The sequence below is a fragment of the Leclercia sp. Marseille-Q4284 genome, assembly GCF_916618945.1.
In the GTDB taxonomy this organism is placed as follows: Bacteria; Pseudomonadota; Gammaproteobacteria; order Enterobacterales; family Enterobacteriaceae; genus Enterobacter; species Enterobacter tamurae.
This window is the reverse complement of sequence record NZ_CAKAKG010000002.1, coordinates 1-57,671: the sequence shown is the minus strand read 5'-3', so window position 1 is coordinate 57,671 and position 57,671 is coordinate 1. Positions and strand designations below refer to the sequence as shown.

At 56.3% G+C, this 57,671-nt stretch carries 51 protein-coding genes (1 of these 51 running past the window's edge); 35 read left to right on the top strand and 16 right to left on the bottom strand.

All coding sequences use genetic code 11. The features are described from left to right. The 6 genes from hrpB to fhuB all read left to right on the top strand — a co-directional run. Positions 1-776, top strand: the end of a protein-coding gene (gene hrpB / locus LG383_RS15055; RefSeq protein ID WP_225759560.1) for an ATP-dependent helicase HrpB. 1,654 nt of this gene lie to the left of the window's left edge; 776 of the gene's 2,430 nt are visible here — the last part of the coding sequence; its start codon lies off the left edge, out of view; the stop codon is at positions 774-776. 190 nt (positions 777-966) lie between these two features. Beyond that, the gene (gene mrcB / locus LG383_RS15050) at positions 967-3,489 is read left to right on the top strand and encodes a bifunctional glycosyl transferase/transpeptidase (protein ID WP_225759559.1); all 2,523 of its coding nucleotides are present in this window, start codon (positions 967-969) and stop codon (positions 3,487-3,489) included. A 232-nt stretch (positions 3,490-3,721) separates the two neighbouring features. Further along, positions 3,722-5,971 carry a ferrichrome porin FhuA gene (fhuA, locus tag LG383_RS15045; protein ID WP_225759558.1) on the top strand — a complete coding sequence of 750 codons (2,250 nt, stop codon included), beginning with the start codon at positions 3,722-3,724 and terminating at the stop codon, positions 5,969-5,971. A 54-nt stretch (positions 5,972-6,025) separates the two neighbouring features. Beyond that, positions 6,026-6,823, top strand: coding sequence for a Fe3+-hydroxamate ABC transporter ATP-binding protein FhuC (fhuC, locus tag LG383_RS15040; protein ID WP_106994286.1), 798 nt, complete (start codon positions 6,026-6,028; stop codon positions 6,821-6,823). Further along, on the top strand, positions 6,823-7,713 hold the full coding sequence (fhuD, locus tag LG383_RS15035; protein ID WP_166181623.1) for a Fe(3+)-hydroxamate ABC transporter substrate-binding protein FhuD: 891 nt from the start codon (positions 6,823-6,825) through the stop codon (positions 7,711-7,713). Before fhuC ends, fhuD begins: the two co-directional genes overlap by 1 nt. After that, positions 7,710-9,692 (top strand): Fe(3+)-hydroxamate ABC transporter permease FhuB, encoded by a 1,983-nt coding sequence (fhuB, locus tag LG383_RS15030; RefSeq protein ID WP_225759557.1) that lies wholly within the window; start codon positions 7,710-7,712, stop codon positions 9,690-9,692. The genes fhuD and fhuB overlap by 4 nt, the downstream gene beginning before the upstream one ends. Before the next feature lie 143 nt (positions 9,693-9,835). On the opposite strand, the gene hemL is transcribed toward fhuB, so the two are convergent. After that, positions 9,836-11,116 (bottom strand): glutamate-1-semialdehyde 2,1-aminomutase, encoded by a 1,281-nt coding sequence (gene hemL / locus LG383_RS15025; protein WP_106994290.1) that lies wholly within the window; start codon positions 11,114-11,116, stop codon positions 9,836-9,838. A 177-nt stretch (positions 11,117-11,293) separates the two neighbouring features. Here hemL and clcA point away from each other — a divergent pair, with 177 nt between their 5' ends. Continuing rightward, positions 11,294-12,670, top strand: a complete 1,377-nt coding sequence (clcA, locus tag LG383_RS15020; protein WP_225759556.1) for a H(+)/Cl(-) exchange transporter ClcA — start codon at positions 11,294-11,296, stop codon at positions 12,668-12,670. A 79-nt stretch (positions 12,671-12,749) separates the two neighbouring features. Beyond that, positions 12,750-13,094: an iron-sulfur cluster insertion protein ErpA gene (erpA, locus tag LG383_RS15015; RefSeq protein WP_032616597.1), complete on the top strand. Its 345-nt coding sequence runs from the start codon at positions 12,750-12,752 to the stop codon at positions 13,092-13,094. Between the two features lie 97 nt (positions 13,095-13,191). On the opposite strand, the gene LG383_RS15010 is transcribed toward erpA, so the two are convergent. From LG383_RS15010 to mtnN, 3 genes are read right to left on the bottom strand one after another with little or no spacing between them, the layout of a single operon-like run. Further along, positions 13,192-13,815 (bottom strand): TRIC cation channel family protein, encoded by a 624-nt coding sequence (locus LG383_RS15010; RefSeq protein WP_106994292.1) that lies wholly within the window; start codon positions 13,813-13,815, stop codon positions 13,192-13,194. 17 nt (positions 13,816-13,832) lie between these two features. Beyond that, positions 13,833-14,633 (bottom strand): vitamin B12 ABC transporter substrate-binding protein BtuF, encoded by an 801-nt coding sequence (btuF, locus tag LG383_RS15005; protein ID WP_225759555.1) that lies wholly within the window; start codon positions 14,631-14,633, stop codon positions 13,833-13,835. Then, positions 14,626-15,324 carry a 5'-methylthioadenosine/S-adenosylhomocysteine nucleosidase gene (gene mtnN, locus LG383_RS15000; RefSeq protein WP_106994294.1) on the bottom strand — a complete coding sequence of 233 codons (699 nt, stop codon included), beginning with the start codon at positions 15,322-15,324 and terminating at the stop codon, positions 14,626-14,628. Before mtnN ends, btuF begins: the two co-directional genes overlap by 8 nt. Before the next feature lie 82 nt (positions 15,325-15,406). Between mtnN and dgt the strand changes: the two genes are divergently transcribed. From dgt to cdaR, 3 genes are all read left to right on the top strand, one after another. Then, positions 15,407-16,921 (top strand): dGTPase, encoded by a 1,515-nt coding sequence (gene dgt / locus LG383_RS14995; protein ID WP_225759554.1) that lies wholly within the window; start codon positions 15,407-15,409, stop codon positions 16,919-16,921. Between the two features lie 130 nt (positions 16,922-17,051). Then, entirely contained in the window at positions 17,052-18,485 is a 1,434-nt protein-coding gene (degP, locus tag LG383_RS14990) for a serine endoprotease DegP (RefSeq protein WP_106994296.1), read from the top strand. Positions 18,486-18,644: 159 nt separating this feature from the next. After that, on the top strand, positions 18,645-19,802 hold the full coding sequence (cdaR, locus tag LG383_RS14985; RefSeq protein ID WP_039030313.1) for a DNA-binding transcriptional regulator CdaR: 1,158 nt from the start codon (positions 18,645-18,647) through the stop codon (positions 19,800-19,802). 141 nt (positions 19,803-19,943) lie between these two features. Here the strand turns inward: cdaR and LG383_RS14980 are convergent, their stop codons facing one another. The 4 genes from LG383_RS14980 to map all read right to left on the bottom strand — a co-directional run bounded on the left by LG383_RS14980 (position 19,944) and on the right by map (position 24,832). Further along, the gene (locus tag LG383_RS14980; protein ID WP_032616607.1) at positions 19,944-20,333 is read right to left on the bottom strand and encodes a DUF3461 family protein; all 390 of its coding nucleotides are present in this window, start codon (positions 20,331-20,333) and stop codon (positions 19,944-19,946) included. Positions 20,334-20,444: 111 nt separating this feature from the next. Continuing rightward, positions 20,445-21,269 carry a 2,3,4,5-tetrahydropyridine-2,6-dicarboxylate N-succinyltransferase gene (gene dapD / locus LG383_RS14975; protein WP_106994297.1) on the bottom strand — a complete coding sequence of 275 codons (825 nt, stop codon included), beginning with the start codon at positions 21,267-21,269 and terminating at the stop codon, positions 20,445-20,447. 30 nt (positions 21,270-21,299) lie between these two features. Next, on the bottom strand, positions 21,300-23,975 hold the full coding sequence (glnD, locus tag LG383_RS14970; protein ID WP_166181629.1) for a bifunctional uridylyltransferase/uridylyl-removing protein GlnD: 2,676 nt from the start codon (positions 23,973-23,975) through the stop codon (positions 21,300-21,302). 62 nt (positions 23,976-24,037) lie between these two features. Beyond that, the gene (map, locus tag LG383_RS14965) at positions 24,038-24,832 is read right to left on the bottom strand and encodes a type I methionyl aminopeptidase (RefSeq protein WP_106994298.1); all 795 of its coding nucleotides are present in this window, start codon (positions 24,830-24,832) and stop codon (positions 24,038-24,040) included. A gap of 321 nt (positions 24,833-25,153) precedes the next feature. Between map and rpsB the strand changes: the two genes are divergently transcribed. The 20 genes from rpsB (at position 25,154) to tilS (ending at position 48,634) form a co-directional block, all read left to right on the top strand. Then, positions 25,154-25,879: a 30S ribosomal protein S2 gene (gene rpsB / locus LG383_RS14960; protein ID WP_106994299.1), complete on the top strand. Its 726-nt coding sequence runs from the start codon at positions 25,154-25,156 to the stop codon at positions 25,877-25,879. Between the two features lie 117 nt (positions 25,880-25,996). Next, the gene (gene tsf / locus LG383_RS14955) at positions 25,997-26,848 is read left to right on the top strand and encodes a translation elongation factor Ts (RefSeq protein ID WP_039030310.1); all 852 of its coding nucleotides are present in this window, start codon (positions 25,997-25,999) and stop codon (positions 26,846-26,848) included. A gap of 150 nt (positions 26,849-26,998) precedes the next feature. Then, positions 26,999-27,724: a UMP kinase gene (gene pyrH, locus LG383_RS14950; protein ID WP_166181630.1), complete on the top strand. Its 726-nt coding sequence runs from the start codon at positions 26,999-27,001 to the stop codon at positions 27,722-27,724. 167 nt (positions 27,725-27,891) lie between these two features. Then, positions 27,892-28,449, top strand: a complete 558-nt coding sequence (gene frr / locus LG383_RS14945; RefSeq protein WP_106994300.1) for a ribosome recycling factor — start codon at positions 27,892-27,894, stop codon at positions 28,447-28,449. A gap of 95 nt (positions 28,450-28,544) precedes the next feature. Continuing rightward, complete coding sequence (gene ispC, locus LG383_RS14940; protein ID WP_106994301.1) at positions 28,545-29,744, top strand: 1-deoxy-D-xylulose-5-phosphate reductoisomerase; 1,200 nt, start codon at positions 28,545-28,547, stop codon at positions 29,742-29,744. Between the two features lie 185 nt (positions 29,745-29,929). Next, positions 29,930-30,688: a (2E,6E)-farnesyl-diphosphate-specific ditrans,polycis-undecaprenyl-diphosphate synthase gene (ispU, locus tag LG383_RS14935; RefSeq protein ID WP_106994302.1), complete on the top strand. Its 759-nt coding sequence runs from the start codon at positions 29,930-29,932 to the stop codon at positions 30,686-30,688. A 12-nt stretch (positions 30,689-30,700) separates the two neighbouring features. Beyond that, a complete protein-coding gene (cdsA, locus tag LG383_RS14930) occupies positions 30,701-31,558 on the top strand; it encodes a phosphatidate cytidylyltransferase (RefSeq protein ID WP_106994303.1) in 858 nt (285 codons plus the stop codon). Positions 31,559-31,569: 11 nt separating this feature from the next. Then, positions 31,570-32,922, top strand: a complete 1,353-nt coding sequence (gene rseP, locus LG383_RS14925) for a sigma E protease regulator RseP (RefSeq protein WP_166181631.1) — start codon at positions 31,570-31,572, stop codon at positions 32,920-32,922. A 29-nt stretch (positions 32,923-32,951) separates the two neighbouring features. Continuing rightward, positions 32,952-35,369, top strand: coding sequence for an outer membrane protein assembly factor BamA (gene bamA, locus LG383_RS14920; protein ID WP_106994305.1), 2,418 nt, complete (start codon positions 32,952-32,954; stop codon positions 35,367-35,369). Between the two features lie 118 nt (positions 35,370-35,487). Continuing rightward, positions 35,488-35,982: a molecular chaperone Skp gene (skp, locus tag LG383_RS14915; protein ID WP_225759553.1), complete on the top strand. Its 495-nt coding sequence runs from the start codon at positions 35,488-35,490 to the stop codon at positions 35,980-35,982. 3 nt (positions 35,983-35,985) lie between these two features. Continuing rightward, positions 35,986-37,011, top strand: coding sequence for a UDP-3-O-(3-hydroxymyristoyl)glucosamine N-acyltransferase (gene lpxD, locus LG383_RS14910; protein ID WP_106994307.1), 1,026 nt, complete (start codon positions 35,986-35,988; stop codon positions 37,009-37,011). A gap of 102 nt (positions 37,012-37,113) precedes the next feature. After that, the gene (gene fabZ / locus LG383_RS14905; RefSeq protein WP_007373234.1) at positions 37,114-37,569 is read left to right on the top strand and encodes a 3-hydroxyacyl-ACP dehydratase FabZ; all 456 of its coding nucleotides are present in this window, start codon (positions 37,114-37,116) and stop codon (positions 37,567-37,569) included. Positions 37,570-37,572: 3 nt separating this feature from the next. Beyond that, positions 37,573-38,361, top strand: a complete 789-nt coding sequence (gene lpxA, locus LG383_RS14900; protein WP_032616625.1) for an acyl-ACP--UDP-N-acetylglucosamine O-acyltransferase — start codon at positions 37,573-37,575, stop codon at positions 38,359-38,361. Next, positions 38,361-39,509 (top strand): lipid-A-disaccharide synthase, encoded by a 1,149-nt coding sequence (gene lpxB / locus LG383_RS14895; RefSeq protein WP_106994308.1) that lies wholly within the window; start codon positions 38,361-38,363, stop codon positions 39,507-39,509. The genes lpxA and lpxB overlap by 1 nt, the downstream gene beginning before the upstream one ends. Next, on the top strand, positions 39,506-40,102 hold the full coding sequence (rnhB, locus tag LG383_RS14890) for a ribonuclease HII (protein WP_225759552.1): 597 nt from the start codon (positions 39,506-39,508) through the stop codon (positions 40,100-40,102). The genes lpxB and rnhB overlap by 4 nt, the downstream gene beginning before the upstream one ends. 34 nt (positions 40,103-40,136) lie before the next feature. After that, positions 40,137-43,619: a DNA polymerase III subunit alpha gene (gene dnaE, locus LG383_RS14885; protein ID WP_225759551.1), complete on the top strand. Its 3,483-nt coding sequence runs from the start codon at positions 40,137-40,139 to the stop codon at positions 43,617-43,619. 12 nt (positions 43,620-43,631) lie between these two features. Continuing rightward, on the top strand, positions 43,632-44,591 hold the full coding sequence (gene accA / locus LG383_RS14880) for an acetyl-CoA carboxylase carboxyl transferase subunit alpha (protein WP_106994311.1): 960 nt from the start codon (positions 43,632-43,634) through the stop codon (positions 44,589-44,591). 100 nt (positions 44,592-44,691) lie between these two features. Beyond that, on the top strand, positions 44,692-46,830 hold the full coding sequence (locus tag LG383_RS14875) for a lysine decarboxylase LdcC (protein ID WP_225759550.1): 2,139 nt from the start codon (positions 44,692-44,694) through the stop codon (positions 46,828-46,830). 59 nt (positions 46,831-46,889) lie between these two features. After that, a complete protein-coding gene (locus LG383_RS14870; protein ID WP_106994312.1) occupies positions 46,890-47,279 on the top strand; it encodes a VOC family protein in 390 nt (129 codons plus the stop codon). Between the two features lie 62 nt (positions 47,280-47,341). Then, positions 47,342-48,634 (top strand): tRNA lysidine(34) synthetase TilS, encoded by a 1,293-nt coding sequence (gene tilS, locus LG383_RS14865; protein WP_225759549.1) that lies wholly within the window; start codon positions 47,342-47,344, stop codon positions 48,632-48,634. Positions 48,635-48,665: 31 nt separating this feature from the next. Here tilS and rof read toward each other — a convergent pair whose 3' ends face one another. Continuing rightward, positions 48,666-48,926 carry a Rho-binding antiterminator gene (rof, locus tag LG383_RS14860; RefSeq protein WP_225759548.1) on the bottom strand — a complete coding sequence of 87 codons (261 nt, stop codon included), beginning with the start codon at positions 48,924-48,926 and terminating at the stop codon, positions 48,666-48,668. Beyond that, positions 48,913-49,113, bottom strand: a complete 201-nt coding sequence (locus LG383_RS14855; RefSeq protein WP_039030293.1) for a YaeP family protein — start codon at positions 49,111-49,113, stop codon at positions 48,913-48,915. Before LG383_RS14855 ends, rof begins: the two co-directional genes overlap by 14 nt. Before the next feature lie 198 nt (positions 49,114-49,311). Here LG383_RS14855 and LG383_RS14850 point away from each other — a divergent pair, with 198 nt between their 5' ends. Genes LG383_RS14850 through nlpE form a run of 3 tightly spaced genes read left to right on the top strand, consistent with a single transcriptional unit; the run spans position 49,312 to position 51,015 of the window. Continuing rightward, positions 49,312-49,857 carry a YaeQ family protein gene (locus LG383_RS14850; protein ID WP_106994314.1) on the top strand — a complete coding sequence of 182 codons (546 nt, stop codon included), beginning with the start codon at positions 49,312-49,314 and terminating at the stop codon, positions 49,855-49,857. Beyond that, on the top strand, positions 49,854-50,276 hold the full coding sequence (gene arfB / locus LG383_RS14845) for an alternative ribosome rescue aminoacyl-tRNA hydrolase ArfB (RefSeq protein WP_106994315.1): 423 nt from the start codon (positions 49,854-49,856) through the stop codon (positions 50,274-50,276). The genes LG383_RS14850 and arfB overlap by 4 nt, the downstream gene beginning before the upstream one ends. 34 nt (positions 50,277-50,310) lie before the next feature. After that, a complete protein-coding gene (gene nlpE / locus LG383_RS14840) occupies positions 50,311-51,015 on the top strand; it encodes an envelope stress response activation lipoprotein NlpE (RefSeq protein ID WP_225759547.1) in 705 nt (234 codons plus the stop codon). Between the two features lie 40 nt (positions 51,016-51,055). Here the strand turns inward: nlpE and proS are convergent, their stop codons facing one another. The 6 genes from proS to metN all read right to left on the bottom strand — a co-directional run bounded on the left by proS (position 51,056) and on the right by metN (position 56,634). Then, positions 51,056-52,774, bottom strand: coding sequence for a proline--tRNA ligase (gene proS, locus LG383_RS14835; protein WP_166181639.1), 1,719 nt, complete (start codon positions 52,772-52,774; stop codon positions 51,056-51,058). Positions 52,775-52,885: 111 nt separating this feature from the next. Beyond that, positions 52,886-53,593: a tRNA (N6-threonylcarbamoyladenosine(37)-N6)-methyltransferase TrmO gene (gene tsaA, locus LG383_RS14830; RefSeq protein WP_225759546.1), complete on the bottom strand. Its 708-nt coding sequence runs from the start codon at positions 53,591-53,593 to the stop codon at positions 52,886-52,888. Further along, positions 53,590-53,994 carry an Rcs stress response system protein RcsF gene (gene rcsF, locus LG383_RS14825; RefSeq protein WP_106994319.1) on the bottom strand — a complete coding sequence of 135 codons (405 nt, stop codon included), beginning with the start codon at positions 53,992-53,994 and terminating at the stop codon, positions 53,590-53,592. Before rcsF ends, tsaA begins: the two co-directional genes overlap by 4 nt. Positions 53,995-54,101: 107 nt before the next feature. Further along, a complete protein-coding gene (gene metQ / locus LG383_RS14820; protein WP_225759545.1) occupies positions 54,102-54,917 on the bottom strand; it encodes a methionine ABC transporter substrate-binding lipoprotein MetQ in 816 nt (271 codons plus the stop codon). 39 nt (positions 54,918-54,956) lie between these two features. Continuing rightward, complete coding sequence (locus tag LG383_RS14815; RefSeq protein ID WP_106994321.1) at positions 54,957-55,610, bottom strand: methionine ABC transporter permease MetI; 654 nt, start codon at positions 55,608-55,610, stop codon at positions 54,957-54,959. Next, entirely contained in the window at positions 55,603-56,634 is a 1,032-nt protein-coding gene (gene metN / locus LG383_RS14810) for a methionine ABC transporter ATP-binding protein MetN (protein WP_106994322.1), read from the bottom strand. Before metN ends, LG383_RS14815 begins: the two co-directional genes overlap by 8 nt. A gap of 187 nt (positions 56,635-56,821) precedes the next feature. Here metN and gmhB point away from each other — a divergent pair, with 187 nt between their 5' ends. Then, positions 56,822-57,388 (top strand): D-glycero-beta-D-manno-heptose 1,7-bisphosphate 7-phosphatase, encoded by a 567-nt coding sequence (gene gmhB, locus LG383_RS14805; RefSeq protein ID WP_166181641.1) that lies wholly within the window; start codon positions 56,822-56,824, stop codon positions 57,386-57,388. Positions 57,389-57,671 lie beyond the last annotated feature (283 nt).

Below are 57,671 nucleotides of genomic sequence, written 5' to 3'. Positions count from 1 at the left end.
TGGCCGTGGATATCGATGCCCTGATTGCCACCTCGCCGGGGCTGGTGGCGCAGTCTGACACCGTCGAGTGGGATGATACCCAGGGCACGCTGAAGGCCTTTCGCCGTGCGCAGATTGGCCGCCTGACGGTCAACGTCAAACCGCTGGCGAAGCCGTCGGAAGAGGAGCTGCATCAGGCGATGCTTAACGGCATCCGCGATAAAGGGCTCAGCGTCCTGAACTGGACCCCGGAGGCGGAGCAGTACCGGATCCGCCTCCACTGCGCGGCGCAGTGGCTGCCGGAGTTTGCCTGGCCGGCGGTGGATGACGCCTCGCTGCTGGCGTCCCTTGAGACGTGGCTGCTGCCGCAAATGCAGGGCGTACATTCGCTTCGCGCCCTGAAATCACTGGATGTTAAGGCGGCGTTACAGAACTTAACCGACTGGTCGTTACGTCAACGTCTGGATACTGAGCTTCCGGGGCATTACACTGTGCCGACCGGCAGCCGGATAGCCATTCGTTATCATCAAGATAATCCTCCGGCGCTGGCGGTACGGATGCAGGAGATGTTTGGCGAGGCGACCACCCCAGCCATTGCCCAGGGGCGTGTGCCGCTGGTGCTGGAGCTGTTATCCCCGGCTCAGCGCCCGCTGCAGATCACCCGCGATCTGGGTGCTTTCTGGGCCGGAAGCTACCGCGAGGTACAAAAAGAGATGAAAGGACGCTACCCCAAGCACGTCTGGCCGGACGATCCGGCGAATACGGCGCCCACCCGGCGGACTAAAAAGTATTCGTGATGGTCATTGTAGGCCGGGTAAGCGTAGCGCCACCCGGCAATGGGGACCGAGCGGCCTGATGCCCTCACCCCGACCCTCTCCCACGGGGAGAGGGGGAAAACGCGGTTTATTTTGAGAGATTTCTTCTTCCTCCATCAGGGGGAAGAACTGAGAATCGGGCCCTTGCGCCTGATAGTTGCGGAGAGAGAGCATGGCGGGGAATGACCGCGAGCCAATAGGACGTAAAGGAAAGCCTTCACGTCCGGCGAAAGAAAAGGCAGGCCGTCGTCGCCTCAGTGATGAGGAGTATGACGACGTTGATAATGAGTATGAGGATGAAGCGCCCGTGCCACGTAAAGGAAAAGGCAAAAAAGGTAAACCTCGCGGCAAGCGCGGCTGGTTCTGGCTGCTGCTGAAGCTGTTAATTGTTTTCATCGTCCTGCTGGCGATCTACGGCGTCTATCTGGATCAGAAGATCCGCAGCCGTATCGACGGTAAAGTCTGGCAATTGCCAGCGGCGGTGTATGGCCGGATGGTCAACCTCGAGCCGGAGATGACCATCAGCAAGAACGAGATGGTCAAGCTGCTGGAGGCCACCCAGTACCGCCAGGTGACGAAGATGACCCGTCCTGGTGAGTTTACGGTGCAGGCGAAAAGCATCGAGATGATCCGTCGTCCGTTTGATTTCCCGGACAGCAAAGAGGGGCAGGTGCGTGCGCGTCTGACCTTCGACGGCGATCATATCGACACCATCGAGAACATGGAGAACAACCGTCAGTTCGGTTTCTTCCGTCTCGATCCGCGGCTGATCACCATGCTCTCCTCGCCAAACGGCGAGCAGCGTCTGTTTGTCGCACGTAACGGCTTCCCGGATCTGCTGGTGGATACTCTGCTGGCAACCGAAGACCGTCACTTCTATGAGCACGATGGCGTCAGCCTGTACTCCATTGGTCGTGCGGTGCTGGCCAACCTGACCGCCGGACGGACGGTGCAGGGGGCAAGTACCCTGACCCAGCAGTTGGTGAAGAACCTGTTCCTCTCCAGCGAACGTTCCTACTGGCGTAAGGCCAACGAAGCGTACATGGCGGTGCTGATGGACGCCCGCTACAGCAAAGATCGCATCCTTGAGCTGTACATGAACGAGGTCTACCTCGGTCAGAGCGGCGACAATGAAATCCGCGGCTTCCCGCTGGCGAGTCTCTACTACTTTGGCCGTCCGGTGGAAGAGCTGAGCCTCGACCAGCAGGCGCTGCTGGTGGGCATGGTGAAAGGAGCGTCAATCTACAACCCGTGGCGTAACCCGAAGCTGGCGCTGGAACGTCGTAATCTGGTCCTGCGTCTGCTGCAACAGCAGCAGGTGATCGACCAGGAGCTGTACGACATGCTCAGCGCGCGTCCGTTAGGCGTCCAGCCGCGTGGCGGCGTGATCTCCCCGCAGCCTGCCTTTATGCAGATGGTGCGTCAGGAGCTGCAGGCTAAGCTGGGCGACAAAGTGAAAGATCTCTCCGGCGTGAAGATCTTCACCACCTTTGACTCGGTGGCGCAGGATGCCGCAGAGAAAGCGGCGGTGGAAGGCATTCCGGCACTGAAAAAGCAGCGTAAGCTGAGCGATCTGGAGACCGCGATGGTGGTGGTCGATCGGACCACCGGTGAAGTGCGGGCGATGGTCGGCGGGGCAGAGCCGCAGTTTGCGGGCTACAACCGCGCCATGCAGGCACGCCGTTCGATCGGCTCCCTGGCAAAACCGGCGACCTATCTCACCGCCCTGAGCCAGCCGAACCAGTATCGTCTCAATACCTGGATTGCCGATGCCCCGATTGCCCTGCGCCAGCCAAACGGCCAGGTGTGGTCGCCGCAGAACGACGACAAACAGTACAGCGGTCAGGTGATGCTGGTGGACGCCCTGACGCGGTCCATGAACGTGCCAACGGTTAACCTCGGAATGGCACTGGGTCTGCCAGCGGTAACCGATACCTGGCTGAAGCTGGGGGTGCCAAAAGATCAGCTGCATCCGGTTCCGGCCATGCTGTTAGGTGCCCTGAACCTGACGCCAATTGAAGTGGCGCAGGCGTTCCAGACCATCGGCAGCGGCGGTAACCGTGCTCCGCTCTCGGCGTTGCGTTCGGTGATTGCCGAAGATGGCACCCCGCTGTACCAGAGCTTCCCGCAGGCGGAGCGTGCCGTACCGGCGCAGGCCGCCTACATGACTCTGTGGACCATGCAGCAGGTGGTACAGCGCGGGACCGGTCGCCAGCTTGGCGCGAAGTACCCGGGTCTGCATCTGGCGGGTAAAACCGGGACCACCAACAACAACGTCGATACCTGGTTTGCGGGCATCGACGGGCGTGAAGTGGTGATTACCTGGGTCGGACGCGACAACAACCAGCCGACGAAACTGTACGGTGCCAGCGGGGCGATGTCGATTTACCAGCGCTATCTGGCTAACCAGTCGCCGGTGCCGTTAACCCTGACGCCACCGGAAGATATCGTCGATATGGGCGTGGATCAGTCGGGCAACTTCGTGTGTGGTGGCGGGATGCGTAGCGTTCCGGTCTGGACCTCCAACCCGGACTCCCTGTGCCAGGCGCCAACGCCAGAGCCGACGGGCAACCCGTTTGAGCAGTCTTCTCCTCAGCAGCAGCCGCAGCAGCAACAACAGCCGCAGCAGCAGAATGAGAAGAAGGACAGCGACGGCGTCGCGGGCTGGATCAAAGATATGTTCGGCGGTAACTAATCAAAAGTCCCTCTCCTGCGGGAGGGGGACTTTTCACCTCAATTCAACATCCCTCCAACAGTAAAATCCCCGTTTATTAACCCTGCGTTTTCCGTTGTTTATTTCTTATACCCTCATTTCCTGTAGGGCCGCATATCACTTGCTATGCCGTGAATGTTTCGCATAATATGCTGCGGTCATAATAATAATTCTCGTTTACGTTATCATTCACTCTTTCATCAGAGATATACCAATGGCGCATTCAAAAACTGCTCAGCCAATGCAATCTTCGCTGCGTAAAATCGCAGTTGTTGTAGCCACAGCGGTTAGCGGCATGTCTGCTTTTGCCCAGGCTGCTGACACCCCTAAAAAAGAAGAAACCATCACCGTAACCGCAGCGTCAGCTCCACAGGAGAGCGCCTGGGGTCCGGCGGCAACCATTGCCGCACGCCAGTCCGCTACCGGGACCAAGACCGATACCTCCATTGAGAAGGTACCGCAGTCTATCTCCGTAGTGACCGCGGAAGAGATGGCCCTGCACCAGCCACGCTCGGTGAAAGAAGCACTGAGCTATACGCCAGGGGTGGCAGTGGGTACGCGCGGTGCGTCGAACACCTATGACTACCTGATTATTCGTGGTTTTGCTGCCGATGGCCAAAGCCAGAACAACTACCTCGACGGCATGAAGATGCAGGGCAACTTCTATAACGACGCGGTAATTGACCCTTATATGATCGAGCGCGCGGAAGTGATGCGCGGGCCGACCTCTGTTCTGTACGGCAAAAGCAGCCCGGGTGGCTTGCTGAACATGGTCAGCAAACGTCCGCTGACAGAGCCGCTGAAAGAGATCCAGTTCAAGGTCGGAACGGACAGCCTGTTCCAGACCGGGTTTGACTTCAGCGATGCGCTGGATGATGACGGCGTTTACTCCTATCGCCTGACCGGCCTGGCGCGTTCCAACAACGCCCAGCAGGAGCGCGCGGAAGAGCAGCGTTATACCATTGCGCCATCCTTCTCCTGGCGTCCGTCAGATAAAACCAACTTCACTTTCCTCTCCTATTTCCAGAACGAGCCAGAAACCGGTTACTACGGCTGGTTGCCAAAAGAGGGCACGGTTGATCCGCTGCCAAACGGCGATCGTCTGTCGACCGATTTCAACGAAGGGGCGAAAAACAATACCTATTCCCGTAACCAGAAAATGGTCGGGTATAGCTTCGATCACGAGTTTAACGACACCTTCACCGTGCGTCAGAACCTGCGCTTTGCCGAGAACAAAACCTCGCAGAACAGCGTCTATGGCTACGGCGTCTGCTCCGATGCGGCGAACAGTGGCAACGCCCTGTGTAACGCGTTATCCCCTGCGGACAAAGGCCATTACCTGGCGCGTAAGTACGTGGTTGATGATGAGAAGCTGCAAAACTTCACCGTCGATACCCAGCTGCAGAGCAAATTCGCTACCGGCGAAGTTGACCATATCCTGCTGACCGGCGTTGACTTTATGCGCATGCGTAACGACATCAACTCGTGGTTCGGCTATGACGGTTCCGTCCCGCTGCTGGATCTCTACAATCCGGTGTATAGCGATTTCGATTTCGGCTCACAAAACCCGGACAACTCCGGCCCGTATCAGATCCTGAACAAGCAGCAGCAGACCGGTCTCTACGTCCAGGATCAGGCGCAGTGGGATAAAGTGCTGGTTACCCTGGGTGGTCGTTACGACTGGGCCGATCAGGACTCTATCAACCGCGTTGCGGGCACTACCGCGTCACGGGATGACAACCAGTTCACCTGGCGTGGCGGGGTTAACTACCTGTTCGATAACGGCGTTACCCCTTACTTCAGCTACAGCGAATCCTTCGAGCCGTCCTCCCAGTCCGACGCACAAGGCAAGCCGTTTGCGCCGTCGAAAGGCAAGCAGTACGAAGTGGGCGTGAAGTATGTTCCGAGCGATCGTCCGATCGTGCTGACCGGGGCGCTGTATCAGCTGACCAAAACCAACAACCTGATGGCCGATCCTGCGGGCTCGTTCTTCTCGGTTGAAGGCGGCGAGATCCGCGCCCGTGGCGTGGAAATCGAAGCTAAAGCGGCACTGTCTGCCAGCGTTAACGTGGTGGGCTCTTACACCTACACCGACGTGGAGTACACCACCGACACCACTTACAAAGGCAACACCCCGGCGCAGGTGCCGGAGCACATGGCCTCCCTGTGGGGTGACTACACCTTCTATGATGGCGCACTCTCTGGCCTGACGCTGGGTACCGGCGGTCGCTTCTCCAGCTCCAGCTATGGCGATCCGGCGAACTCCTTCAAGGTGGGTAGCTATGCGGTGATGGATGCCCTGGTCCGTTACGATCTGGCGCGTGTTGGCATGGCGGGCTCGAACGTGGCGCTGCACGTGAATAACCTGCTGGATCGTGAATATGTCGCCAGCTGCTTCAACACCTATGGCTGCTTCTGGGGTGCAGAACGCCAGGTTGTTGCGACTGCGACCTTCCGCTTCTAATCGTTAAACTTGGGCACGATTTTCGTGCCCTTTTCTTTACTTAAGTTGGCTAACATGCAGGAAAACAACCCGCAGTCCGATACCACTTTTGCACTCGATGGCATCTCCTTTCGCGTTCCCGGACGCACGCTGCTGCATCCGCTTTCGCTGACCTTTCCCGCAGGCCAGGTGACGGGCCTGATCGGCCATAACGGCTCCGGCAAATCCACCTTACTGAAAATGCTTGGCCGCCATCAGCCGCCTTCCGACGGCGATATTCTGCTCGACGGACAGCCGCTGGAGAGCTGGAACAGCAAGGCCTTTGCCCGCAAGGTGGCCTATCTGCCGCAGCAGCTGCCGCAGGCGGAAGGCATGACCGTCCGTGAGCTGGTGGCGATTGGCCGTTATCCCTGGCATGGTGCCTTGGGTCGCTTCGGTGTGGCCGACCGCGAGAAAGTGGAGGAGGCGATTGCGCTGGTGGGGTTAAAACCGCTGGCCCACCGTCTGGTGGATAGCCTGTCCGGCGGCGAGCGCCAACGGGCGTGGATCGCCATGCTGGTGGCCCAGGACAGCCGGTGTTTACTGCTGGATGAACCCACTTCGGCGCTGGACATTGCCCATCAGGTGGACGTGCTGGCGCTGGTGCATCGCTTAAGCCAGCAGCGCGGGCTGACGGTGATTGCGGTGCTGCACGACATCAATATGGCAGCGCGTTACTGCGACTATCTGGTGGCGCTGCGCGGTGGCGAGATGATCGCCCAGGGCACGCCAGCCGAGCTGATGCGCAGTGAAACGCTGGAAAACATTTACGGAATTCCAATGGGTATTCTGCCGCATCCTGCCGGAGCGGCACCGGTGAGCTTTGTCTATTGATGCCTGAGTTAACACATATTAGCCGTCGTCGACTGTTGACGGCGATGGCCCTCTCGCCGCTGCTGTGGAAAATGGGCACGGCGCATGCCGCGACTGTCGATCCTCATCGCATTGTGGCCCTTGAGTGGCTGCCGGTTGAATTGCTGCTGGCCCTCGGCGTCACGCCCTACGGCGTGGCCGACATTCCCAATTATACCCTGTGGGTGAACGAGCCTCGTCTGCCAGAATCGGTGATCGACATTGGCCTGCGTACCGAGCCCAACCTCGAGCTGCTCACCCAGATGAAACCGTCGTACCTGGTCTGGTCGGCCGGATATGGCCCGTCGGAAGAGAAGCTGGCGCGGATTGCGCCGGGGCGCGGGTTCGCCTTTAGCGACGGTAAAAAGCCGCTGACCAATGCCCGCAAATCCTTAACCGAGATGGCGCAGCTGCTGAACATGGAGGCGGCTGCCCGTTCGCATCTGGATCATTTCGACAGCGTGATCGACAGCTACAAACCGCGTTTTGCCGGCCGGGGCGATCGCCCGCTGCTGATGGTCACCCTGCTTGATGCCCGCCATATGCTGGTGTTTGGCAATAACTGTCTGTTCCAGGAAGTGCTGGATCGCTACGGAATTAAAAACGCCTGGGAAGGGGAGATGACCTTCTGGGGCAGCACCGCCGTCGGCATCGACCGTCTGGCCATGTTCCGCGATGTGGACGTGCTCTGCTTCGATCACGGCAACGAGCGCGAGATGCAGACCTTGATGGCGACGCCGCTGTGGCAGGCAATGCCGTTTGTCCGCCAGCAGCGTGTGAAGCGCGTCCCGGCGGTGTGGTTCTACGGCGCGACCCTGTCGGCCATGCACTTTGCCCGGGTGCTGGATAGCGCGCTGGGAGGTCAGGCATGAGATCGCGGATAGCCTTTTTCCCGGCGCTGTTAATGGCGCTGCTGGTGGTGGTGGCGCTGGGCTTAACCTGGTCGAATCTCAATCTGGCCCTGCCGCGCGCCCAGTGGGGCGCCGCCCTGGTAGCCCCGGATATCGACAATATTCAACAGATGCTGTTCCACTACAGCCTGCTCCCGCGGCTGGCGATCTCGCTGCTGGTGGGGGCCGGGCTTGGGCTGGTGGGCGTGCTGTTCCAGCAGGTACTGCGTAACCCGCTTGCGGAGCCGACCACCCTGGGGGTGGCCACCGGTGCCCAACTGGGGATGACCATCATCACCCTGTGGGCGCTGCCGGGGGCGCTGGCACCGCAGTTTGCCGCGCTGGTGGGGGCTTGCGTCGTCGGGGCGATTGTCTTCGGTGTGGCCTGGGGCAAACGCCTCTCGCCGGTAACGCTGATCCTCGCCGGTCTGGTGGTGAGCCTTTACTGTGGGGCGGTGAACCAGTTGCTGGTGATTTTCCATCACGACCAGCTGCAGAGCATGTTCCTCTGGAGCACCGGGACGCTGACGCAAACCGACTGGAGCATCGTTCAGCGCCTGTGGCCGCAGCTGCTCGGCGGCGTGCTGCTGACCCTGCTGCTGCTGCGTCCCCTGACCCTGATGGGGCTGGATGATGGCGTGGCGCGCAACCTTGGCCTGGCACTGTCGCTGGCCCGTCTGGCGGCGCTGACCCTGGCGATTGTCATCAGCGCCCTGCTGGTGAATGCGGTCGGCATCATCGGGTTTATCGGCCTGTTCGCGCCGCTGCTGGCAAAAATGCTCGGCGCGCGGCGCTTGCTCTCCCGCCTGATCCTTGCCCCGCTGATTGGCGCGCTGATCCTCTGGCTCTCCGATCAGGTGATCCTCTGGCTGACCCGGGTGTGGATGGAAGTCTCCACCGGGTCGGTGACGGCGCTGATTGGCGCGCCGCTGCTGCTGTGGCTGCTGCCGCGTCTGCGCAGCATGAGCGCCCCGGCGATGAACGCCGGCGATAACGTGCAGGCTGAGCGTCACCACGTGCTGTGGTTTGCCCTGGCGGGCGGCGCGGTGCTGATGCTGGCGGTGATTGCGGCGCTGGCGTTTGGCCGGGATGCCGGGGGCTGGCACTGGGCGAGCGGGGCGATGCTCGATGAGCTGCTGCCGTGGCGCGCGCCGCGTATTTTCGCCGCACTGATTGCCGGGGTGATGCTGGCGGTCGCGGGCTGCATTATCCAGCGTCTGACCGGCAACCCGATGGCGAGCCCGGAAGTGCTGGGGATCAGCTCCGGTGCGGCCTTCGGCGTGGTAGTGATGCTCTTCTTTGTGCCGGGTAATGCCTTCGGCTGGCTGATGCCGGCGGGCAGTATCGGTGCGGCGGTGACGCTGCTGATCATCATGATTGCCGCCGGACGGGGCGGCTTCTCGCCCCATCGGATGCTGCTGGCGGGGATGGCCCTGAGCACTGCGTTCACCATGCTGCTGATGATGCTACAGGCCAGCGGCGATCCGCGCATGGCGCAGATCCTGACCTGGATCGCCGGCTCAACCTATAACGCCACTACCGAACAGGTGGTGAGTACCGGTATCGCGATGATCGTGCTGCTGGCGCTGGTGCCGCTGTGCCGTCGCTGGCTGACGGTGCTGCCGCTGGGGGGCGACACGGCCCGGTCAGTGGGGATGGCGCTGAGCGCCTCGCGCATCGGCCTGCTGCTGCTGGCGGCGTCGCTGACGGCCACAGCTACCCTGACCATTGGTCCACTGAGCTTTATCGGGCTGATGGCGCCGCATATCGCGCGAATGATGGGCTTCCGCCGGACGATGCCGCACATTGTGATGTCGGCGTTAACGGGGGGGATCCTGCTGGTGTTCGCCGACTGGTGTGGCCGGATGGTGCTGTTCCCGTATCAGATCCCGGCGGGGCTGCTTTCCACCTTCATCGGTGCGCCGTACTTTATCTATCTTCTGCGGAAACAGAGCCGATAGAAAAGCCGGGTGGCGGCTGCGCCTTACCCGGCCTACGAGGTAAATGCAAAACGGCAACCAACAGTTGCCGTTTTTTATGTGTGCTCCCTCTCCCTGTGGGAGAGGGCCGGGGTGAGGGCATCAGGCCGCACCCCGGCAAATTATCAGAGCTTCGCAAACACCCGACGCGCCGCGTCGATGGTGTTGTTGATATCCTCTTCGCTGTGCGCGACCGACATAAAGCCTGCCTCAAACGCTGACGGTGCCAGATAGACACCTTCCTCCAGCATCAGATGGAAGAAACGCTTGAAGCGCTCAACGTCGCACTTCACCACATCCTGATAGCAGGTCACGGTTTTCGCGTCGGTGAAGAAAAGGCCAAACATGCCGCCAACGTGGTTCACCACCAGCGGGATGCCCGCCTCTTCAGCTGCGTCCAACAGGCCGTTTGCCAGCTGAGTGGTGCGCTCGGTGAGGGTGGCGTGAATGCCCGGCTGCGCCACTTCGTTCAGGCAGGCGAAACCGGCCGCCATGGCAATCGGGTTACCCGAGAGCGTACCCGCCTGATAGACCGGGCCAGTTGGTGCCAGTGCGTCCATTACCTCTCTGCGGCCACCGAAGGCGCCTACCGGCATCCCGCCGCCGATGATTTTGCCCAGGCAGGTCAGGTCCGGCACCACGTCGTAATAGGCCTGCGCACCCGCGAGGGCCACGCGGAAACCGGTCATCACTTCGTCGATAATCAGCAGCGCGCCGAACTCGTCGCACAGCGCACGCAGGCCCTGCAGGAAGCCCGGCTGCGGTGGAATGCAGTTCATGTTGCCCGCTACCGGTTCAACGATAATGCAGGCGATCGCCTGCGGGTTCAGTTCAAACGCCGCGCGCACTGAATCCAGATCGTTATAGGTGCAGGTCAGGGTGTGCTTCGCGAAATCCGCCGGCACGCCCGGGGAGTTCGGCTGGCCGAGGGTCAGCGCGCCGGAACCGGCTTTCACCAGCAGGCAGTCCGCGTGGCCGTGGTAGCAGCCTTCGAACTTGATAATTTTATCGCGGCCGGTAAAACCACGGGCCAGACGGATGGCACTCATGGTCGCTTCGGTACCGGAGTTCACCATGCGCACCATATCCATGGTCGGCACCAGTTCGGTCACCAGCGCCGCCATTTTCACTTCCATCTCGGTCGGCGCACCGAAACTTAATCCGCGCTGCGCCGCTTCGATCACCGCGTTGCGGATCGCCGGGTGGTTATGACCCAGCACCATCGGGCCCCATGAGCCGACATAATCGATATAGGCTTTGCCATCCACATCGTACAGATAGGCGCCATCGGCACGTTCGATAAACAGCGGTGTACCGCCCACGCCGGTAAAGGCACGGACCGGGGAGTTCACACCGCCGGGGATAAGCTCGCGGGCTGCACTGTAGAGGTTTTCAGACTTGCTCATGGCGTCGTTCCTGGCTCGTATAAAATGATTAAGCCCACTATTCTAAGTGATTCGTGGAAGGTTATGAAATCTTTACCCAGGTAATCCATTAACAATTGTTAAGCAATTTTCCGGAGACGGCCGGGCGGTCTCTGGTAAAATCCCTGCGGCTATTTGTATGACGAAAGATAACGGGCAATGAAAGCAGATTCTCCCTCATTTGAAGAACAACAGTTTGCGCGGGCGCGATACCGTATCAGCATCCGGCGGCTGCTCAACCGCGACAAGACACCGCTGGCGATTTTGCTGGGCGCGGCCGTTGTCGGCACGCTGGCCGGGCTGGTAGGCGTCGCGTTCGAAAAGGCCGTCAATGGCGTGCTTAACTGGCGTATTGGCACCGTGGCGGGTTATGCCGATCGTGACGTGCTGGTCTGGATCCTGGCGTTTGGCTTATCTGCCCTGTTCGCGATGGTCGGTTATTTTCTGGTGCGTAAATTCGCGCCGGAAGCGGGCGGCTCGGGGATCCCCGAGATAGAAGGGGCGCTCGAGGAGTTGCGTCCGGTGCGCTGGTGGCGCGTACTGCCCGTTAAGTTTATCGGCGGGATGGGGACGCTTGGCGCAGGGATGGTGCTCGGGCGAGAAGGGCCGACCGTGCAGCTGGGCGGTAACGTTGGCCGTATGGTCAGCGATCTGTTCAGGATGCGCAGCGCGGAAGCACGCCATACGTTGCTGGCCACCGGTGCCGCCGCGGGGCTCTCTGCCGCCTTTAATGCCCCGCTGGCGGGGATCCTGTTTATCATCGAAGAGATGCGCGCTCAGTTTCGCTATAACCTGATCTCGATTAAAGCGGTCTTCACCGGCGTGATTATGTCGAGCATTGTCTTTCGGCTTTTCAATGGTGAAGGGGCGGTGATTGAGGTCGGAAAGTTGACCAACGCGCCGGTCAATACGCTGTGGCTGTATCTGATCCTCGGCATGATTTTTGGCATCGTAGGTCCGCTGTTTAATGCCCTTATTATTCACGCTCAGGATATGTTCCAGCGCATCCACGGCGGCAATACCACCAAATGGGTGCTGGTGGGCGGCCTGCTGGGGGGCGTGTGCGGCGTGCTCGGCTTTATCGAACCTAACGCGGCAGGCGGGGGCTTTGGCCTGATCCCGATTGCGGCGGCGGGTAATTTCAGTATCGGCCTGCTGCTGTTTATGTTTATCTCCCGGGTTATTACCACCGTACTCTGCTTCTCCTCCGGCGCGCCTGGGGGCATTTTTGCCCCGATGCTGGCGTTGGGAACGTTGCTGGGTACGGCTTTTGGCATGGCCGCTGCCGCAGGTTTCCCGGCATATCATCTTGAGCCCGGCACCTTCGCCATTGCCGGAATGGGGGCGCTGCTGGCGGCGTCGTTGCGCGCGCCGCTGACCGGCATCGTGCTGGTGCTGGAGATGACCGACAATTACCAGCTCATTTTGCCAATGATCATTACCTGCCTGGGGGCCACACTATTAGCCCAGTTCCTCGGCGGGCAACCGCTATACTCCACCATTCTTGCCCGTACCCTGGCGAAGCAGAATACTTGAATGAATTACCAGGGTATTAGATAATGACAACAAGAATTGGGTGATTTTTACCCACTAGCAGTATTCATGGGAGCATAAGATGAGTGATGACGTAGCGCTGCCGTTGCAGTTTACCGAAGCAGCAGCCAAAAAAGTAAAAGACCTGATTGCCGATGAAGACAACCCGGAACTGAAATTGCGTGTGTACATTACGGGCGGCGGCTGCAGCGGCTTCCAGTATGGTTTCACCTTTGACGATCAGGTTAACGACGGCGACATGACCATTGAGAAGCAGGGCGTCGCGCTGGTGGTTGACCCGATGAGCCTGCAGTATCTGGTGGGCGGCGCGGTGGACTACACCGAAGGTCTGGAAGGTTCCCGCTTTGTGGTGACCAACCCGAACGCAACCAGCACCTGCGGGTGTGGTTCGTCGTTCAGCATCTAAAGATTGTGCGGCCGGGTGCCCTCACCCCGGCCCTCTCCCACAGGGAGAGGGAGCAAAGACTAAAAACGGTAACCTTAAGGTTACCGTTTTGCTTTTATTACCTTCCATTCTCATCCAGCGCAAAGGTTGGCAGCTTCAGGTGCCAGCGGATTGCCGCCAGTCGGATCCCCAGCGTAACTACCATCCCCAGCATCGCCGCCTGTTCCAGCGGGACGTGAAAGGTGTACCAGGCCGTGGCGTGGACGATCCCACCCAGAATACAGGCCGTGGCGTAGATTTCTGTTCTCAGGATCATCGGCACTTCGCGGGCCAGAATATCGCGGATAATCCCGCCGCCTACGCCGGTGACTACCCCCATACAGATCGCCACCAGCGGGCCGGTGCCAGCCATAAAGGCTTTGTTTACGCCAATGCCAACAAACACCGCGAGGCCCACCGCATCCAGCACCGGCAGCAGCCATTTCGGCAGACGGCGCGGCTGGCGAACCAGAATAATGGTTAACATGCAGGTGACCATGGCCACCACCAGATCGGTGGGATCTTTGACCCAGAATACCGGGCCATGATCGAGCGCCATGTCGCGGATCGTCCCCCCACCTACGGCGGTGACCACGCCTAACACCAGCACGCCAAACGGGTCCATGCGTAATTTACCGGCCAGCAGAACGCCGGAGATCGCAAAAACGGCTGTGCCAAGAATATCCAGCCAATAAACGAGCATCGTGATCCTCGGGAAAATTAGTGGCCCTGCGACAGCGCAGAGCAGAGTTGTTTTGCGGCGAGGATAATACGCGGGCTTGCGCGCTCAAACCAGTCGCTGTTCAGCGCAATCACGGGTATTTTTAGCTGGCTTTGCCAGTACTGTTCTATTTTAGGAATATCGCCCGCAGAACCGGCCACCACAATCGCCTGCGGCTGGCGCGCCAGCACCTGCTCGCGGCTTACCTGGGGCCAGGGAACACGGCTGGCAGCGAAGATATTTTCCCCGCCACACAGCTCAAGCACCTGATGTTGCAGGGAACCCTGGCTGGTGGTGAACAGCGGCTGTTGGCCGAACTGGAGAAATACCCGTTTTTTCGGCAGGGTACCGTAGGTGGTTTTTAAGGCGGCATAATCGGTCAGCATCTGCTGTGCAGCCTGCCGGGCCTTGTCTGGTGTTGGGCTCCAGGGAGCGAGATCGCGCAGGGCCTGGGCGATCTGTTCAATGCTGCTAGCATCGATCCACTGCACTTTTATCCCCAGCGAGGCCAGCTGGTTGACCTGACGTTCTGCGTTGCCACCACGCCAGGCCAGCACCAGATCGGGCTTCAGGGCGACGATACGTTCAACGTTCATGCCTTGCCAGGTGGCGACCTGTTCAATTTTCGCCGCTTCGGGGGGATAGTCAGAAAAACTGCTGACCCCGACGGGGGTGATCCCGGCGGCAAAGGCCAGTTCGGTATTGGCAGGAGAGAGGGTGATAACACGCGGCGCGGCCAGAAGCCACGCCGGTGTCAGCAGAAACAGCGCCAGTAGCGCCCTGAGGAGCGGCTTAGCCACGCGCCAGTTTCTGCACCAGGGTCTCAACCATCAGGCTGGACTGTTTGGCAGCGACCACGAGGAACTCGTCGAAGCTCAGATGAGACTGCTGATCTGCCACGTCAGAGATGGCGCGAACCACCACGAAGGGGACGTTGAAGTTATGGCAGACGTGGGCAACGGCAGTAGCTTCCATCTCAACGGCAATCGCCTGCGGGAAGTTATGGCGGATTTTCGCCAGGTTCACGGAGCCATTGATAAAGGCATCGCCGCTGACAATCAGGCCGCGTACCGCGTTGAGGTTCAGTTCCGCGATGCAGCTTTCTGCGGCGGCAACCAGTTTGTCATCGGCTTTGAAACCGGCCGGGCAGCCCGGGAGCTGGCCATACTCGTAACCGAAGGCGGTCACATCGGCGTCGTGATAGCGCGCTTCGTCAGACACCACGATATCGCCCACTTTCAGAGTTGGCGCCAGGCCGCCCGCAGAGCCGGTGTTGATAATCACGTCTGGCTTGCAGTGTTCCAGCAGCAGGGTTGCGCCCAGCGCGGCGGAAACTTTACCGATACCCGATTTCAGCAGAGCAACTTCTGTCCCGTTCAGCGTGCCGGTGTAAATCTCGCAGCCACCCAGAGAGAGGGTCTGACGGTTCTCAATTTTGTCACGCAGCAGCGTAACTTCTTGTTCCATTGCTCCAATAATACCGATTTTCATAGATTTACTCGCGATGTGCCTTGTTAAGATGCATAGTCTATCATGCGCTTCAGGGGAAACGCATTCTCACGCGGGGGAGCACATGGCACCAATCGATTTTCGTACCAAAATTAACTGGCGTCGCCGGTATCGCTCTCCGCAGGGGAACAAGAGCGAACATGAGATCCTGCGGATCTTCGAAAGCGACCGCGGACGCATCGTTAATTCACCGGCGATCCGCCGCCTGCAGCAGAAAACGCAGGTCTTTCCCCTCGAACGTAACGCCGCCGTCCGTACCCGCCTGACCCACTCGCTGGAGGTGCAGCAGGTGGGCCGCTATATCGCCAAAGAGATCTTAAGCCGCCTCAAGGAGCAGCGCCTGCTTGAGACCTACGGGCTGGATGAACTGACCGGGCCGTTCGAAAGCATCGTCGAGATGGCGTGCCTGATGCACGATATCGGTAATCCCCCCTTCGGTCATTTTGGCGAAGCGGCCATCAATGACTGGTTCCGCCAGCGCCTGTTCCCCTCGGATGCCGCCAGCCAGCCGCTGAGCGACGATCGCTGCGTGGTCCAGGCTCTACGGCTGCGTGAAGGCGAAGAGACGCTGAACGGGCTGCGGCGCAAGGTGCGTCAGGATCTGTGTCATTTTGAGGGCAATGCGCAGGGCATCCGTCTGGTGCACTCCCTGATGCGTATGAACCTCACCTGGGCGCAGGTGGGATGCATACTGAAATATACCCGTCCCGCCTGGTGGCAGGGTGACCCGCCCGCAACGCACAATTATTTAATGAAAAAACCGGGGTACTATTTCTCGGAAGAGGCGTATATCGAGCGGCTCCGTCAGGAACTGTCCCTCACGCCGTATGGCCGTTTTCCATTGACCTGGATTATGGAAGCAGCAGACGATATTTCCTATTGCGTGGCCGATCTGGAAGATGCGGTAGAGAAAAGAATATTCAGCGTCGAGGGGCTTTATCAGCATCTTTATGATGCCTGGGGCAACCACGAGAAAGGGTCTTTATTTTCTCAGGTGGTTGAAAACGCCTGGGAGAAATCACGCTCCAATTCCCTCAGTCGCAGCACTGAAGATCAGTTCTTTATGTATTTACGCGTCAATACATTAAATAAGCTGGTGCCCTACGCGGCTGAGCGTTTTATCGACAATATCGAACAGATTTACAGCGGTGAATTCAACCATGCCCTGCTGGAGGACGACAGCAGCTTTAGCCAACTGCTTGAACTCTATAAAAATGTCGCTATGCGCCATGTGTTCAGCCATCCCGAGGTCGAGCAGCTGGAATTACAGGGCTACCGGGTGATAACCGGCCTGCTGGAAATCTATCGTCCGCTGCTGCAATTATCGGTGGAGGAATTTAGCGAGCTGGCCGAAAAGGAACGCGTTCGCCGTTTACCCATTGAATCCCGGCTTTTTCATAAACTGTCGCCGCGCCATCGGCTGGCGTATGTGGAGTCGGTCAGTAAATTTGATCGGCAGCAGCCAGACTGGCCGGTGCTGGAGTTTTATTATCGCTGCCGCCTGATTCAGGACTATATCAGCGGAATGACAGACTTATATGCCTGGGATGAATACCGTAAGTTGATGGCGGTGGAATAAGGCTGAGTTTTGTAAAGACGGCCAATAAATTTTTACTTTTTCCAGAAACTTAATGCCGGAACTTAGCGCGACGAAACGAATCTGATATACACAGCAATTGTGCGTGACCTGTAAATCGAGATTAAGAAACATGAAAAAAACCACATTAGCAATGAGTGCACTGGCTCTGAGTTTAGGTTTAGCGTTATCCCCTCTGTCTGCCAGCGCAGCAGAGACCGTCTCTTCCGCAGCCACTGCGCAACAGATGCCAAGCCTGGCACCGATGCTGGAAAAAGTGATGCCGTCGGTAGTGAGCATCAATGTCGAAGGCAGCACTACCGTCAACACGCCGCGTATGCCGCGTAACTTCCAGCAGTTCTTTGGTGATAACTCGCCGTTCTGCCAGGAGGGGTCGCCATTCCAGAGCTCACCGTTCTGTCAGGGCGGGGCAGGTGATGGCAGCGGCGGCGGTCAGCAGCAGAAATTTATGGCGCTGGGTTCCGGCGTGATCATTGATGCCGCCAAAGGCTATGTCGTCACCAACAACCACGTGGTGGACAATGCCAGCAGTATCAAGGTCCAGCTGAGCGACGGGCGCAAGCTTGACGCCAAAATGGTCGGGAAAGATCCGCGCTCTGATATCGCCCTGATTCAGATTCAGGATCCTAAAAACCTGACCGCGATTAAGCTGGCCGACTCTGACGCGCTGCGCGTCGGGGATTACACCGTGGCGATCGGTAACCCGTTTGGTCTGGGCGAGACGGTCACCTCCGGTATTGTTTCTGCCCTCGGCCGTAGCGGTCTGAACGCAGAAAACTACGAAAACTTTATCCAGACCGATGCGGCGATTAACCGCGGTAACTCCGGTGGCGCACTGGTCAACCTGAATGGGGAGCTGATCGGGATTAACACCGCGATCCTCGCCCCGGACGGCGGCAATATCGGGATTGGCTTTGCGATCCCAAGCAACATGGTGAAAAACCTGACCGCGCAGATGGTGGAATTTGGCCAGGTGAAACGCGGTGAGCTGGGTATCCTCGGCACCGAGCTGAACTCCGAGCTGGCGAAAGCCATGAAAGTTGACGCCCAGCGCGGCGCCTTTGTCAGCCAGGTGATGCCAAACTCCTCTGCAGCGAAAGCGGGGATCAAGGCCGGTGACGTGATCACCACCCTGAACGGCAAACCGGTAAGCAGCTTCGCGGCACTGCGTGCGGAAGTGGGCTCCATGCCGGTGGGTAGCAAAGTGTCCCTGGGTCTGCTGCGTGAAGGTAAACCGGTAACGGTGACCCTGGAACTGCAGCAGAGCAGCCAGAATCCGGCGGGTGGTGCTACCGCGGTCTTCAGCGGTATCGAAGGCGCGGATATGAGCAATAAAGGCCAGGATAAAGGCGTGTCGGTGGATAACGTCAAAGCCAACAGCCCGGCTGCCCGTATCGGCCTGAAGAAGGGGGATGTGATTATCGGCGCCAACCAGCAGCCGATTAAGAACGTCGAAGAGCTGCGCAAAATTCTCGACAGCAAACCGTCGGTGCTGGCGTTGAATATCCAGCGTGGCGACACCTCTCTCTATCTGCTGATGCAGTAATCTGTTCAGCCCCTGTTTCTGCCTGGAAACAGGGGCTTTTTCATCCCTTTCTGTGAACCCTTCCACAAGTCCATACTTCTCCCCATCAGTTTGTGCATTCGCACAATGCAGGCCTAATTAATCTTCCTTATGCTTGAGCTCTGCTCAGAGGAGGGCGACATGGCTGGCTGGCATCTTGATACCAAAATGGCGCAGGATATCGTGGCGCGAACAATGCGCATCATCGACACCAATATCAACGTGATGGATGCACGTGGCCGAATTATTGGCAGCGGCGATCGTGAGCGTATTGGGGAATTGCACGAAGGTGCGCTGCTGGTGCTCTCTCAGGGGCGCGTGGTGGATATTGATGACGCGGTGGCGCGACATCTGCATGGCGTGCGCCAGGGAATCAACCTGCCGCTGCGTCTGGAGGGCGAGATCGTCGGGGTTATCGGCCTGACCGGTGAGCCGGAATCCTTGCGCAAATATGGCGAGCTGGTCTGTATGACGGCAGAAATGATGCTGGAGCAATCCCGCCTGATGCACCTCCTGGCGCAGGACAGCCGCCTGCGTGAAGAGCTGGTCATGAACCTGATCCAGGCGGAAGAGCATACCCCGGCGTTGACCGAGTGGGCGCAACGTCTGGGCATCGACCTTAACCAGCCCCGCGTGGTGGCGGTGATCGAGGTCGACAGCGGTCAGCTGGGGGTAGACAGCGCGATGGTGGAGTTGCAGCAGCTGCAGAACGCACTGGCAACGCCGGAGCGCAATAACCTGGTAGCAATCGTCTCGCTGACCGAGATGGTGGTACTCAAACCGGCGTTAAACCAGTTTGGTCGCTGGGATGCGGAAGATCATCGGCGACGGGTGGAGCAGCTGATCGCGCGGATGAAAGAGAACGGACAGCTGCGTTTTCGGGTGGCATTAGGTAACTACTTCACCGGCCCGGGCAGCATAGCCCGCTCCTGGCGTACGGCTCGCACCACCATGATGGTCGGCAAGCAGCGTATGCCGGAAAACCGCAGCTATTTTTATCAGGATCTGATGCTGCCGGTGCTGCTCGACAGCCTGCGCGGCGGCTGGCAGGCCAACGAACTGGCCCGCCCGCTGGTACGTCTGAAAGCGATGGATAACAACGGCCTGCTGCGGCGCACGCTGCAGGCGTGGTTCCGTCATAACGTGCAGCCGCTGGCGACCTCAAAGGCGTTGTTTATTCACCGTAATACGCTGGAATACCGCCTGAACCGTATTTCGGAGTTAACGGGGCTGGATCTGGGGAATTTTGACGACCGGCTGTTGTTATATGTGGCGTTGCAACTGGATGAGCAGCGGTGATGTTGTTTGCCGGGTGGCGGCTGCGCCTTATCCGGCCTACGAGGTAAATGCAAAACGGCAACCTTTGGTTGCCGTTTTTAGTGTTTGCACCCTCTCCCGGTGGAAGAGGGCTGGGGTGAGGGCATCAGGCCGCACCGGGCATTACTTGTTACGGGTCAACTTCTCAAGATCCGCTTCGATTTCCGTGATCTTGTGGGCAACAACGCTTTCCAGATGACGCAGGTCATCCAGGATCTTCCGCTTCAGATCCACTTCAGTGCGATCGCGCTGGCAAATCTGATCCAGCTCATCAATCACATAGCGCAGATTTGGGCTGATCTCCTGCACCTCTTTGTAACCCTGACCGATGCCATCGGCAACGACAGTCTTACGCTGACGTGGGTATTTGAACTTCACGCTCTTGGCGAAGAACTCGCCTTTATCCTTGTGGAAATAGATTTTCAGGATATCGTTGTTGGCTTCCTGACGGAGGCTGTAACGGTCAATTTCATCAGGATTAGTAATGCCCAGACTTTTCAGATTATCGTACATAGCGGTACCCTTGATCTCAACATAACCCATGAATAATTCACGAAAAAATCTATTTTCGCCACCCTGAGATATAAAAAAAGCGGGGTTGCCCCCGCTTTTTGTTATACCCGATTAATCGATGGTGCGCAGCAGTTCGTTGATGCCAACTTTGCCGCGAGTTTTCGCATCGACTTTTTTGACGATCACCGCACAGTAGAGGCTATATTTGCCATCTTTTGATGGCAGATTGCCGGAAACCACTACGGAACCCGCCGGAACGCGACCGTAATGCACTTCGCCGGTTTCGCGATCGTAAATACGGGTGCTCTGACCGATGTAAACGCCCATGGAGATTACCGAGCCTTCTTCCACGATCACGCCTTCAACCACTTCGGAGCGTGCGCCGATGAAGCAGTTGTCTTCGATGATGGTGGGGTTCGCCTGCAGCGGCTCCAGAACACCACCGATACCCACGCCGCCGGAGAGGTGAACGTTTTTACCGATCTGCGCGCAGGAACCCACGGTCGCCCAGGTATCCACCATGGTGCCTTCGTCAACGTAAGCGCCGATGTTCACGTAGGATGGCATCAGCACGGTGTTACGGGCGATATACGCACCCTGACGAACGGCCGCCGGTGGTACTACGCGGAAACCTTCTTTCTGGAAACGCGCTTCGTCGTAGTCAGCGAATTTCATTGGGACTTTATCGAAGTAGCGGCTTTCCGCACCGTCGATAACCTGGTTATCGTTAATACGGAAAGAGAGCAGTACCGCTTTCTTCAGCCACTGATGAGTGACCCACTGACCGTCGATCTTTTCGGCTACACGCAGTGCGCCGGAATCAAGCAGAGAAATCACCTGATTGACCGCCTCACGGGTCACGGTATCCACATTTGCCGGAGTAATGTCGGCGCGACGCTCAAAAGCGGACTCAATAACGTTCTGTAACTGCTGCATAGTTCAACTCTTTCCAGGTAAAAAAAAACATCACCCTTTATCGTTTGGATTGAGGGCTGCTGTCAACCGTTGTTGCACTTCCTGTTGCAGGGCATTATTAAGCCCACGACGGTCGGCTGTGGCGATTATAAATAAATCTTCTACTCGCTCGCCAATGGTTGTAATTCTGGCACCGTGCAGCGAAATTCCCAGGTCGGCAAACACCTGTCCGACCCGCGCCAGCAGCCCCGGCTGATCGAGGGCGATCAGCTCGAGGAAGGATTTACGGTCGGTATGGGTCGGCAGGAAATTGACCTCGGTATCGACGGTAAAGTGGCGCAGTTTGGCCGGCTGTCGACGCGGCTGCGGTGGCTGCCAACTGTGCTGGGTGATCGCCTGCTCCAGCCCGTAGCGAATCGGCTCGTGACGATCGGCGGAAAGGGGACTGCCGTCCGGCTCCAGCACAATAAAGGTATCCATCGCCATTCCGTCGCGGGTAGTGAAGATCTGCGCGTCGTGTACGCTGAGGTTACGCCGGTCGAGTTCCGCACAGACCGCGGCGAACAGGTAAGCGCGATCGGGGCTCCAGATGAAGATCTCCGTCCCGCCACGGGTCGCCTGTGGGCTGAGCAGGATCAGGGGTTTGGTCAGATCGTGCTGCAGCAGATGGCGGGCATGCCAGGCCAGCTGGTTCGGGCTGTGACGGACAAAATAATTGGCGCGACAGCGGGCCCAAATCAGATGTAGCGCCTCTTCATTTATATTCTCCATCCGCAACAGCGCCAGGGCCTGCATCTGGTGATGGCGCACGCGCTCGCGCATGTCCGGGGTGCTCTGCATACCACGACGCAGCTGCTTTTCGGTGGCAAAGTAGAGTTCGCGCAACAGGCTCTGCTTCCAGCTGTTCCACAGCGTCTCGTTGGTGGCGCAGATGTCAGCCACCGTCAGGCAGACCAGGAAGCGCAGTCGGTTCTCGGTCTGCACCTCTTCGGCAAACTGTTTGATCACCTCGGGATCCTGAATATCGCGCCGCTGGGCGGTGACCGACATCAGCAGGTGATGGCGAACCAGCCAGGCGACCAGCTGGGTTTCACGCGAGTTGAGCCCGTGCAGCTCGGCAAATTTCAGCACGTCTTCCGCACCCAGGATCGAGTGGTCGCCGCCGCGCCCTTTGGCGATATCGTGGAACAGGGCGGCAATCAGGATCAGCTCCGGATTGGTGAGGCGTGGCCAGAGCTCAACGCAGAGCGGGTGGCGGCTGCGCACCTCCTCATTGGCGAAGCTTTCCAGCTTCAGCATCACGCGGATAGTGTGTTCATCAACGGTATAGGCGTGGAACAGATCAAACTGCATCTGGCCGACGATATGCGACCACTGCGGCATATAGGCCCAGAGCACGCTGTGACGATGCATCGGCAGCAACCCGCGGCTGACCGCGCCGGGATGGCGCAACATGCTAAGGAACAGTGACCGCGCTTCCGGGATGTAGCACAAAGGCTGGGTCAGATGGCGGCGGGCATGGCGCAGGTGGCGTAGGGTGGTGGAGTAGATCCCGGTGATGGTGCTGTTACGCACCATGGCGTAGAACATCCGCAGGATCGCTTCCGGCTTGCGGATAAACAGCGTCTCGTCGCGCAGGTCGATTAAGGTGCCGCGCAGCTGGAATTCATCATCAATCGGGCGCGGTTTTTCATCGGCAGTCAGGGCGAGGATCGCCTCGTCGAACAGCTGCAACAGCATCTGATTCAGTTCACCCACCCGACGGGTGACGCGGAAGAAGTCCTTCATCATCTGCTCGACCGGCTCGTTACCCTCGCCGCTGTAGTGCAGGCGCTGGGCGACGCTCAGCTGGCGGTCAAACAGCAGACGGTTGTCGTAGCGGGTCACTTCGAGATGCAGGGCAAAACGAATGCGCCACAGCAGATGCAGACACTCATTCAGCTCGGTACGTTCGGCTTCGGTGAGAAAGCCAAAGCCGACCATCTCATCCAGCGAGGTGGCGCCAAAATGACGGCGGGCGACCCACTGCAGAGTGTGAATATCGCGCAGGCCACCCGGGCTGCTTTTGATATCCGGCTCCAGGTTATAGCTGGTGCCGTGGTAACGCTGGTGGCGCACCTGCTGCTCATCGACCTTCGCGGCGAAGAACTTCTCCGACGGCCAGAAGCCATCGCTAAAGATGTGCTTTTGCAGCTCAAGGAACAGAGCCACGTCGCCAATCAGCAGGCGTGATTCAATCAGGTTGGTGGCGACGGTGAGATCGGATAACCCCTCCAGGAGACACTCTTCCAGGGTGCGCACGCTGTGGCCGATTTCCAGCTTGACGTCCCACAGCAGGGTTAGCAGCTCGCCGATTTTCTGCGCCTGTTCATCCGGCAGCTTTTTCCGGCTCAGGATCAGCAGGTCGATATCCGAAAGGGGGTGCAGCTCACCCCGACCATAGCCGCCGACGGCGACCAGTGCCACATCGCCCAGCTGACCGAAGCCGTAGTCAATCCACAGGCGCTGCAGGAGCTGATCGATGAACTCCGTGCGCGCTTCAATGAGCGCTTCGGCGGAGATGCCGCTGTCAAAGGTCTCCCCCAGCCAGCGCTGGAAGGTGTCGATATGCGCTTTAATGCCCGCGCAGGTCAGCTCGGCCGTCGGCCAGACGCCGGGGTTGTCCGGCTGGCCAGGCAGGGTGGGGAGGGCCGTATTGGCATACTGTTCGGGTAAAAGGTTACTCATTGCGCGCCACCCATAAGAAAAAACGATAGCCATTAAAAAAGCCGGCATTTGCCGGCTTCTTATCATGCGTCTTGCGAGAGTATCGCCGGGATGGTGTCATCCTTGCGTAACGTCAGAATTTCGCAGCCGTTGTCGGTCACCACAATAGTATGCTCGTACTGGGCAGACAAGCTCCGGTCTTTGGTTTTCACCGTCCAGCCATCTTTCATGGTACGGATGCGGTAGTCGCCAGCGTTGACCATCGGCTCGATGGTGAAGGTCATGCCCGCCTGCAGCACTACGCCACCGTCATCCGCATCATAGTGCAGAACCTGTGGCTCTTCGTGGAACACACGGCCGATACCATGACCGCAGTATTCGCGCACCACGGAGAAACCCTCTGCTTCTACGAATTTCTGGATCGCCGCTCCGAGGGTACGCAGACGAATGCCCGGCTTAACCATCTTCAGGGCCAGGTAGAGGCTCTCCTGGGTCACTTTACACAGACGCTCGCCCAGAATGGTCGGTTTACCAACGATGAACATTTTAGAGGTGTCACCGTGGTATTCATCTTTAATGACGGTCACGTCGATGTTGACGATGTCACCGTCTTTCAGCAGCTTTTCGTCATCCGGGATGCCATGGCAAACCACTTCATTAATAGAGATGCAGACTGATTTCGGGAAGCCGTGGTAGTTAAGGCATGCGGAGATCGCCTGCTGCTCGTTCACGATGTAATCATTACAGATGCGGTCCAGTTCGCCGGTGCTGACGCCCGGTTTGACGAACGGCTCGATCATTTCCAGCACTTCAGCGGCCAGACGACCGGCGACGCGCATCTTTTCAATTTCTTCAGGTGTCTTAATAGAGATAGCCATGTAATCTGTCCATCGGTGTCGATTTTTTCGACAATACTAGTCTAAGTGTTGTCAATGGTATCAGTCTGGCGCACATGCTGCCAAATTGAGATTCCTTCGCCGCACACTCCGCCAACAATTGTTGGTTTCGGGTAGCGTTTTGTGATATAAAGCGCGCCGGACTTCCGATCCATTTCAGATACACAGAATGGACGGAAGCGACAAATCTCACTTTGTGTAACAACACACACGTATCGGCACATATTCCGGGGTGCCCTTTGGGGTCGGTAATATGGGATACGTGGAGGCATAACCCCAACTTTTAAATAGAGGTTTTAAAACATGGCAACTGTTTCCATGCGCGACATGCTCAAGGCTGGTGTTCACTTCGGTCACCAGACCCGTTACTGGAACCCGAAAATGAAGCCTTTCATCTTCGGCGCACGTAACAAAGTTCACATCATCAACCTTGAGAAAACTGTACCAATGTTCAACGACGCCCTGGCTGAGCTGAACAAGATCTCTTCCCGTAAAGGTAAGATTCTGTTCGTTGGTACTAAGCGCGCTGCAAGCGAAGCTGTGAAAGAAGCTGCTAACAGCTGCGACCAGTTCTTCGTGAACCATCGCTGGCTGGGCGGTATGCTGACTAACTGGAAAACCGTTCGTCAGTCTATCAAGCGCCTGAAAGATCTGGAAACCCAGTCTCAGGACGGTACTTTCGAAAAGCTGACCAAAAAAGAAGCGCTGATGCGCACTCGTGAGCTGGACAAGCTGGAAAACAGCCTGGGCGGTATCAAAGATATGGGCGGCCTGCCAGACGCGCTGTTCGTTATCGATGCTGACCACGAGCACATCGCAATCAAAGAAGCTAACAACCTGGGTATCCCAGTATTCGCAATCGTTGATACCAACTCCGATCCGGACGGTGTTGACTTCGTTATCCCGGGTAACGACGATGCAATCCGTGCTGTTAGCCTGTACCTGAGCGCTGTAGCTACTACCGTTCGTGAAGGCCGTTCCCAGGATCTGGCTTCTCAGGCGGAAGAAAGCTTCGTAGAAGCTGAATAATAAGGTTCTACCCCTTATTAGTACCGTGTATGAATAGGGGCCAATTATCGGCCCCTTTTTTCAATTTATACTGTTTGGCTTCTGGCCGGGCAGTTCACATCTCCCGAGGATTTAAGAATGGCTGAAATTACCGCATCCCTGGTAAAAGAGCTGCGTGAACGTACTGGCGCAGGCATGATGGATTGCAAAAAAGCGCTGACCGAAGCGAACGGCGACATCGAGCTGGCAATCGAAAACATGCGTAAATCTGGTGCGATCAAAGCAGCTAAGAAAGCAGGCAACGTTGCTGCTGACGGCGTGATCATCACTAAGATCGACGGCACCTACGGCATCATTCTGGAAGTTAACTGCCAGACTGACTTCGTTGCTAAAGATGGCGGTTTCCAGGCATTTGCTAACAAAGTTCTGGACGCAGCTATTGCTGGCAAAATCACCGACGTTGAAGTTCTGAAAGCACAGTTCGAAGAAGAGCGTGTTGCACTGGTTGCTAAAATCGGTGAGAACATCAACATCCGTCGCGTATCTTCTCTGGAAGGTGACGTTCTGGGTTCATACCAGCACGGCGCACGTATCGGTGTTCTGGTTGCGGCTAAAGGCGCTGACGAAGAGCTGGTTAAACAGCTGGCAATGCACATCGCTGCAAGCAAGCCAGAATTCGTTAAGCCAGAAGACGTGTCTGCTGAAGTTGTTGAGAAAGAGTACCAGGTTCAGCTGGACATCGCCATGCAGTCTGGCAAGCCAAAAGAAATCGCAGAGAAAATGGTTGAAGGCCGCATGAAGAAATTCACCGGCGAAGTTTCTCTGACTGGCCAGCCTTTCGTTATGGATCCAAGCAAAACTGTTGCTCAGCTGCTGAAAGAGCACAACGCTGACGTAACTGGCTTCATCCGCTTCGAAGTGGGCGAAGGCATCGAGAAAGTTGAGACTGACTTCGCAGCAGAAGTTGCTGCAATGTCCAAGCAGTCTTAATCAGCGAAAAGAAGCCGCCTGAGGGCGGCTTCTTTTTGTGTACGTTATGTGTAAATCAGCCAGACGCCTATAGTGTCTGTGTTGAGATGCGATATATCATGTCGCCAGAATTAACCCCATCTTAATCGTTGACAGTCCCAGGAAAGAAATATGGCTACCAATGCAAAACCCGTTTACAAACGCATTCTGCTTAAGCTGAGTGGCGAAGCGCTGCAAGGGTCGGAAGGCTTCGGTATTGACGCAAGCATCCTTGACCGCATGGCGCAGGAAATCAAAGAACTGGTTGAACTGGGCATCCAGGTTGGCGTAGTCATTGGCGGTGGTAACCTTTTCCGTGGCGCGGGTCTGGCAAAAGCAGGCATGAATCGCGTGGTGGGCGACCACATGGGTATGCTGGCAACGGTCATGAATGGCCTGGCTATGCGTGATGCACTGCATCGTGCCTATGTGAATGCACGCCTGATGTCCGCTATTCCGTTGAATGGCGTGTGTGACAACTACAGCTGGGCCGAAGCCATCAGCCTGCTGCGCAACAACCGCGTGGTGATCCTCTCCGCCGGTACGGGTAACCCGTTCTTTACTACCGATTCCGCGGCCTGCCTGCGCGGTATTGAGATCGAAGCCGATGTGGTCCTGAAAGCGACCAAAGTGGATGGCGTGTTTACTGCCGATCCTGCCAAAGATCCTGCCGCCACCATGTACGATCAGCTGTCCTACAGCGAAGTACTGGATAAAGAGCTGAAAGTGATGGATCTTGCCGCCTTCACGCTGGCTCGCGACCACAAACTGCCGATCCGTGTTTTCAACATGAACAAGCCTGGCGCCCTGCGTCGCGTGGTCATGGGTGAAAAAGAAGGCACTTTGATCACGGAATAATTTCCGTAGACGATAAATACAGGTAAGATTCCGCTTTACTTTGTAGTGATATCTTACCTGGACGCGCCTTTGGCGTTGCCATGAATTAAACGCGACTATACTTAGCACACCTGTAGCGTTGTGCTGGTAGATAGTCTGCCTGAGACAAGTTTCCAAGGATTCGTAACGTGATTAACGACATCAGAAAAGATGCTGAAGTACGCATGGACAAATGCGTAGAAGCGTTCAAAACCCAAATCAGCAAAATCCGTACTGGCCGTGCTTCTCCAAGCCTGCTGGATGGCATCATCGTGGAATACTACGGTACGCCAACCCCGCTGCGTCAGCTGGCGCAAGTGACGGTAGAAGATACCCGTACGCTGAAAATCAACGTCTTCGATCGTTCAATGGGTCCGGCCGTTGAGAAAGCCATCATGGCATCCGATCTGGGTCTGAACCCAAGCTCTGCAGGCACGGATATCCGTGTTCCACTGCCAGCGCTGACCGAAGAGCGTCGTAAAGATCTGATCAAAATAGTACGTGGTGAAGCAGAGCAGGGCCGTGTTGCCGTGCGTAACGTTCGCCGTGACGCGAACGATAAAGTGAAAGCGCTGCTGAAAGATAAAGAGATCAGCGAAGATGACGATCGCCGTTCTCAGGACGACGTACAGAAACTGACCGATGCAGCTATCAAGAAACTTGATGCGGCGCTGGCAGAAAAAGAAGCGGAACTGATGCAGTTCTGATTTCTGACATACTCTGATAAAACGCCGTACAGAAGGCCCGTTGGGCTTTGCTGGCGGCGTTTTGCTTTGCTGGTTTCACTACTTCTGGACAATTCATGAAGCAATTAACACTCCTCGGCTCAACCGGATCGATCGGTTGCAGCACGCTCGACGTCGTTCGCCACAATCCTGAACACTACACCGTGACCGCGCTGGTTGCCGGGAAAAACGTTCAGCGCATGGTCGAGCAGTGTCTTGAGTTTGCGCCACGCTATGCGGTTATGGACGACGAGGAGAGTGCTCGCCAGGTAAAAGCGTTGCTGGCCGAAAACGGCAGCCGGACCGAGGTATTAAGCGGTCAACAGGCCGCCTGCGACATGGCAGCCCTCGATGATGTAGACCAGGTGATGGCGGCGATTGTGGGTGCTGCAGGCCTGCTGCCGACGCTGGCGGCGATCGATGCCGGGAAAACGGTGTTACTGGCCAACAAAGAGTCGCTGGTGACCTGCGGACGCCTGTTTATGGAGGCGGTGAAGCAGCGCGGCGCGCGTCTTTTGCCGGTAGATAGCGAACATAACGCTATTTTTCAGAGTTTACCGCAACCGTTTCAGCAAAACCTGGGGTACGCTGATCTGGAGCAGAATGGTGTCTCTTCTATCCTGCTTACCGGGTCTGGTGGCCCGTTCCGCGATACGCCGTTGTCTGACCTGGTCTCAATGACCCCGGATCAGGCCTGTCGTCATCCGAACTGGTCGATGGGACGTAAAATCTCCGTCGATTCTGCCACCATGATGAATAAAGGTCTGGAATACATTGAAGCCCGCTGGTTGTTTAACGCCTCGGCAGCGCAGATGGAAGTGTTGATTCACCCGCAGTCGGTGATCCACTCCATGGTCCGTTACCGGGATGGCAGCGTAATGGCGCAGCTAGGCGAACCTGATATGCGAACGCCTATCGCCCATACGATGGCCTGGCCAAACCGCGTGGTCTCCGGCGTGAAGCCGCTCGACTTCTGCAAATTAAGTGCGCTGACGTTCAGCGCGCCGGATTATCAGCGCTATCCGTGCCTGAAGCTGGCGATGGAGGCCTTCGAGCAGGGGCAAGCGGCAACAACCGCCCTTAATGCGGCGAACGAGATTGCTGTCGCCGCCTTCCTCGAACAGCGGATCCGCTTTACGGATATCGCTGCGCTGAACCTCTCTGTTCTTGAGGCGATGGATTTACGCGAGCCGCAAAGTGTGGATGATGTGCTGACCGTCGATGCGAAAGCCAGGCTCACGGCGCAAAAAGCGGTGACGCACCTCGCAAGCTGGTGATAATCCAGCCGCGTATGGTCATGCTATTTGTTAGCGTTGGGCTTCAGTGATATAGTCTGCGCCACCTGATTACGGGTAGTTGACGTTACGTGGTCAGGTAAGCCGTGGTATGACACGGCTTTTTTACGTAAAGGCTTCAGTATTCCTGAGTACCGTTAAATCCTTTCAGGGACCAAAAACGCGTTATGTTGTCTGCGAATCAACCAATAAGCGAGAACTTGCCAGCACATGGCTGTCGTCATGTAGCAATCATCATGGATGGCAATGGCCGCTGGGCGAAAAGACAAGGGAAGATCCGAGCCTTTGGGCATAAAGCTGGGGCGAAATCTGTTCGCCGCGCCGTTTCTTTTGCCGCCAATAACGGCATTGACGCGTTAACGCTCTATGCTTTCAGCAGTGAAAACTGGAATCGACCTGCGCAGGAAGTTAGCGCGTTGATGGAATTGTTCGTGTGGGCGCTCGACAGCGAAGTAAAAAGCCTGCACCGCCACAACGTTCGCCTGCGTATTATCGGCGATACCAGTCGTTTTAACTCACGTTTGCAGGAACGTATTCGTAAAGCGGAAGCGTTGACCGAACAAAACACCGGCTTAACGCTCAATATCGCGGCGAATTATGGCGGACGTTGGGATATTGTCCAGGGTGTACGGCATTTGGCTGAACAGGTTCAGGAAGGGCTATTACAGCCGGACCAGATTGATGAAGAGGCGCTGAGTCAGCAAATCTGCATGAGTGAACTGACACCCGTGGATTTAGTAATTAGGACAGGGGGAGAACATCGCATCAGTAACTTTTTGCTGTGGCAAATTGCCTACGCCGAACTTTACTTTACAGATGTTCTTTGGCCCGATTTTGATGAACAAGACTTTGAAGGTGCGCTGCATGCCTTTGCCAATCGAGAGCGTCGCTTTGGTGGTACCGAGCCTGGTGGCGACAACGCCTGATGGGGGTAGCTTTTGCTGAAGTATCGCCTGATTTCTGCGTTTGTTTTAATACCTGTTGTCATCGCGGCGCTGTTTTTACTGCCACCGGTGGGCTTCGCTATTGTCACACTGGTCGTATGCATGCTGGCAGCGTGGGAGTGGGGGCAGTTTAGCGGCTTTACCTCGCGTTCTCAGCGGGTATGGCTGGCGGTGCTGTGCGGACTGATACTGGCGCTGATGCTCTTTATGCTGCCAGAGTACCATCACAATATTCATCAGCCGATAATAGCGGGTTCGCTCTGGCTTTCGCTGGGATGGTGGCTGGCAGCGCTGCTGCTGGTGCTCTTCTATCCCGGCTCTGCGTCGCTATGGCGTAATTCGAAACTACTGCGCCTCTGCTTTGGGCTGTTCACCATTGTTCCTTTCTTCTGGGGAATGCTGGCCCTCCGTACCTGGCACTACGACGACAACCCTTACAGTGGGGCATTATGGCTGCTGTATGTCATGATTCTCGTCTGGGGGGCTGACTCTGGCGCCTATATGTTTGGTAAACTGTTTGGCAAACATAAACTGGCACCGAAGGTCTCCCCGGGTAAAACCTGGCAGGGCTTTATCGGCGGTCTGTTTACGGCGGCGATTATCTCCTGGGGTTATGGCGTATGGGCCAACCTTGAGGTGGCACCGGCAACATTATTGGTCTGTTCTATCGTCGCAGCGCTGGCTTCCGTGCTGGGTGATTTGACCGAAAGTATGTTTAAGCGCGAAGCAGGGATCAAAGACAGTGGCAATCTTATTCCAGGGCACGGCGGTATCCTGGATCGTATAGACAGCCTGACGGCAGCGGTACCCGTGTTTGCCTGCCTGTTTTTGCTGGTATTTGGGACGATTTAACGGAAGGTTTTATGCTTAGCATTCTCTGGAATCTGGCGGCGTTCATTGTTGCACTGGGTGTACTTATCACGGTGCATGAATTTGGCCATTTCTGGGTTGCTCGGCGCTGTGGCGTGCGTGTAGAGCGCTTTTCAATTGGCTTTGGGAAAGCGCTCTGGCGTCGTAACGATCGCCACGGCACAGAATTTGTTATTGCCCTTATCCCACTCGGCGGCTACGTCAAAATGCTGGATGAGCGCGTCGAGCCAGTGGCGCCTGAAGTGCGCCACTACGCGTTCAACAACAAAACCGTCGGCCAGCGCGCCGCAATCATTGCTGCCGGTCCGGTGGCAAACTTCATCTTCGCCATCTTTGCTTACTGGCTGGTGTTTATCATCGGTGTCCCTGGCGTTCGTCCGGTTGTTGGTGAAATAACACCCAACTCCATCGCGGCAAGCGCGCAAATTAATCCGGGCATGGAACTTAAAGCGATCGATGGTATCGAAACCCCTGATTGGGATGCCGTGCGGTTACAACTGGTTGCCAAAATTGGTGATGAGCAAACGACCGTTAGCGTGTCGCCTTTCGGTTCCAGTGCGCGTCAGGATAAAATCCTGAATTTACGCACCTGGACCTTTGAGCCAGATAAAGAAGATCCCGTTGCTGCGTTAGGCATCCGCCCACGCAGCGCGCAGATTGAACCGGTGCTCGCTGAAGTCCAGTCTGATTCCGCTGCGCGTAAAGCAGGTTTGCAAGCGGGCGACAGGATCGTTAAAGTCGATGGTCAACCTTTAACGCAATGGATGACCTTTGTTACTCTGGTGCGTGATAATCCAGGTACGCCACTGGCGCTGGAGATAGAAAGGCAGGGGAGTCCGCTCTCTTTAACGCTCATCCCGGATACCAAACCGGGTGGCGGAAAGGCCGAAGGTTTTGCAGGCGTGGTGCCAAAAGTGATTCCGCTGCCTGATGAGTACAAGACAATACGCCAGTATGGGCCGTTCAGCGCCATTCTTGAAGCCACGGATAAAACATGGCAACTGATGAAGCTGACTGTGCAGATGCTGGGGAAACTGATTACCGGTGACGTAAAACTGAACAACCTCAGTGGGCCGATTTCGATCGCTCAGGGGGCTGGGATGTCAGCAGAGTTCGGGGTGATTTACTATCTCATGTTCCTTGCGCTCATTAGCGTGAACCTCGGGATAATAAACCTGTTCCCACTGCCTGTTTTAGACGGGGGTCATCTGCTGTTTTTAGCGATTGAGAAGCTAAAAGGCGGACCGGTATCCGAGCGAGTTCAAGACTTTAGTTATCGCATTGGTTCGATTTTACTGGTGCTGTTAATGGGGCTTGCACTTTTCAATGATTTCTCTCGGTTGTAAGAGAGTGTTAGGAAGAACGCATAATAACGATGGCGATGAAAAAGTTGCTCATAGCGTCGCTGCTGTTTAGCAGCGCGACCGTATACGGTGCTGACGGGTTCGTAGTGAAAGATATTCATTTCGAAGGCCTTCAGCGTGTCGCCGTTGGTGCGGCCCTCCTCAGTATGCCAGTGCGCCCAGGCGACACGGTTAATGATGAAGACATTAGTAATACCATTCGCGCGCTGTTTGCCACTGGCAACTTCGAGGACGTTCGCGTCCTGCGCGATGGTGATACGCTGTTGGTTCAGGTAAAAGAGCGTCCAACGATTGCCAGCATCACTTTCTCCGGCAACAAGTCGGTGAAAGACGACATGCTCAAGCAAAACCTTGAGGCCTCTGGCGTCCGTGTTGGCGAATCTCTGGATCGCACCACCCTGTCTGATATCGAGAAAGGGCTGGAAGATTTCTACTACAGCGTCGGTAAATACAGCGCGAGCGTAAAAGCGGTTGTGACTCCGCTGCCACGTAACCGTGTCGATCTGAAGCTGGTGTTCCAGGAAGGCGTTTCCGCGAAGATCCAGCAGATTAACATCGTCGGTAACCATGCGTTCAGCACCGACGAGCTGATCTCTACCTTCCAGCTGCGTGACGAAGTGCCGTGGTGGAACGTAGTAGGCGACCGTAAATACCAGAAACAGAAACTGGCAGGCGATCTCGAGACCCTGCGCAGCTACTATCTGGATCGCGGCTATGCGCGCTTCAACATCGACTCGACTCAGGTCAGCCTGACGCCAGACAAGAAAGGCATCTACATCACCGTTAACATTACCGAAGGCGATCAGTACAAGCTTTCTGGTGTGGAAGTGAGTGGTAACCTCGCGGGTCACTCTGCCGAGATCGAAAGCCTGACCAAACTGCAGCCGGGTGAACTGTATAGCGGTGCGAAAGTGACCAAAATGGAAGACGGCATTAAAAAGCTGCTCGGCCGTTATGGTTATGCTTACCCACGCGTACAGACTCAGCCTGAAATCAACGATACGGATAAAACCGTTAAGCTCCACGTTAACGTTGATGCGGGTAACCGTTTCTACGTTCGTAAGATCCGCTTTGAAGGTAACGACACCTCCAAAGATTCTGTTCTGCGCCGCGAAATGCGCCAGATGGAAGGCGCGTGGCTGGGCAGCGATCTGGTTGACCAGGGTAAAGAGCGTCTGAACCGTCTGGGTTATTTCGAAACCGTCGATACTGATACGCAGCGCGTACCAGGTAGACCGGACCAGGTAGACGTCGTCTACAAGGTTAAAGAGCGTAATACCGGTAGCTTTAACTTTGGTGTCGGTTACGGTACTGAAAGTGGCGTCAGCTTCCAGGTAGGCGTGCAGCAGGATAACTGGTTAGGTACTGGCTATTCCGTCGGTATCAACGGTACCAAAAACGACTACCAGACCTACTCCGAGCTCTCCGTTACTAACCCTTACTTCACCGTTGATGGTGTGAGTCTGGGCGGTCGTATTTTCTATAACGACTTTAAAGCGGATGATGCGGACCTGTCTTCGTATACCAACAAAAGCTACGGCGTTGATGGTACGCTCGGCTTCCCGATTAACGAATACAACACCCTGCGTGCTGGCTTAGGTTATGTGCATAACGACCTGTCCAACATGCAGCCGCAGGTGGCAATGTGGCGTTATCTGGATTCTATCGGACAGTCTGCCAGCACCTCGAATGATGATAACGGCTTTGCCGCCGATGACTTCACCTTCAACTATGGCTGGACGTACAACCGTCTCGACCGCGGTTTCTTCCCGACCGAAGGTTCGCGCGTCAACCTGAACGGTAAAGTCACGGTTCCGGGCTCAGATAATGAGTTCTATAAAGTCACCCTCGATACCGCGTCCTACTTCCCGATCGACGAAGACCATAAATGGGTGGTTCTGGGTCGTACGCGCTGGGGTTACGGCGATGGTTTAGGTGGCAAAGAACTGCCATTCTACGAGAACTTCTACGCGGGCGGCTCAAGCACCGTGCGTGGCTTCCAGTCCAACAACATTGGTCCGAAAGCAGCATATTACGGTGGCAATGACGAAGATAACTGCGATAAAGCTTCATCGAGCGAAGTGTGTAGCTCTGATGATGCAGTAGGTGGTAACGCCATGGGTGTTGCCAGCCTGGAGTTTATTACGCCTACGCCGTTTATCAGCGATAAGTATGCCAATTCCGTACGTACCTCCTTCTTCCTGGATGCGGGTACCGTATGGGATACTAACTGGGAAAATACCAGTGCGACCCGTGCTGCAGGCATTCCGGACTATAGCGATCCGAGCAATATTCGTATGTCTGCGGGTCTCGCACTACAATGGATGTCACCGCTGGGGCCGTTGGTCTTCTCCTACGCCCAGCCGTTTAAGAAATACGAGGGAGACAAAGCGGAGCAGTTCCAGTTTAACATTGGTAAAACCTGGTAATTGTCCGCCGCAAAGGAATGCGTTGGCAGTGTAGCGCTGACAACTGGCGATCGCAGGATCGCCTTGCCACGCAAAGAACGGTACCTTCGGGTACCAATGGGATGGTAAGGAGTTAATTGTGAAAAAGTGGTTATTAGCTGCAGGTCTCGGTTTAGCGATGGCAACTTCTGCTCAGGCAGCAGACAAAATTGCAATCGTCAATATGGGTAACTTGTTCCAGCAGGTTGCGCAGAAAACAGGTGTTTCTGCCACGCTGGAGAACGAGTTCAAAGGCCGTGCAAGCGAACTGCAAGGTATGGAAAAAGATCTGCAATCCAAAATGCAGCGTCTGCAGCGCGATGGTTCTACCATGAAAGCGAGCGAGCGCAGCAAAGTGGAAAAAGACGTAATGGCTCAGCGTCAGACCTTCTCTCAGAAAGCGCAAGCTTTTGAGCAGGATCGTCAACGTCGTTCTAACGAAGAACGTGGCAAATTGGTTACCCGTATCCAGTCTGCTGTGAAAGCAGTTGCTGCCGATCAGAACATCGATCTGGTTGTTGATGCCAACGCTGTTGCATTCAACAGCAGCGATGTTAAAGACATCACCGCTGATGTCCTGAAACAGGTTAAATAAGTAATGCCTTCAATTCGACTCGCTGATTTAGCTCAGCAGTTGGATGCAGAATTACACGGTGATGGCGATATCGTCATCACCGCTGTTGCGTCCATGCAGTCTGCTAAAGCAGGCACTATCACCTTCATGGTAAGCCCGAAGTACCGTGAACATCTGGCGCTTTGCCAGGCGTCTGCTGTCGTACTGACGCAGGACGATTTGCCGTTTGCCGCAGGTGCTGCGCTGGTAGTGAAGAATCCCTACCTGACATATGCCCGTATGGCACAAATTCTCGATACCACGCCGCAGCCGGCACAGAACATCGCACCCAGTGCGGTGATTGATCCGACGGCGCAGCTGGGTAGCAACGTATCAATTGGTGCCAATGCCGTTATCGAATCAGACGTCGTGCTGGGCGATAATGTGGTGATTGGCGCCGGTTGCTTCGTGGGTAAAAAAACAAAAATTGGTGCAGGCTCTCGTCTGTGGGCCAATGTCTCCGTTTACCATGAAATCGAAATTGGTGAACATTGCCTAATCCAGTCCAGCACCGTTATCGGTTCGGATGGTTTCGGTTATGCCAACGATCGTGGTAACTGGGTGAAGATCCCGCAGCTGGGACGGGTGATCATCGGCGATCGTGTCGAAATCGGCGCATGTACCACCATTGACCGTGGTGCGCTTGATGACACGATTATCGGTAATGGTGTTATCATCGATAACCAGTGCCAGATTGCACATAACGTTGTGATTGGCGACAATACCGCGGTTGCCGGTGGCGTTATTATGGCAGGCAGCCTGAAGATTGGCCGTTACTGTATGATTGGCGGCGCCAGCGTCATTAACGGGCATATGGAAATATGCGACAAAGTCACGGTGACAGGCATGGGCATGGTTATGCGTCCTATCACTGAGCCGGGCGTCTACTCCTCAGGTATACCGCTGCAGCCTAACAAGGCGTGGCGTAAAACTGCTGCCCTGGTAATGAATATTGATGATATGAGCAAGCGCCTCAAGGCCATTGAGCGCAAAATCGATCAACAAGACTAAGCGTTCACCCGTTTAACGCACACTTCCCGGCCTGTCGGCTTTCTTATAAACCGGCAGGCCGTGTTATTATTGCCATTCAGATATTTTGACAGGAAGAGTATTTTGACTACTGACACTCATACTCTGCATATTGAAGAGATTTTAGAACTTCTGCCGCACCGCTACCCGTTTTTGCTGGTAGACCGTGTGCTGGATTTTGAAGAAGGTCGTTTTCTGCGCGCAGTGAAAAATGTTTCTGTAAACGAGCCATTCTTCCAGGGGCATTTCCCTGGGAAGCCTATCTTCCCGGGCGTATTGATCCTGGAAGCGATGGCTCAGGCTACCGGTATTCTGGCGTTTAAAAGCGTTGGTAAACTGGAGCCGGGTGAGCTGTATTACTTCGCAGGTATTGACGAAGCGCGCTTTAAGCGCCCGGTCGTGCCTGGTGATCAGATGATCATGGAAGTGACTTTTGAAAAAACGCGTCGCGGCCTGACTCGCTTTAAAGGCGTAGCTCTGGTTGACGGCAAAGTTGTTTGCGAAGCTACCATGATGTGTGCGCGTAGCCGGGAGGCCTGATACGTGATTGATAAAACCGCCTTTATTCATCCAACCGCCATTGTGGAAGAGGGTGCCGTTATCGGTGCTAACGTTCACATTGGTCCATTTTGTATTGTTGGACCCCATGTTGAAATTGGTGAGGGTACCGTACTGAAATCTCACGTCGTGGTGAATGGTCATACGACCATTGGCCGCGATAACGTGATCTATCAGTTCGCCTCCATCGGTGAAGTTAACCAGGATCTAAAATATGCTGGCGAACCGACCCGTGTGGAAATTGGCGATCGTAACCGCATTCGCGAAAGCGTCACCATTCATCGTGGCACAGTACAGGGTGGTGAATTGACGAAGGTGGGCAGCGATAACCTGTTTATGGTCAACGCGCATATCGCGCATGACTGTACCGTTGGTAACCGCTGTATTCTCGCCAACAACGCAACGCTGGCGGGGCACGTATCAGTTGACGATCATGCCATCATTGGCGGCATGACCGCGGTCCATCAGTTCTGCATCATTGGTGCGCACGTGATGGTTGGCGGCTGCTCCGGCGTGGCGCAGGACGTCCCGCCGTATGTGATTGCGCAGGGCAACCATGCGACGCCGTTTGGCGTCAACATCGAAGGCCTGAAGCGTCGCGGCTTCAGCCGTGAAGCGATTATGGCTATCCGTAACGCCTACAAACAGCTTTACCGTAACGGTAAAACGCTGGAAGAGGCGAAGCCGGAAATCGCTGAACTGGCGAAACAGCATCCTGAGGTGAACGCGTTCGTGGAATTCTTCGCACGCTCAACTCGCGGTCTGATTCGTTAATGGTTGATAGTCGCCCGCTGACGATCGCCCTTGTCGCCGGAGAAACCTCCGGCGATATTCTTGGTGCCGGTCTTATTCGAGCGCTCAAAGCGCGCGTTCCCAACGCGCGCTTTGTCGGCGTTGCTGGTCCATTGATGCAGGCTGAAGGGTGTGAAGCCTGGTACGAGATGGAAGAGCTGGCGGTGATGGGCATCGTCGAGGTGCTGGGGCGTCTGCGCCGTTTGCTGCATATCCGCGCCGATCTGACGCGTCGTTTTACCGAACTACAGCCCGATGTGTTCGTCGGCATTGATGCGCCTGATTTCAACATTACCCTCGAAGGTAATCTGAAAAAGCAGGGGATCAAAACCATTCATTACGTCAGTCCGTCCGTCTGGGCGTGGCGACAGAAACGCGTTTTCAAAATAGGCAGATCGACGAATCTCGTTCTGGCTTTCCTGCCTTTCGAAAAAGCGTTTTACGATAAATTCAACGTGCCGTGCCGCTTTATCGGCCACACCATGGCTGATGCCATGCCGCTGGATCCCGATAAAAATGCGGCTCGAGACGTGCTCGGTATTCCCCATGACGCTCACTGTCTGGCCCTGTTGCCGGGCAGTCGTGGAGCTGAAGTGGAAATGCTCAGCGCAGATTTCCTGAAAACGGCGCAGATCCTGCGTCAGACCTACCCTGATCTCGAAGTGGTCGTGCCGCTGGTGAATGCCAAACGCCGGGAGCAGTTCGAGCGCATTAAGGCGGAGGTCGCCCCGGATCTGCATGTTCATCTATTAGATGGTAAAGGCCGTGAGGCGATGGTCGCCAGCGATGCCGCGCTGCTGGCATCGGGCACCGCCGCGCTGGAGTGCATGCTGGCGAAATGCCCGATGGTGGTAGGCTATCGTATGAAGCCGTTCACCTTCTGGCTGGCGAAACGTCTGGTGAAAACCGATTACGTCTCCCTGCCGAACCTGCTTGCCCGCCGCGAGTTGGTCAAAGAGCTACTGCAGGATGAGTGCCAGCCACAGGCGTTAGCCGCCGCGCTGCTACCGCTGCTGGCCGACGGCAAAACCAGCCATGAAATGCATGACACCTTCCGGGAATTACATCAGCAGATCCGCTGTAATGCCGATGAACAGGCGGCTGACGCGGTGCTGGAGTTAGCACAATGATGGAATTTGTTTACCCTCACACCCATCTGGTGGCGGGTGTGGATGAAGTGGGACGTGGGCCGCTGGTGGGTGCTGTTGTCACTGCCGCGGTGATCCTCGATCCTGCTCGTCCGATTATCGGTCTGAATGACTCAAAGAAATTATCCGAAAAGCGCCGCCTGGCGCTGTACGATGAAATTAAAGAGAAAGCGCTGGCCTGGAGTCTGGGGCGGGCGGAGCCGCATGAGATCGACGAACTGAATATCCTGCATGCCACCATGCTGGCGATGCAGCGCGCGGTGGCCGGGCTGAGCGTGGTGCCTGAGTATGTGCTGATCGACGGAAATCGTTGTCCGGCGCTGCCCATGCCATCCCTGGCGGTCGTCAAAGGCGACAGCCGGGTGGCTGAAATCAGCGCCGCCTCGATCATTGCCAAAGTCTCCCGCGATGCCGAAATGGCTGCGCTGGATCTCACTTTTCCCCAGTATGGCTTTGCTCAGCATAAGGGGTATCCTACCGCTTTCCACCTGGAAAGACTGGCTGAACACGGCGCAACTGAACATCACCGCCGCAGTTTTGGGCCGGTGAAACGCGCACTGGGACTCATGTCCTGAATCAAGACGCCAATAAGTAACGCGGAATCTGAAGATGGCTGAACCACGTTTCGTACACCTGCGGGTGCACAGCGACTATTCCATGATTGATGGGCTGGCGAAGACCGGGCCGCTAGTGAAAAAGGCGGCCGCGCTTGGCATGCCTGCGCTGGCGATCACCGACTTCACCAACCTCTGCGGTCTGGTGAAGTTCTACGGAACGGCGCACGGTGCCGGTTTGAAGCCGGTGATTGGTGCCGATTTTCACGTTCAGAGCGAGCTTCTCGCCGATGAAATGACGCAGATCAGCGTTCTGGCGATGAATAACACCGGTTACCAGAACCTGACGCTGCTGATCTCCCGGGCCTATCAGCGCGGCTACGGCCCGCAGGGGCCGTGGATCGATCGCGCGTGGCTGGCGGAGCTGAACGAGGGATTGCTGCTGATCTCCGGCGGGCGCATGGGCGACGTCGGTCGATGCCTGCTGCGTGGCAATGGTGCGCTGGCTGAGCAGTGCGTCGATTTTTATAAAGAATATTTCCCGGATCGCTTCTATCTGGAGCTGATCCGCACCGGTCGTCCGGATGAAGAGAGCTATCTGCACGCCGCGGTCGCCCTTGCAGAACAGCATGGGCTGCCGGTTGTGGCGTCCAACGATGTGCGCTTTATCAACGCCGACGATTTTGACGCCCATGAAATTCGCGTCGCCATCCACGATGGCTTCACCCTCGACGATCCGAAACGCCCGCGCAACTATTCGCCGCAGCAGTACATGCGCAGCGAAGAGGAGATGTGCGAGCTGTTCTCCGATATCCCGGAAGCGCTGGAAAACAGCGTAGAGATTGCCAAACGCTGCAACGTCACCGTCCGCCTGGGCGAGTATTTCCTGCCGCAGTTCCCGACTGGCGACATGACCACGGAAGATTTTCTGGTCGTGAAATCGAAAGAGGGCCTGGAAGAGCGTCTGGAATTTCTCTTCCCGGACCCGGCCGTGCGTGCCGAAAAGCGCCCGGCCTATGACGAGCGTCTGGATATTGAACTCCAGGTTATCAACCAGATGGGGTTCCCCGGCTACTTCCTGATCGTGATGGAGTTTATCCAGTGGTCGAAGGACAACGGCGTACCGGTAGGGCCGGGCCGTGGTTCGGGTGCCGGATCGCTGGTGGCCTATGCGCTGAAAATTACCGATCTCGATCCGCTGGAGTTTGACCTGCTATTCGAACGCTTCCTTAACCCGGAACGTGTCTCGATGCCCGACTTCGACGTCGACTTCTGCATGGAGAAACGCGACCAGGTTATCGAGCACGTGGCGGACATGTACGGCCGCGATGCGGTATCGCAGATTATTACCTTCGGTACGATGGCGGCAAAAGCGGTTATCCGCGACGTGGGCCGCGTGCTGGGGCATCCGTATGGCTTTGTCGACCGCATCTCGAAGCTGGTGCCGCCCGATCCGGGCATGACCCTGGCGAAAGCTTTTGAAGCTGAACCGCAACTGCCGGAGATCTACGAGGCCGACGAAGAGGTCAGAGCGCTGATCGACATGGCGCGCAAGCTGGAAGGCGTCACCCGTAACGCCGGGAAACACGCCGGTGGGGTGGTTATTGCCCCGACCAAAATTACCGATTTTGCGCCGCTGTACTGCGATGAAACCGGCTCGCACCCGGTCACCCAGTTCGATAAGAACGATGTGGAATACGCCGGACTGGTGAAGTTTGACTTCCTCGGCCTGCGCACGCTCACCATCATCGACTGGGCGCTGAAGATGATCAACCCGCGCCGGGCCAAACAGGGCCTGGAGCCGATTGATATCGCGGCGATCCCGCTGGATGACAAGAAAAGCTTCGACATGCTGCAGCGCTCGGAAACCACCGCGGTGTTCCAGCTTGAATCCCGCGGCATGAAGGATCTGATCAAACGTCTGCAGCCTGACTGCTTCGAAGACATGATCGCTCTGGTCGCATTGTTCCGTCCGGGGCCCCTGCAGTCGGGGATGGTAGATAACTTTATCGACCGTAAGCATGGCCGGGAAGAGATCTCCTACCCGGACGTGCAGTGGCAGCACGAGTGTCTGAAACCGGTTCTGGAACCCACTTACGGCATTATCCTGTATCAGGAACAGGTAATGCAGATTGCCCAGGAGCTCTCCGGCTACACCCTCGGCGGCGCGGACATGCTGCGTCGTGCGATGGGTAAGAAAAAGCCGGAAGAGATGGCCAAGCAGCGCGGCACCTTTGAAGAAGGGGCGAAGAAAAACGGCGTTGATGGCGAACTGGCAATTAAAATCTTCGATCTGGTAGAGAAATTCGCCGGATATGGCTTTAACAAGTCACACTCCGCCGCTTACGCATTAGTCTCGTACCAGACGCTGTGGCTGAAAGCCCACTACCCGGCAGAGTTTATGGCCGCGGTAATGACCGCCGATATGGATAACACCGAGAAAGTGGTTGGCCTGGTGGACGAGTGCTGGCGCATGGGGCTGAAGATCCTGCCGCCGGACATCAACTCCGGTCTGTACCATTTCCACGTCAACGACGACGGGGAGATCGTGTACGGTATCGGCGCCATTAAAGGCGTGGGTGAAGGCCCGATCGAAGCCATCATTGAAGCCCGTAACCAGGGCGGCTACTTCCGCGAGCTGTTTGACCTGTGCGCGCGGACCGATATCAAAAAACTGAACCGTCGGGTGCTGGAAAAGCTGATCATGTCCGGGGCGTTTGACCGTCTGGGACCACATCGCGCCGCGCTGATGAACTCGCTGGCCGACGCGCTGAAGGCCGCCGATCAGCACTCGAAAGCCGAAGCCATTGGTCAGGCGGATATGTTCGGCGTGCTGGCTGAAGAGCCGGAGCAGATCGAACAGTCCTACGCCAGCTGTCAGCCATGGCCGGAACAGACGGTGCTGGACGGCGAGCGTGAAACCCTGGGTCTGTACCTGACCGGGCATCCGATCAACCAGTATCTTAAAGAAATTGAGCGCTATGTCGGAGGCTACCGGCTGAAAGACATGCATCCGACAGAACGTGGTAAGATGACCACGGCTGCGGGGCTCGTCATTGCCGCGAGGGTTATGGTCACCAAGCGCGGCAATCGTATCGGCATCTGTACGCTGGATGACCGTTCCGGGCGGCTGGAGGTGATGTTATTCACTGACGCACTGGATAAATACCAGCAGTTGCTGGAAAAAGACCGCATACTTATCGTCAGCGGACAGGTCAGCTTTGATGACTTCAGCGGGGGGCTTAAAATGACCGCCCGCGAAGTGATGGACATTGACGAAGCCCGGGAAAAATATGCTCGCGGGCTTGCTATCTCGCTGACGGACAGGCAAATTGATGACCAGCTTTTAAACCGACTCCGTCAGTCTCTGGAACCCCACCGCTCGGGGACCATTCCAGTACATCTCTACTATCAGAGGGCGGATGCGCGTGCACGGTTGCGCTTTGGTGCGTCGTGGCGTGTCTCTCCGAGCGATCGTTTACTTAACGATCTGCGTGGCCTCATTGGTTCGGAGCAGGTGGAACTGGAGTTTGACTAATACAGGAATACTATGAGTCTGAATTTCCTTGATTTCGAACAGCCGATTGCAGAGCTGGAAGCGAAAATCGATTCTCTGACCGCCGTTGGCCGTCAGGATGAAAAACTGGATATTAACATCGACGAAGAAGTGCATCGTCTGCGTGAAAAAAGCGTAGAACTGACGCGCAAAATCTTTGCCGATCTCGGCGCATGGCAGGTTGCCCAGATGGCGCGCCATCCACAGCGTCCGTACACCCTGGATTATGTCCGCCTGGCGTTCGATGAATTCGACGAGCTGGCAGGCGATCGCGCTTATGCCGACGATAAAGCTATCGTTGGCGGTATCGCACGCCTCGACGGTCGTCCGGTGATGATTATTGGCCACCAGAAAGGGCGCGAAACCAAAGAAAAAATTCGCCGCAATTTCGGGATGCCAGCGCCAGAGGGTTATCGTAAGGCACTGCGTCTGATGGAGATGGCCGAGCGTTTCAACATGCCGATCATCACCTTCATCGACACCCCGGGTGCATACCCTGGCGTCGGTGCAGAAGAGCGCGGTCAGTCTGAAGCGATTGCCCGCAACCTGCGCGAAATGTCACGCCTGAGCGTGCCGGTCATCTGCACCGTTATCGGTGAAGGTGGTTCCGGTGGTGCGCTGGCGATTGGCGTGGGCGATAAAGTGAATATGCTGCAGTACAGCACCTATTCCGTTATCTCCCCGGAAGGCTGTGCATCCATTTTGTGGAAAAGCGCCGACAAAGCGCCGCTGGCTGCCGAAGCGATGGGCATTATCGCCCCGCGTCTGAAAGAGCTGAAGCTGATCGATACCGTTATCCCGGAACCACTGGGTGGCGCGCACCGTAAGCCGGAAGTGATGGCCGCCTCTCTGAAAGCTCAGCTGCTGGCTGACCTCGCAGACCTCGACGTGCTGAGCAAAGAAGATCTGCTTAACCGTCGTTACCAGCGTCTGATGAGCTACGGTTACGCCTAAGCTACGTCATACTCTGAAAAGCCGCACATCGTTGCGGCTTTTTTTATGCCTGCGGTTTACCTCAACTATGCTTAGTGAATGTTTTTTAAGGAGGTATACCGTGAACATCATTGCCATTATGGGGCCACACGGCGTCTTTTATAAAGACGAACCCATCAAGGAGCTGGAGCAGGCGTTAAGGTCGCGCGGGTTTCAACTTATCTGGCCGCAGAACAGCGCCGATCTACTGAAGTTTATCGAACATAACCCGCGGATTTGCGGCGTCATCTTCGACTGGGACGAATACGACCTCGATCTGTGCAGCGATATCAATCAACTCAATGAATATCTGCCGCTGTACGCCTTTATTAATACCCACTCCACGATGGACGTCAGCGCCCATGATATGCGGATGGCGCTGTGGTTCTTTGAGTATTCGCTGGGGGTGGCAGAGGATATTGCTACCCGCATTCAGCAATATACCGGCGAGTACCTGGATACCATCACCCCGCCGTTTACCCGCGCGCTTTTCACCTATGTGAAAGAGGGGAAGTATACCTTCTGCACCCCGGGGCATATGGCGGGAACGGCGTATCAGAAAAGCCCGGTAGGCTGTCTGTTCTATGACTTCTTTGGCGGGAACACGCTGAAGGCGGATGTATCGATCTCGGTGACGGAGCTGGGATCGCTGCTGGATCATACCGGCCCGCATCTCGAAGCTGAAGAGTACATCGCCCGCACCTTTGGTGCTGAGCAGAGTTATATGGTGACCAACGGCACCTCGACCTCGAACAAGATTGTCGGCATGTACGCCGCACCGGACGGCAGTACGCTACTGATTGACCGCAACTGCCACAAGTCGCTGGCGCATCTGCTGATGATGAGTGACGTAGTGCCGATCTGGCTGTCGCCCACCCGTAATGCGCTGGGCATTCTCGGCGGGATCCCACGCCGGGAGTTTTCCCATGCTGCGATTGAAAACAAAGTGGCTGCCGTGCCAGGGGCAAGCTGGCCGGTTCACGCGGTGATCACCAACTCCACCTATGACGGCCTGCTGTACAACACCAACTGGGTAAAACAGACCCTGGATGTGCCCTCGATCCACTTTGACTCCGCGTGGGTGCCCTACACCAATTTCCACCCGATCTATGCCGGTAAAAGCGGGATGAGCGGCGATCGGGTGCCGGGAAAAGTGTTCTTTGAAACCCAGTCCACGCACAAGATGCTGGCGGCGTTCTCCCAGGCGTCGCTTATTCACATTAAAGGTGAATACGACGAAGATACCTTCAACGAAGCTTTTATGATGCACACCACCACCTCGCCGAGCTATCCGCTGGTGGCCTCGATTGAAACCGCCGCGGCGATGCTGCGCGGGAATCCCGGTAAACGTCTGATCAACCGCTCCGTTGAGCGCGCCCTGCATTTTCGCAAGGAGGTCCAGCGCCTTAAAGATGAAGCCGACGGCTGGTTCTTTGATATCTGGCAGCCGGACGATATCGACGAAGCCGAATGCTGGCCGGTTGCGCCGGGGGAGAGCTGGCACGGCTTTCGCGATGCCGATGCGGATCATATGTTCCTCGATCCGGTCAAAGTCACCATTCTCACGCCGGGCATGGACGAGCAGGGGATCATGGGTGAAGAGGGTATTCCGGCGGCGCTGGTGGCGAAGTTCCTTGATGAGCGCGGCGTAGTGGTCGAAAAGACCGGGCCGTATAACCTGCTGTTTCTGTTCAGTATCGGTATCGACAAAACCCGGGCGATGGGACTGCTGCGCGGGTTGATGGAGTTTAAGCGTGCCTACGATCTGAACCTGCGGGTCAAAAACATGCTGCCGGATCTCTATGCTGAGGATCCTGATTTTTACCGCAACATGCGCATTCAGGATCTGGCTCAGGGGATCCATAAATTGATCCGCCAGCACGATCTGCCGCGGCTGATGCTGCAGGCGTTTGACGTTCTGCCGGAAATGAAGCTCACCCCGCACCATGCCTGGCAGCAGCAGGTGAAAGGGGAGGTAGAAACGGTCGATCTCGAGGATCTGGTCGGACGGATCTCGGCCAACATGATCCTGCCTTATCCGCCTGGTGTACCGCTGTTGATGCCAGGGGAGATGATCACCGAGCAGAGCAGGGCGGTGCTCGATTTCCTGCTTATGCTCTGCTCGATTGGCCGTCACTATCCAGGATTCGAAACCGATATCCACGGTGCCAAACGGGATGAAAACGGCATCTACCGGGTACGGGTCTTAAAAGCGCAGTGACCCCTTGCGCGGCATGGGTGTTCGGATATAACGTTCAGGCACATTAAAAAGGAGAGACTATGCTGGGCTTAAAGCAGGTTCACCATATTGCAATTATTGCCACCGACTACGCCGCGAGTAAGGCGTTTTACTGCGATACGCTGGGATTTACCCTGCAGAGTGAGTTTTACCGCGCAGAGCGCGACTCCTGGAAGGGCGACCTGGCGCTGAACGGCCAGTACGTCATTGAGCTGTTTTCGTTCCCCTTCCCGCCGGCGCGCCCGTCCCGGCCGGAAGCCTGCGGTCTGCGTCACCTCGCCTTTAGCGTGGACGATATCGATCAGGCCGTGCAGCATCTCGACGCCCATGGCGTAAAGTGTGAAGCTATTCGTATCGATCCCTTCACCGGAAAACGCTTTACCTTCTTCAACGATCCGGATGGCCTGCCGCTGGAGCTCTACCAGCAGTAACGCTTGCCTCTCTGGGAATTGCCCGGTAACGTGCCGGGCATCTTCCTGCACAGATGACGACCATGACCACAGCCGATCTTCAGCAAGCCCTTCACCCGTACCGCCGACTGCTGGTGGGATTTAGCGGTGGCCTGGATTCCACGGTTTTGCTGCATCAGTTGATGCACTGGCGTGAACAGGCGCCCGGTCTCGAACTGCGGGCTATCCATGTTCATCACGGTCTGAGCCCGCACGCAGACAGCTGGGTCGCGCATTGCGAACGCCTTTGTCACGAATGGGCTATTCCGCTGATCGTGGCGCGAGTGACGCTGGCGGAAGAGGGGTTGGGGCTGGAAGCGCAGGCGCGTAAGGCGCGTTATGCTGCCTTTCGGGAGACGCTTCTACCCGGTGAAGCGCTGGTCACGGCACAACACCTGGACGATCAATGTGAAACCTTCCTGCTGGCGCTCAAGCGCGGCAGCGGCCCGGCGGGGCTGTCGGCCATGCCCGTGCGGGGGCGTTTTGCTGATACCGAACAGATCCGTCCCCTGCTCGGCGAGACGCGTGAATCCCTCATGCGCTGGGCGCAGAAGCACGGGTTGCGCTGGATAGAGGATGAAAGTAACCAGGACGACAGCTATGACCGCAATTTCCTGCGTCTGCGCGTAGTCCCCCTGCTGGCGCAACGCTGGCCGCATTTTGCCCAGGCCACCTCCCGCAGTGCCACGCTGTGCGCGGAGCAGGAGCAGCTGCTTGATGAGCTGCTGGCAGATGAGCTGTCGGCCCTGGTTTCCGACGACGGGGCGCTGGCTATCGCGCCGCTGGAGGCGATGAGTACGGTGCGTCGGGCGGCGCTGCTGCGAAGATGGCTGGCGGCGCACGGAGCCTTAATGCCGTCCCGCGCCATGCTCACCCGGCTCTGGGACGAAGTGGCGCTGGCCCGGGAGGATGCGACACCGCGGCTGCGTTCCGGCGAGGGAGAGATCAGGCGCTTTAAGGGGCAACTGTGGTGGGTAAAAAGCCACGCCTCGCTGGCCGATCGGATTATCGACTGGCCCTCCTTAGAAAAGCCCCTGCTACTGCCGGAAGGATTGGGCACGCTTCATCTTAGTGCTGGCGGCAATCTTCGTCTGCCCCGGGGCGATGAGCCGGTGACGGTACGCTTCCAGGCCAGCGGAGTGCTGCACATTGTCGGGCGAAACGGTGGACGTAAGATCAAAAAAATCTGGCAGGAGCTTAACGTTGCCCCCTGGCGTCGGGATGCCACTCCGCTGCTGTTTTACGGCGAAACGCTGGTCGCGGCTGTGGGGGTATTTGTAACACTGGAAGGCACGGCGGATACGGAGACGGGCGTACAGCTGGAGTGGAAAGCGTAACGGACAGCGGGCTGCCCGTTACAGCGGATGATCAGGACTCGCTCACCACGACGGTGCCGATTTCGGGATGACTGAAGCTGGCGATTTTATCGAGACGGAGTTCACGCGTTGCGCCGTCATCCTCGACCACCAGGTACTCCACATTTTTACGGGATACCAGATCGTTCGCCTTAGCCTTCAGGACTTCGCCATCTTTTAACGCCAGCGTCAGAACCAGATGATGCTGGCAGGCGAGTTCGAGGTTGTCATAGTCATCGCAATTGATGGGTTGATACGTTTCATTCATTGACATAATCGCTCACCAGTAAATTCGCAGCAGCATATGCTGCTTTTTCTCTGACCGATTCTGAAAGCGTGTCATCCGACGCCATTTCATTCAGAACTTTCAATACACAGCCCAACGCATCAGGGACGTACCCCAGATCGCCGCTGGCAATTTCCGCATACCGTTTGCGAATTAACTCACAATAATTATTCACATCCCCTCCTGCCAGCGCACTGACTTTACTGTGAGATACAATTAAGCCTACGAGCATAAACCCGGTTTAGCAAGGTGACTATACCATACTCATTTAAGCAATATCAGCAGGTTGATGTCGCAGAGATTCGCGAGCCTGTAACAGCCTTTTGGCGGAGATTTCGCTACAATGCGCACCTGATTCGAAAGGAGTTCTCTCATGGCGCTTAAAGCGACAATTTACAAAGCCGCGGTCAATGTGGCGGATTTAGACCGCAATCAGTTTCTGGATGCGACCCTGACGCTGGCGCGTCATCCATCCGAAACGCAGGAGCGCATGATGCTGCGCCTGCTGGCATGGATTAAGTACGCCAACGAGCGGCTGCAGTTTACCCGCGGATTAAGTGCCGAAGACGAGCCGGAAGCCTGGCTGCTCAACGATCATCTGGGCATCGATCTGTGGATCGAACTCGGGCTGCCGGATGAGCGCCGCATTAAGAAAGCCTGCACCCAGTCTGCCGAAGTGGCGCTCTTCACCTATAACAGTCGCGCCGCAGAGATATGGTGGCAGCAGAACAAGAATAAATGCTCACAATTCAATAACCTTTCGGTCTGGTATCTGAATGATGAACAGCTTTCTGCGCTGAGTGCGTTTGCCGGGCGGACCATGATCCTGCAGGCGACGATTCAGGATGGCGCCATCTGGTTATCGGATGCTGAGAATAATCTGGAAATCCATCCTGAAGCCTGGCAGTCCCGCTCATGATTGTTCTGTCCCGAACTGTCACCCTTCCTGATAATGAAGTGGAGATCACCGCGATCCGCGCACAGGGCGCGGGCGGCCAGCATGTGAATAAAACCTCAACGGCCATTCATCTGCGCTTTGACATTCGGGCATCCAGCCTGCCAGAGTACTATAAAGAACGCCTGCTGGCCGCCAGCCATCATCTGATCACCAGCGAAGGGGTGATTATCATCAAGGCCCAGGAGTACCGCAGCCAGGAGATGAACCGGGAGGCGGCGCTGGCCCGGCTGGTGGCGCTGATCCAGGAGTTAACGGTAGTACAAAAAAGCCGTCGGGCCACCCGCCCGACCCGCGCCTCGAAAGAGCGGCGTCTGGCTTCGAAATCACAGAAATCGTCCGTTAAGGCGCTGCGTGGCAAAGTCCGACGCCCGCAGGATTAACGGGCGACAGTCGGAATAGGATAAGGAATAGAGAGTGAAAACAGCGATATTTTCAGTGGTGGCAGTAAGCACGCTGTTCGTTTTGATGGGATGTCATAACCGTGCAGAGATGCAGGTCATGGAGCCGACCCATGCCCAGGCCGAAGCGTTAAAACCGATGCAGCAAAGCTGGCGTGGCGTCTTACCCTGCGCCGATTGCGAAGGTATCGAAACCTCGCTGTTTCTGGAGAAAGATGGTACCTGGGTGATGAACCAGCATTACCAGGGGGCCAAAGCACCTTCCTCGTTTGCCAGCTATGGTACCTGGGCCCGCACCGCCGATAAGCTGGTGTTGACGGATACGACAGGTGAAAAGCGCTATTTCCGCGCCAAAGGCGAAGGGCTGGAGATGCTCGATACGCAGGGCAACCCTATAGCGTCGCAGTTTAACTACACGCTTGCGCCGGTCACCGCCGCGCTGCCGGCGACGCCAATGGCGATGCGCGGCATGTATTTCTATATGGCTGATGCAGCGATCTTCACCGACTGCGCCACCGGCAAAAAGGTGAGCGTGGCGAATAACGCCCAGCTGGAGCGGGATTACGCGGCGGCGCGTGGGAATGATACCAAACCGGTACTGCTGACGGTTGATGGCCACTTTACGCTGGAAGCCAACCCGGACAGTGGGGAGAGGGTGAAAACGCTGGTGTCGGATCGGAACGCCAGGTTTGAAGCGGGTAAGAATTGCGACAGCAAATAGATGAAATAAAAAACCCCGCCGGAGCGGGGTTTTTTGTGGCTTAGCCCTTGATGGCTTTCACCAGGTAATCAAGCACGTCACCGGTTTTGATCATCTGCTTCTCGCCGTTACGACGATATTTATATTCGATTTCGTCGTTGTCGAGGTTGCGATCGCCAATGACCACGGTGTGCGGAATACCGATCAGTTCCATATCGGCAAACATCACGCCCGGGCGCTCTTTACGATCGTCCATCAGCACTTCGATACCCTGCGCACGCAGCTCGCTGTAGAGCTTCTCGGCCAGCTCCTGCACGCGGTAGGACTTGTGCATATTCATCGGCAGGATCGCCACCTGGAACGGCGCAATGTTGTCCGGCCAGACGATACCGCGCTCGTCATGGTTCTGCTCAATCGCCGCAGCCACCACGCGTGTTACCCCGATACCGTAGCAACCCATGGTCAGGATCTGATTACGACCATCTTCGCCCTGCACTGATGCGTTCAGCGCCTGGGAGTACTTGGTGCCCAGCTGGAAGATGTGACCCACTTCGATACCGCGTTTGATCTGCAGCACGCCCTGGCCATCCGGGCTCGGATCGCCTGCGACCACATTACGGATATCGGCCACTTCTGGCATTGCAACATCGCGATCCCAGTTGATGCCGAAGAAGTGCTTACCATCCACGTTAGCGCCGGCAGCGAAATCGCTCATCGCCGCAACGGTACGGTCAATTACCACCGGGATCGGCATATTGACCGGGCCGAGGGAACCAGGACCTGCATTCACCACCGCACGGATTTCCGCTTCGGTCGCGAAGGTCAGCGGGCTGGCAACCTGCGGCAGTTTTTCTGCTTTCACTTCGTTCAGCTCGTGATCGCCACGAACCAGCAGGGCAACCAGCGGATAGCTGCTGCCTTCAACCGCTTTCACCAGCAGGGTTTTCACGGTTTTTTCAACCGGCAGATTGAACTGCTCAACCAGCTCGGCGATGGTTTTGGCATTCGGCGTATCAACCTGGGTCATCGCTTCAGTGGCTGCCGCGCGTGGCGCTGTTGGTGCCAGCGCTTCAGCAAACTCGATGTTCGCCGCGTAATCAGAGGTATCAGAGAAGATCACATCGTCTTCGCCGCTCTGCGCCAGCACCTGGAATTCATGAGATGCGCTACCGCCGATGGAACCGGTATCGGCCTGCACAGCACGGAAATCCAGACCCATACGGGTGAAGATTTTGCTGTACGCGTCGTACATCTTGTCATAGGTCTCTTGCAGAGATTCCTGTGAGGTATGGAAGGAGTACGCATCCTTCATCAGGAACTCGCGGGAGCGCATCACGCCAAAACGAGGACGCACTTCGTCACGGAATTTGGTCTGGATTTGATAGAAGTTCAGCGGCAGCTGCTTGTAAGAGCTCAGCTCATTACGGATCAGGTCGGTGATCACTTCTTCATGCGTCGGACCCAGAACAAACGGACGCTCGCCGCGGTCAACAAAGCGCAGCAGCTCGGGACCGTACTGCTCCCAACGGCCGCTCTCCGCCCACAGGTCAGCGGGCTGAACAACAGGCATGGACACCTCAATGGCACCGGCGTTATCCATCTCTTCACGCACGATGTTCTCGACTTTTCTCAGGACGCGCAGGCCGGTCGGCAACCAGGTATACAACCCGGAGGCCAGCTTACGGATCATCCCGGCGCGCAGCATCAGCTGGTGGCTGATAACTTCGGCGTCGGCAGGTGTCTCCTTCAGTGTGGAGAGCAGGTATTGGCTAGTACGCATGTTGTTACGGTTCCATTTCGACGATTGGAACAGGCTGACCGGCAGCCTGACACAAAAAAAGTGGTTTAGTTTACCAGTGTGGCAATGATGCCAAAAGAGAAGAGAATAAAATTACTGCGGCTCGAGGGCAAACACTTCGAAGCCTGCCGCCGTGACGCGCCAGCGAACATTAAAATCCAGCAGCAGAACGGCGTAGGTTTTCCCGGCCTCTTCTTCTTTGCGATAGGCAGGGCGAGGGTCCTGTGCCAGCACTTCGACGATAAAATCCCGCAGACGAGGGTAGCGTTTTTCAAGCTGGATTAACCGGGGGGCCAGCTCATCGGTAAAGTAGACGGGCATATCTGCCTGCGGTGCCTGCTGGGCATAGCTGGCACGCGCATCCGGTAAGGCTTCGGCAAAGGGCAGGTAGGGTTTGATATCCACCACCGGCGTGCCGTCGACCAGATCCAGACTGCCCAGCTCGAGGATCACCTGATCCTTCTGACAGCGAATGCCTTTCAGCTCAACGAGCGACATGCCGACAGGATTCGGACGGAAGGTCGAGCGCGTGGCAAAGACACCCATCCTGGCGTTACCGCCGAGACGAGGCGGGCGCACGGTCGGTCGCCAGCCGCCTGCCATGGTCTGGTGAAAGATAAACAGTACCCACAGGTGGCTAAAGGCCTCCAGTCCGCGTACGGCATCGGCCTGATTATAAGGCGCGATCAAGTGAAGTTCGCCGCCACCACTTTTTACCAGCCCGGGCTGGCGGGGGACAGCAAACTTCTCTTTATAGGGCGAGCGGATAACGCCTACCTGCTCGAACTGGAATGCACTCATTTTGCCGAGACGTTAAGGGCAGAACCCACGCAAACGGCCTGGCGGTAGCAGCCTGGCGTGCCGCTGGTCACTTCACAGCTGTGCAGCAGAACCGCATTGGCCTTCATTTTCGAGGCATTGACCTGCATGCGTTTACGCGCAGTTGGGATATTCGGAGGAGAGTCCTGATTGCTGGCCTGGCAAGATTCGCCGGAGACTTCACCCAGATCGCGGAACGGTTTACCCACTAAGGCTTCAGCACTGGTATAGATTCTGACCGGAGCAGGGCGGGGCGCTTTTGGCTTTTCAGGCTCCACTTTAGGCGGGGTTGCTGTGCTTTTAACAGGTTCAACAGGAGATCTGCTTAGCATAGAACAGCCGCTCAGCATCAGTGCTAAAAGACAGATCGGTAAAGCACGCATAATATTTCCTCTATGAATAATCAAATCGTCAGATATTGAATCAGTTGCCTGCATAAATGACAAGACGGGCTTTCGCCCGTCATGAATGATATTACACAAAGGTCAGATTACCAGCCTTTAACTGCGCCGCCGTTAAAGACTTTGTTGGCTTCCTGGTAAACTTCGTCAGACTGGTAAGCCTGTACGAATTTCTTCACGTTTTCCGCGTCTTTGTTGTCTTCGCGGGTAACGATCAGGTTAACGTACGGGGACTCTTTATCTTCAACGAAGATGCCGTCTTTGGCTGGGGTCAGGTTGATCTGGCTGGCGTAAGTGGTGTTGATAACCGCCAGGGCGATCTGCGCATCATCCAGAGAGCGTGGCAGCTGTGGAGCTTCCAGCTCAACAATTTTCAGATTTTTTGGGTTTTCAGTCACGTCCAGAGCGGTCGGCAGCAGGCCAACACCGTCTTTCAGTTTAATCAGACCCACTTTCTGCAGCAGCAGCAGAGAACGGCCAAGGTTGGTTGGGTCGTTCGGGACTGCAACCTGAGAACCGTCCTGCAGCTCCTCTAAAGATTTAATTTTCTTGGAGTAGCCCGCGATTGGGTAAACGAAGGTGTGTCCGGCCGCAACCAGCTTATAGCCACGATCTTTGATCTGCTGATCGAGGTACGGTTTGTGCTGGAAGGCGTTAGCATCGATATCGCCTTTGCTCAGCGCTTCGTTCGGCAGAACGTAATCGTTGAAGGTCACCAGCTCAACGTCGAGGCCATACTTCTCTTTCGCCACTTTGGCTGCCGTCTCTGCAACCTGCTGTTCCGCACCGACGATAACGCCCACTTTGATATGGTTTGGATCTTTTTCATCCTGGCCGCAGCCTACCAGTGCCAGAGAGCCGATCAGCGCGCCTACCGCAGCAAAGGTCTTCAATTTAAACGCCATGTTCTTATCCTTAACTCGTCGAGTTTGTATTGTGTAACGTTATTTGTGCGTAACAGCCCGGACGATGCGATCGCCAGAGAGTTGAATGAGATAAACCAGCACAACCAGCAGGACCAGCACGGTATTCATCACGGTAGCATTGTAGCCAATGTAGCCATACTGATAACCGATCTGACCCAGACCGCCTGCACCTACAGCACCGCCCATCGCTGAGTAACCCACCAGAGTAATCAGCGTGATGGTTGCCGCATTGACCAGACCCGGCAGGGCTTCTGGCAGTAAGATTTTGCGAACGATCTGCATCGGCGTTGCACCCATGGCGCGTGACGCTTCAATCAGACCCGACGGGATCTCTAACAGCGCGTTCTCGACCATACGGGCGATAAACGGAGCAGCGCCTACGGTCAGGGGAACAATCGCCGCCTGCAGACCGATGGAGGTCCCCACAATAACGCGGGTGAAGGGAATCATCCACACCAGCAGAATAATGAAGGGAATCGAACGGAAGATGTTCACCAGCGCAGAGAGCGTGCGATACAGTTTTGCGTTCTCAATAATTTGCCCTGGGCGGGTAACATACAGCAGGACGCCCACCGGCAGACCAATCACAAAACCGAAAAAGCCGGATACGAAGGTCATCGCCAGCGTTTCCCATACGCCGCGTACCAGCAACCACATCATTGGCTCAGACATAACCCAGTACCTCTACTTTTACATGATGCTCTTGCAGCCAGGCGATAGCGGCCTGCGTATCCTGCTGCGTGCCGTGCATTTCGGTCAGCATGATGCCGAACTTCACGCCACCGGCGTAATCCATCTGCGCACTAATAATGTTGTTGTTCACGTTGAAACGACGAGCGGTTTCAGACAGCAGCGGGGCATCCACTGATTTGCCGGTAAACTCCATTCGCAGCATAGGAACGCTGTCGGCTTCCGGCTGCGTTTTCAGACGCGCCAGATAATCTTCCGGAATGTCCAGATGCAGGGTGGCCTGGATAAACTGTTGCGCCAGCGGGGTTTTAGGATGCGAGAACACTTCGCTGACGGAGTCTTGTTCAATCAGTTCACCGTTGCTGATCACCGCGACGCAATCGCAGATGCGTTTAACCACGTCCATCTCGTGCGTAATAAGGAGGATGGTCAGCCCCAGGCGGCGGTTAATGTCTTTCAGCAGTTCCAGAATTGAGCGGGTGGTTGCAGGATCCAGGGCGCTGGTGGCTTCGTCACAGAGCAACACTTTTGGGTTGCTTGCCAGCGCACGTGCAATGGCCACGCGCTGTTTCTGGCCGCCGGATAAGTTTGCCGGGTAGATATCATGCTTATCGCTCAGGCCGACCAGATCCAGCAACTCGGTGACGCGACGTTTGATTTCGTCTTTTGGCGTGTTGTCCAGCTCCAGCGGCAGGGCGACGTTGCCAAACACGGTGCGCGAAGAGAGCAGGTTAAAGTGCTGGAAGATCATGCCAATCTGGCGGCGCGCTTTGGTTAAATCCGTTTCGGAAAGGGTTGTCAGCTCCTGGCCGTCAACCTGTACCTGACCTTGAGTCGGGCGTTCGAGCAGGTTAACGCAACGGATGAGCGTACTTTTACCTGCACCGGAGGCGCCAATGACGCCATAAATTTGTCCAGCCGGAACATGCAGGCTAACGTTGTTCAACGCCTGAATGGTTCGGTTCCCTTGCTGGAACACTTTGGTGATATTCGAAAGTTTAATCATTAGATTATTTTTATCGTATGTAAGTTAGCCGTGGCATTTTCTGCTGCCTTGTACGGGCGATGACCGTCAACAAAACGGATGTTAAGGCATCCAGACGTCTAAATCAATCCAACTCTGCGCGATGAGCACTTTATTGCGCGGTGATTCATGAGATACTAGTCGGACATCCCTTTTCAGGAGCAAACCGGTGGCAAAATCAGTACCCGCAATTTTTCTCGATCGTGATGGCACGATTAATGTCGATCATGGCTACGTGCATGAGATAGACGAATTTGAATTCATCGATGGCGTTATCGATGCCATGCGTGAATTAAAAGAGATGGGTTTTGCGCTGGTGGTAGTAACCAACCAGTCAGGCATCGCGCGCGGTAAATTCACCGAAGCACAGTTTGAGACATTAACCGAATGGATGGACTGGTCACTGGCCGATCGTGGCGTTGACCTGGACGGCATCTATTATTGTCCTCATCACCCGCAGGGAACCGTAGAAGAGTATCGTCAGACCTGTGATTGCCGTAAACCGCATCCGGGCATGCTCATCTCGGCACAAGAGTTCCTTCATATAGATATGAGTGCTTCATATATGGTGGGCGATAAACTGGAAGATATGCAGGCAGCTGCCGCGGCAGGTATAGGCCATAAAATTCTGGTGCGTACTGGTAAACCCGTCACGCCAGAAGCAGAAAATGCAGCGGATTGGGTGATTAATAGCCTGGCGGCGCTGCCGGAAACCATCAAAAAGCAGCAAAAATAGACGTTGTGGCGAAAAGGTGAGCGGTTGAAATAAAATTGTCGTTTTCCGCTTGTCACTGCCAGAGAACTCCCTATAATGCGCCTCCATCGACACGGCAGATGTGAATCACTTCACACAAACAGCCGGGTCGGTTGAAGAGAAAAGCGAAAATAAACGCTTGACTCTGAAAGAGGAAAGCGTAATATACGCCACCTCGCAACGGTGAGCGAAAGCCGCGTTGCACTGCTCTTTAACAATTTATCAGACAATCTGTGTGGGCACTCAAAGTGACATGGATTCTTAA

Bases quoted from the DNA above. Each gene is read 5' to 3' on its own strand.
- pyrH (WP_166181630.1), top strand. From the start codon at position 26,999: ATGGCTACCAATGCAAAACCCGTTTACAAACGCATTCTGCTTAAGCTG.
- LG383_RS14980 (WP_032616607.1), bottom strand. From the start codon at position 20,333: ATGTACGATAATCTGAAAAGTCTGGGCATTACTAATCCTGATGAAATT.
- accA (WP_106994311.1), top strand. From the start codon at position 43,632: ATGAGTCTGAATTTCCTTGATTTCGAACAGCCGATTGCAGAGCTGGAA.
- LG383_RS14850 (WP_106994314.1), top strand. From the start codon at position 49,312: ATGGCGCTTAAAGCGACAATTTACAAAGCCGCGGTCAATGTGGCGGAT.
- rpsB (WP_106994299.1), top strand. From the start codon at position 25,154: ATGGCAACTGTTTCCATGCGCGACATGCTCAAGGCTGGTGTTCACTTC.
- tsaA (WP_225759546.1), bottom strand. From the start codon at position 53,593: ATGAGTGCATTCCAGTTCGAGCAGGTAGGCGTTATCCGCTCGCCCTAT.
- lpxD (WP_106994307.1), top strand. From the start codon at position 35,986: ATGCCTTCAATTCGACTCGCTGATTTAGCTCAGCAGTTGGATGCAGAA.
- fhuB (WP_225759557.1), top strand. From the start codon at position 7,710: ATGAGATCGCGGATAGCCTTTTTCCCGGCGCTGTTAATGGCGCTGCTG.
- LG383_RS14815 (WP_106994321.1), bottom strand. From the start codon at position 55,610: ATGTCTGAGCCAATGATGTGGTTGCTGGTACGCGGCGTATGGGAAACG.
- degP (WP_106994296.1), top strand. From the start codon at position 17,052: ATGAAAAAAACCACATTAGCAATGAGTGCACTGGCTCTGAGTTTAGGT.
- clcA (WP_225759556.1), top strand. From the start codon at position 11,294: ATGAAAGCAGATTCTCCCTCATTTGAAGAACAACAGTTTGCGCGGGCG.
- tilS (WP_225759549.1), top strand. From the start codon at position 47,342: ATGACCACAGCCGATCTTCAGCAAGCCCTTCACCCGTACCGCCGACTG.
- ispC (WP_106994301.1), top strand. From the start codon at position 28,545: ATGAAGCAATTAACACTCCTCGGCTCAACCGGATCGATCGGTTGCAGC.
- rof (WP_225759548.1), bottom strand. From the start codon at position 48,926: ATGTCAATGAATGAAACGTATCAACCCATCAATTGCGATGACTATGAC.
- mrcB (WP_225759559.1), top strand. From the start codon at position 967: ATGGCGGGGAATGACCGCGAGCCAATAGGACGTAAAGGAAAGCCTTCA.
- fhuD (WP_166181623.1), top strand. From the start codon at position 6,823: ATGCCTGAGTTAACACATATTAGCCGTCGTCGACTGTTGACGGCGATG.
- rcsF (WP_106994319.1), bottom strand. From the start codon at position 53,994: ATGCGTGCTTTACCGATCTGTCTTTTAGCACTGATGCTGAGCGGCTGT.
- metN (WP_106994322.1), bottom strand. From the start codon at position 56,634: ATGATTAAACTTTCGAATATCACCAAAGTGTTCCAGCAAGGGAACCGA.
- dgt (WP_225759554.1), top strand. From the start codon at position 15,407: ATGGCACCAATCGATTTTCGTACCAAAATTAACTGGCGTCGCCGGTAT.
- arfB (WP_106994315.1), top strand. From the start codon at position 49,854: ATGATTGTTCTGTCCCGAACTGTCACCCTTCCTGATAATGAAGTGGAG.
- metQ (WP_225759545.1), bottom strand. From the start codon at position 54,917: ATGGCGTTTAAATTGAAGACCTTTGCTGCGGTAGGCGCGCTGATCGGC.
- fhuC (WP_106994286.1), top strand. From the start codon at position 6,026: ATGCAGGAAAACAACCCGCAGTCCGATACCACTTTTGCACTCGATGGC.
- glnD (WP_166181629.1), bottom strand. From the start codon at position 23,975: ATGAGTAACCTTTTACCCGAACAGTATGCCAATACGGCCCTCCCCACC.
- proS (WP_166181639.1), bottom strand. From the start codon at position 52,774: ATGCGTACTAGCCAATACCTGCTCTCCACACTGAAGGAGACACCTGCC.
- map (WP_106994298.1), bottom strand. From the start codon at position 24,832: ATGGCTATCTCTATTAAGACACCTGAAGAAATTGAAAAGATGCGCGTC.
- dapD (WP_106994297.1), bottom strand. From the start codon at position 21,269: ATGCAGCAGTTACAGAACGTTATTGAGTCCGCTTTTGAGCGTCGCGCC.
- lpxB (WP_106994308.1), top strand. From the start codon at position 38,361: ATGGTTGATAGTCGCCCGCTGACGATCGCCCTTGTCGCCGGAGAAACC.
- hemL (WP_106994290.1), bottom strand. From the start codon at position 11,116: ATGAGCAAGTCTGAAAACCTCTACAGTGCAGCCCGCGAGCTTATCCCC.
- fhuA (WP_225759558.1), top strand. From the start codon at position 3,722: ATGGCGCATTCAAAAACTGCTCAGCCAATGCAATCTTCGCTGCGTAAA.
- LG383_RS15010 (WP_106994292.1), bottom strand. From the start codon at position 13,815: ATGCTCGTTTATTGGCTGGATATTCTTGGCACAGCCGTTTTTGCGATC.
- bamA (WP_106994305.1), top strand. From the start codon at position 32,952: ATGGCGATGAAAAAGTTGCTCATAGCGTCGCTGCTGTTTAGCAGCGCG.
- tsf (WP_039030310.1), top strand. From the start codon at position 25,997: ATGGCTGAAATTACCGCATCCCTGGTAAAAGAGCTGCGTGAACGTACT.
- rnhB (WP_225759552.1), top strand. From the start codon at position 39,506: ATGATGGAATTTGTTTACCCTCACACCCATCTGGTGGCGGGTGTGGAT.
- ispU (WP_106994302.1), top strand. From the start codon at position 29,930: ATGTTGTCTGCGAATCAACCAATAAGCGAGAACTTGCCAGCACATGGC.
- dnaE (WP_225759551.1), top strand. From the start codon at position 40,137: ATGGCTGAACCACGTTTCGTACACCTGCGGGTGCACAGCGACTATTCC.
- rseP (WP_166181631.1), top strand. From the start codon at position 31,570: ATGCTTAGCATTCTCTGGAATCTGGCGGCGTTCATTGTTGCACTGGGT.
- mtnN (WP_106994294.1), bottom strand. From the start codon at position 15,324: ATGAAAATCGGTATTATTGGAGCAATGGAACAAGAAGTTACGCTGCTG.
- LG383_RS14870 (WP_106994312.1), top strand. From the start codon at position 46,890: ATGCTGGGCTTAAAGCAGGTTCACCATATTGCAATTATTGCCACCGAC.
- cdaR (WP_039030313.1), top strand. From the start codon at position 18,645: ATGGCTGGCTGGCATCTTGATACCAAAATGGCGCAGGATATCGTGGCG.
- erpA (WP_032616597.1), top strand. From the start codon at position 12,750: ATGAGTGATGACGTAGCGCTGCCGTTGCAGTTTACCGAAGCAGCAGCC.